Genomic DNA, 57,671 nt, shown 5'->3' with positions numbered 1-57,671 from the left:
CTTCATACGTTCGTTACAGCCACGGTTTTAGATCGCCAATTGAAGAATCATTTTATGATAATGCAGCCGATTTAAGTAAACTTGAAAATACAGAAGTAAACCAGTTTGAATTAGGATATAAATATGCAAATTCTTTCTTCTCTGTAAATGCAAATTTGTTTCACATGAATTTAAAAAATGTGGCTTTCACCGATATTTTATCTGACGGATCTTCAGAAAATAAATTTGCCGACGTAAACAATATTGGTCTTGAAGTAGAAACCAATGCCAGATACGAATTTGTAAAACTGAACTTTACATTCACCTTTCAAAAACCGGAGTACGATAATTTTACAGGAACAAATGCAGACGGTTCGACTTTTGATTTTAACGGAAATACAGCAAGAAGAATTCCTAAATTTTTCTGCAACCTAAGACCGGAAGTAGACATTACAAAAGATTTTACAGCTTACGTTCAGTTTTCTTATTATGATAAAAAATTCACCAATCAGGATAACAAACAAGTTTTGCCGGCCTACAAAGAAGTTGGAGCAGGTTTAAATTACACGTATAAAAATCTTCGTTTTGCAGTCGATGCTTCGAACTTATTTAACGAAATTGGTTTAACAGAAGGCGATCCGAGACAAACAACATCTGCAGCAAGCGATGTGTTTATGGCAAGACCTATTTTAGGACGCGCATTTAGATTTTCGGTAGCCGTTAATTTTTAATAAATTCAACGTACAATAATAGATGTACGATACTGTAGAGGCGCACAGCAGTGCGTCTCCACACAGTAACCACAAAGCATAGACAAACGAATAGAAAAATGAAAAACCTAGGAATTAAAATCTCACTTTACCTCAATTATTTTGTCTTCGCTATTTTATTAAATAGCGTTGGTATTGTGATTTTAAAATCACAGAAAAATTACGGCGTAGATGAGGTTCAGGCGAGTATTTTAGAAGCTTTTAAAGACATGCCAATTGCTATTGTATCCTTTTTTATAGCTTCTTTTTTACCAAGAATTGGTTATAGAAAAGCGATGCTTACAGGTTTAGGTTTAGTTACTCTAGCTTGCATTTCTATGTATTTTGGAAACTCATTTGACAATGCTAAAATCCTTTTTGCAACCGTTGGCGTTTCGTTTGCTTTGATAAAAGTTTCAGTTTATTCCTTAATAGGAACCGTAACCGAAACCAAGAAAGAACATAACGCTTTAATGAGCAGTATCGAAGGTTTTTTTATGGTTGGAATTGCGTTAGCTTATTTTTTATTTCCTGCTTTTAATAACGAAAACGATCCAAATTCATGGTTGAATGTGTATTGGTTTTTAGCGGGATTATCGTTCTTGTCGTTTCTGTTTTTATTTTTTGTAAAATTTGAAGAGCCAGAAGTTGCAGCAGGTGCAAATCCCAAAGATGACTTTCTGCAAATGTTCAAATTAATGGCAAAATTGCTTACTGTTATTTTTGTGATTAGTGTCTTTTTGTTTGTAATGATCGAACAGGGAATTCTTTCGTGGCTGCCAACTTTCAATACAAAAGTGCTTCATCTGCCAGAAAACATCAGTATTATGATGGCCAGTATTTTGGCAATTTCATTAGCAATAGGAAGGCTTGTTGCCGGAATCGTAACCAAAAAAGTAAATTGGATTTGGGTTTTAAGTGTTTGCATTATTGTTGCGATGTTAATTGTCATTTTTGTACTTCCAAAAACTGTAGGTTTAGAAGTAAAGAATATCAATACACTTTCAGATATTCCGTTAATTGGGTTTGCTTTTCCGTTAATCGGATTATTTATTGCACCCATTTATCCCTTATTAAATTCGATTGTTTTAAGTGCTTTGCCTAAAAATCTGCAAAGTTCCATGACCGGATTAATAGTGATTTTTTCTGCACTTGGTGGCACTTTAGGTTCCAGAATAACAGGTTGGCTGTTTAAAAATGAAGGGCCGGAAAAAGCATTTTATTTTACATTAATTCCGATGACATTATTACTCATTTCCTTTTTTATTCTTAAAAAAATAACTGCGAAAGATGAAATTTAAATTACATATAGCCCAAACCATCGAAAAATTATTGGCTCAGGAAGACACTGACGGCGATAAAAAAATAACGATAGATGATAACGGTCCCAAAAAGTTTTTGTTGAATGATGAAAACGGAAATTCGGCTATGATTGAAGGAACCTATCAACTTTCGAATTTACTGCAGGAATTGGCGCTGGCAAAAAAAGACAATACTGAATTTGCCGAAATAGACTTAAATGAAATTACTGAAGATCCTGTAAAAAGAATTTCAAGAAAAATAAAAGACCTGTATTGGAAAGGTCTTACCAGAACAATTGATGCCATCGGTGTAAAAAAAATTCTGGAAGACGACAAAATCGAAAATGAATTTGCCTACTTGTATGTGCCTTTTGGTGACGAAATTGTTTTTGATTATTTCAAAAAATTAGAAGCGACAACTCCCAAGTTAAAAGTGGTGCAAATGCCCAAAAATATTTCACCGGAATATGTTTTATCGCTGAATAAAAAACCTGGAATTTTGGCTTTGGCACTTCAAATAAAGAACAATGAAATTTCAGGAGTTCCGTTTGTTGTTCCCGGCGGAAGATTCAATGAAATGTACGGTTGGGACAGTTATTTTATCGCCAAAGGACTTTTGATCGATGACAAAATTGATCTTGCTTTGGGTATTGCAGAGAACTTTAAATATCAAATAGATCATTACGGAAAAATTCTAAACGCCAATCGCAGTTATTATTTAACCCGTACTCAGCCGCCGCTTTATACGTCATTAATTATAGATGTTTTAGAAAAGTCTAATCCTGATATTTTTTGGATTGAAAGACATTTAAAAACCGCCATAAAAGAATACCAAACCGTTTGGATGGAAGAAGGAAAACGACTGACAGCAAATGGTTTAAATCGCTATAAAGCAGAAGGAATCGGACTTCCGTTTGAAGTTGAAGAAGGACATTTTCATGATATTCTGGAGCAATATGCGCCAAAGTATAATTTATCAACCCATGAATTCGAGAAAAAATATCTTGAAAGAGAAATCGTTGATCCAGAACTCGATAAATATTTTACACATGATCGAAGTATGCGCGAAAGCGGACACGACACAACACATAGATTGGTGGGTGTTTGCGCCAATTTAAATACAGTTGCGATTAATAGTTTGCTCTATAAGTACGAGACAGATATTGCTTTTTTAATTAAAAAATACTTTAAAAACGAATTTCAATATTTTGACGACAAATCTTTTTCAAGCGATTATTGGGTTGAAAAAGCAGCTTTCAGAAAGGAAAAAATAAACGAAATGTTATGGAATCCCGAAAGCGGAATTTATTTCGATTATAATTTTGTAAACGAAAAACAGCATGTTTTTGACGCAGCGACTACATTTTATCCGCTTTGGGCAAAAATAAGTACCAATGAACAAGCAGAGATTTTGGTAAAAAAAACATTGCCAAAATTTAAAATGAAAGGCGGAATTTCAGGAAGTACTAAAGAATCGATTGCAGGTTTTGATGAGAATTCACCAACAAGACAATGGGATTATCCGTTTGGATGGGCGCCGCATCAAATGCTTTTGTGGGAAGGTTTACTGAATTATAATTTTAATGAAGAAGTTCAGGAAATGGTGTATCGCTGGCTTTGGCTAATAACCAGAAACGCGGTCGATTACAACGGAACAATTCCTGAAAAGTTTGATTTATCGATAAGTTCACACAAAATTTTCGCAGAATACGGAAACGTAGGAACGGAGTTTAATTATATAACCGAAGAAGGTTTTGGATGGATGAATGCTTCCTATCAATACGGTTTAACGATTTTAGAAGACGATCTAAAACAAAAATTATCTGATTTAGTTGATCCTGATGATTTGTTTTCATAAGCCTTCGACTTCGCTCAGGATGACAGTCGAAATGTCAGGCTGAGCGGAGTCGAAGCACGTTTTGAAACTATACTTTTCTTCCCATTAAATTTTCTCCAAAAACTCTCAAAATATTTTTCTTTTCAGCATTAATGTCCATTTTTTCTAAAGTTTCAAAAGCTTTAAAAGTGTACATTTCAATCGCTTCCTGAGTAGCTTTTGAAGCTCCGGATTCGTTAAAAATGGTTTTTGCAGTTTCTATTTTTGCTGTATTATCTTCTAATTGTAGGCTGAATAATTTTTGTAATTCCGTAGCTTTTTCTTCAGATGAAAACTCTAACGCTTTTAGATATAAATAGGTTTTTTTGTTTACAATAATATCTCCGCCAACTTGTTTTCCAAAAGTTTTCGGATCTCCAAAAGCATCTAAATAATCATCCTGTAACTGAAAAGCCAATCCTAAATTAAGACCGAAATCGTAAATTGAATCTGCTTCTTTTTCAGAAGTTTTCGCAACTATGGCCCCCATTTTCATGGCTGCCGCAACCAAAACGGCTGTTTTATATTCGATCATTTTAAGGTATTCCGTAATAGTTACGTTGTTTCTTTCTTCAAAATCAACGTCCCATTGCTGACCTTCGCAAACTTCGAGGGCAGTTTTGCTAAACAGCTTTGCTAAATCTCTAAAAATGGTTGGTTCGTATTGTTCAAAATATTGATACGCAAGAATTAACATCGCATCTCCGGAAAGAATCCCGGTATTGATATTCCATTTTTCATGAACGGTTACTTGCCCTCTTCTTAAAGGCGCATCATCCATAATATCATCATGAACTAACGAAAAATTATGAAAAACTTCGACAGCCATTGCAGCCGGAAGCGCCATTTTATAATCGGCATCAAAAACTTCTGCAGTCATTAAAGTTAGTACCGGGCGCATTCGTTTACCGCCAAGCCCTAAAATATATTCAATAGGTTCATAAAGGTTTTTAGGTTCTTTGGTTATGCTTTGGTTTTCTAAATAACTAATAAAAAAATCCTGGTACTGACTAATATTGTGCATAAAATGAAATTCTGATTATCGTGGCTCAAAGATACAATTCAAATATGAATTTTACTTTCTTAAAATTTAATTCATCACTAGTTTAAAACAAGATTATTTCGCTTCATTTTTAAAGAGTTAAAATTATTTAAAAAAAACTTGGAAACTTTCTTGGTGTTTAGAGTTTCCTGTTTATATTTGCATTTTTAATTGGAAACCCGAAACACTGTAAAAGTTTCCGTAAACAGTTTGAGTAGATTATAAAACTCAACAAAATCAAATATTTATGAAAACAACTTGGACCATAAATTCTAGCCAGTCAGATGTTTTAATTAAAATGAGACATTCGATAATTGCCTATTTAGGCGGAACTGCAAATAAATTTGACGGTTATGTAAATATTGAAGACAATGAAATTGAAGATGCTTCAGTTGAATTTTCATTAGATATAAATAATAAAAACGATAGCTTTCAGCAAATTGATACGCATTTGAAATTGAATGATTTCTTTAATGTAAATGAACATCCGATTATTAGTTTCAAATCGACTTCTTTTCAAAAAGTAAACAACAACATTAATTTCTTTAAAGGAGATTTAACCATTAAAGATGTTACTAAAGTAGTAGAATTGGATGCTGAGTTTATCGGAATCAATTCTTATAACGGAGAAAGAAAAGTTGCTTTTGAAATTAAAGCAGATATTAAACGTCAGGATTTTGGTTTAGATTATAATTCTTATAACCATAACGGCGGGTTAGCGCTTGGAAAAGATATTAAACTTATCGCTAATCTTGAATTTAGCATATAAAATCTTATGCCACGAATAAATTAATGTAAAATTATTACAAAAATAGCGGAAACTATTTTTTAAAATAAAGTTTCCGAATTATATTTGTAAAGCAATTTGAAAATTAAAAATGAAAGAAAAAATCATAGCAAAAGCAAGCGATTTATTTTTAAAACTCGGTTTTAAAAGTGTTACGATGGATGACATTGCAGGTGAAATGTGTATTTCTAAAAAAACTATTTACAAATATTTTTGTAACAAAGAGGTTTTAATTGAAGAAAGTACTTCGATGGTTCACGGACAAGTGCATGAAATAATTGATACTATCGTAGCTAAGAATTATAATGCCATTCATGAAAATTTTGAGATTAGAGAAATGTTCAGAGACATGTTTAAAAACAATACAGATACGTCTCCTATTTATCAATTGAAAAAACATTATCCGGAAATATATCAAAATGTATTGTCTCACGAAATAGATCAATGCACACAATATTTTACCGAAAATATACAAAAAGGAATTCGTGAAAAATTATATCGTGCGGATCTAAATATACCTGTTTATGTGAAATTTTATTACACTTTAATTTTTCACATTAACGAAAATACAGTTTCAGAAAGAGAAGCTCAGGAAATAGAACTAGAAGCTTTGGAATATCATACCAGAGCGATGGCAACATCAGAAGGAATATTAGAATTAGAAAAACAACTCAAAAAAATTACCACTTAATCATCAATCTATAATTTATGAAAAGAATAATTCTTATAGTATTGTGTTCAATTGGCTTCTCAGTCAACGCACAAGTCACAACTTTAACCTTAAAAGATGCTCTTACCTATGCGCTTCAGAATAAATCTGACGCTAAGAAATCGAAATTACAGGTTGAAAACAGCGAGTATCAAATTCAGGAAGTACGTTCAAGAGCATTGCCTCAGATTTCTGCAAACGGAAGTTTAACGTATAACCCAATTTTACAAACAAGTGTTATTGATGGAGCTTCTTTTAATCAGCCAGGAACCTCTATTCAGGCTACTTTTGGTCAAAAATGGACTTCAGGAGCGGGACTTTCTTTAACTCAGGCGATCTTTGATCAATCTGTTTTTACAGGTTTGAAAGCAGCAAAATCTACTCGTGAGTTTTATCAGATAAACGATCAGTTAACAGAAGAACAAGTTATAGAAAGAGTTGCAAATAACTACTATTCTGTTTATGTACAAAAAGAAAGATTGATTTTATTAGACAGCAATTACGTAAACACTTCAAAAGTTCGTGATATCGTAAAAGGACAATTTGATAACGGTTTAGCCAAAAAAATTGACTTAGATCGTATTGTTGTAAAAATGTCAAATATTGATACTGAACGCCAGCAGATTAAAAATCAGATTACTTTACAGGAAAATGCTTTGAAGTTTTATATGGGAATGCCTATAGAAACCGTAATCGATATGCCTAAAGAAGAATTTGAAGTTATTCCGGCAGCATTAACAGAGCAGCCAACTGTTGAAAACAGAACAGAATACCTGCTTTTGAAAAAACAAGAAGAGCTTTTAGTGTATAATAAAAAAGCCGTTGAAGCAGGATATTACCCAACACTTTCATTAACTGCAGGGTACAATTATATTGGTCAGGGTCCGGAATTTCCTTGGTTTGCAAAACCAAAAGATGGGGTTTATTGGTCTGATTACTCTGCAATTGGATTAAACTTACACATACCAATTTTTACAGGTTTTGGTACTCGTGCAAGAGTAAGACAGGCAGATGTTGAAATCAGATCACTTCAGGAAGATATTAAGGATACCAAACTTTCACTTGATTTAGATTACAGAAATGCAATAGCTCAAATTGACAACAATCTTGTAACGATTGAAAATCAAAAAGAAAACATGCGTTTGGCAACTGAAATTTTAAGCAATACCAAAAACAATTACCTTCAGGGATTGGCATCACTAACAGATTTGTTAGATGCTGAAAATGCATCACTTGAAGCACAAAATAATTATACCAGAGCAGTCTTAAATTACAAAATTGCCGAAGTAGCATTAATCAAATCAAAAGGCCAACTAAAAACTCTTATTAAATAACTAAACAAAATGAAGAAGACACTTGTAACAATAGTAATCATAATCGCAGCATTGGGTCTGATTGGATATGTATTAACTAAAAATAAAGAAGAGAATAAAGCTAAAACAGATATTGTTGCTGAGAAAAACGCAGCAGTTTCAGTAAAAGTTGCACCCGTAAAAACAGAAGAAATTTCATTGGATTTCGTTGCAAACGGAAATTTTCAACCAATTCAGGAATTGACTTTTTCTGCTGAAAAATCTGGAAAAGTAATCAGCGTTTTAGCTAAAGAAGGAGACTACGTAAGAGTTGGTCAGACTTTATTGACAGTAAGAGGTGATGTAATTAACGTAAGCGCACAACAAGCACAAGCGGTTTACCAAAATGCAAAATCTGATTACAGCAGATACGAAAATGCTTTTAAAACTGGCGGAGTTACCAAACAACAATTAGATCAGGCAAAATTAGCTTTAACAAATGCTGAATCTAGCTTAAAACAAGCTAATATTAATGTTGGTGATACTAAAGTAAAAGCACCAATAAACGGATTTATCAATAAAAAATATATTGAGCCGGGATCTATTTTAGCAGGAATGCCAGCAACTGCTTTGTTTGATATTGTAAATGTTTCGAGATTAAAATTAGTAGTTACAGTAAACGAAAATCAGGTTGCAAGTTTAAAAGTAGGAAATACTATTAATGTAACTGCTAGTGTATATCCTGATAAATCTTTTTCCGGAAAAATTACTTTCATTGCTTCAAAAGCTGATGAGTCTTTAAACTTTCCTGTAGAAATTGAAATCGCTAACAACTCAAGTAACGATCTTAAAGCAGGTATGTACGGAACTGCAAACTTTGGTTCAAAACAACAAAAACAAAACCTGATGGTTGTACCGCGTAATGCATTCGTAGGAAGTGTGAGCAGCAACGAAATCTTTGTAGTTGACAAAGGAATTGCAAAATTGAGAAAAGTAACTGCCGGAAGAATCTTAGGAGATCAGGTAGAAATCATCAATGGATTATCTGACGGAGAAACTGTAATTGTTACAGGTCAGATTAACTTACAAGACGGAAATACAGTAGAAATTATTAAATAATTTAAAGCATTAAGCTATAGGCCGTAAGCATTAAGCTTATTGCCTAAAGCCTACAGCCTAAAGCAAAAAATATGAAATTAGCCGAAATATCCATAAAACGTCCGTCGTTAGTGATTGTATTATTTACAATCCTGATACTTGGTGGATTGTTCAGTTACAGCCAGTTAGGCTATGAGCTGATTCCTAAATTTGAACAAAACGTTATTACAATTTCTACAATTTATCCAGGAGCTTCTCCGAGTGAGGTAGAAAATACGGTAACAAAAAAGATTGAAGATGCGATTGCTTCGTTAGAAAATGTTAAAAAAATCGACTCGAAATCTTACGAAAGTTTATCTATTGTTTCGATTACATTAACATCAAATGCAAAAGTCGATTTCTCACTAAATGATGCACAGCGTAAAATAAACGCGATCATTAGTGATTTACCGGAAGATGTTAAAACACCGGCACTGACCAAATTCTCGCTGAGTGATTTACCAATTATGACACTTGGTGCCAACGGAAAAATGGATGAAGCAGCCTTTTATGACTTAATTGACAAAAAAATTGCTCCTATTTTATCTCGTGTACAAGGTGTTGCTCAGGTAAATATTATTGGTGGTTCTGAGCGTGAAGTTCAGGTGAATCTTGACGCTGTAAAAATGCAGGGTTACGGATTGTCTGTTCCTCAGGTACAACAAACTATTTTGACATCGAACTTAGATTTCCCAACAGGAAACATCCAGACTCGTAATCAAAAGATATTAATTCGTTTAGCTGGTAAATATAAAAGTGTTGAAGAATTAAGAAATCTGGTAGTTTCATCTCAAAACGGAATTCAAATTCGTTTAAGTGATATTGCCGATGTTCAGGATACGCAAAAAATTGCGGAGAAAATATCACGTGTAGATCAAAAAAGTGCTATTGTTTTACAAATCGTAAAACAATCTGATGCGAATGCGGTTGCGGTAAGTGAGCAATTATTAAAAACGATTGCCATTCTTGAAAAAGATTATAAATCAAACCAATTAAAATTAGAAGTTGCAAAAGACAGTACAATTTTTACTCTTGAAGCAGCAGATTCTGTTGTACATGATTTATTAATTGCGGTTGTTCTGGTTGCCTTTGTAATGTTGTTCTTCCTGCACAGTATTAGAAACTCGTTGATCGTAATGGTTTCGATTCCGGCATCATTAATTGCAACATTTATTGGTATTTATTTGATGGGATATACCTTAAACTTAATGAGTTTACTTGGATTATCTCTGGTGGTAGGTATTCTGGTCGATGACGCGATTGTGGTCCTCGAGAATATTTACAGGCACATGGAAATGGGTAAAAGCAGAATCCGTGCTTCTTATGATGGAACTGCAGAAATTGGTGGAACCGTAACTTCGATTACATTGGTAATTGTGGTAGTGTTCTTGCCTATTGCAATGAGTTCTGGTTTAGTTTCTAATATTATTACACAATTTTGTGTTACTGTAATTATTTCAACTTTACTATCACTTTTAGCTTCATTTACAATTATTCCTTGGTTATCATCTCGTTATGGAAAATTAGAACATATTGAAGGAAAGAATTTATTCGGAAGAATTATTCTTGGTTTCGAAAGTTATTTAACTCGTTTTACAAACTGGGTTTCTGAATTATTGACTTGGTGTTTAGATCATTATGTTAAAACCATTTTAGTTGTATTGGTATTGTTCTTTGGATCAACAATAGGATTAATGGGTGGAGGTTTCATTGGAGGAGAGTTTTTCGCTTCTTCTGATAGTGGAGAGTTTTTAGTTCAAATCGAAATGCCGAAAGATGCTTCGTTAGAACAAACCAACTTCATGACGCAAAAAGCAGAAGCTTATTTGAAATCACAAGAATATGTTCACAGTCAAATTACAACGGTGGGACAAACCAGTGAAGGTTTTGGAGCATCGCAAGCTACAGCGTATAAAGCTGAGATTGACGTAAAAATGATCGAACAAAAAGATCGTACTGATGATGCGAATGTTTATGCTGCAAAAATTAAACGTAAGCTTGAAAAAGTATTAGTTGGAGCAAAAGTAAAAACGGTTCCGGTAGGTATTTTAGGAACTGCTGAAGACGCAACTTTAGGATTAATTGTAACAGGTCCGTCAACAGAAAGTGCAATGGCATTTGCAAAATTAGCAGAAGCTGAATTACGTACAATTCCTGGAACAACTGAGATTAAATTGACGGTTGAGGACGGAAACCCTGAAATTAACGTTAAAGTTGATCGTGATAAAATGGCTGCTTTAGGATTAACACTTCAAACAGTTGGTTTAACAATGCAAACTGCTTATAGTGGAAACACAGATGGTAAATACAGAGCCGGTGAATACGAATATGATATTAACATTAGATACAATGCTTTCGACAGAAAAAGTATTAATGATGTAAGTAATTTGATTTTCATCAACGCTGCAGGTCAACAAATTAAGTTATCTCAATTTGCAACAATTACAGAAGGTTCAGGACCTAGCCAGTTAGAACGTAGAGATAAATCAGCGTCGGTAACTGTAAAAGGACAAAACGTTGGGGTTCCATCCGGAACAATTGTTGGAATATGGCAGGGAAAACTGGATAAACTTAAAAAGCCAGCCGGTGTAAACTATATTTGGGGTGGAGATCAAGAAAACCAATCTGAAGGATTTGGTACTTTAGGTATCGCATTATTAGCCGCAATTATATTAGTTTACCTTGTAATGGTGAGTTTGTATGACAGTTTCGTTCACCCGTTTGTGGTATTGTTTGCAATTCCGCTTTCATTTATTGGTGCGATGTTAGCTTTAGCATTAACAAACAACTCATTAAACATTTTTACCATTTTAGGTATTATCATGTTGATTGGTCTGGTGTGTAAGAATGCGATTATGCTTGTCGATTATACCAACCAAAGAAGAGCAGCAGGAGAATCAATCAGAACGGCATTAATTCAGGCGAATCACGCTCGTTTACGTCCGATTTTGATGACTACAATTGCGATGGTATTTGGTATGTTCCCAATTGCATTAGCATCTGGAGCAGGAGCTGAATGGAAAAATGGTTTGGCTTGGGTAATTATTGGAGGATTAATTTCTTCATTATTCTTAACCTTGATTGTAGTTCCGGTTATTTACAATATCATGGAGAAAATAATTGCGAGACTAAGCAAAGGAGAAAAAATCGATTACGAAGCTGAAATGGTTGCTGATTATGAGCACACAGAATTAAGCGAAGACGGTTTTAATCCTAAACATACACATTAAGATTTTTAAATCTCAATAAAGAAATTCCAAATTTCAAAGGAATTTCCAAACATAAAAAATCCCAAATTCCAATTACTGGAGTTTGGGATTTTTTTATTGATTCCTTCCGCAATGCAGGTTTTGGAATTTGGAATTTATTTCCGTAACCTCGAGATTGGAATTTAATTCACTTATTTCTTCACAATCTTAATTGTTTTCGTTTGCCCTTCAGCTTTTACTTTTAAGAAATAAAACCCTGAAGAAACATTCGATAAATCAATTTCAGAATGATCACTATCAATTTTCTTTGATATAATAGTTTGTCCGGAAACGGAAATGATTTCTACCTCATCAATAACAGCGGTATTTTCTATAGTTAAATTATGCAAAACCGGATTTGGATAATATTTAAAATTTGAAAGTACAAAATTAGGGTTTGCAAGTGTTCCGCTTGATTTTGCGGTTACGGCCAAACGTTCCTTACTTTCAATTCCGTTTATGGTTTGCGATGCATAATAAGTTGTTTCATCGACTAAAACAGTTGTTAAAGGCAGAGGTGTTTCAGCTGTTGATTTGCTTGTTTTTCCTGAAGGATTCGGAGTACTATACCATTTAATATTTTGCCCGTCGATACTTAAATCTGCTAAAGTTTGCCCTGGTTTGAAATCGACAACTACTTCATTTTTTCCTGTTGCCAAAGGAGCTGGTGGATTAATAACAAAATCAATAGTTGCAAAACATCCATTTGTATCTTGTGTAATAACAGTGTAATTGCCAACTTCTAAATTTGTAAAGGTATTAACTGTCGAAAATGCAGCCAAATTACTTGAAATAGCATACACATAATTACCAGCACCACCAGTTGCACTCACAGTCACCGAATTATTTTTAATATCAATGCTAGATAGTAATACGGCAGGTTCAGAGATCGCAATCGTCATAACAGTAGAACATTCGTTGCTGTCTTTTACACTTATAACATAATTTCCAGCATATAGATTAGAGAAGTTATTGCTAGATTGATAAGCACTTCCATTAATTGAATAAAAGTGCGGAGCTTTTCCACCAGCAGCAGTTATTTGAATCACAGCATCATTACCGCCATTACAATGTATAACAGAAGTAATAGCCGTAGTAGCAACTAATGGACTTACAGCAGTTAGAGAACCAGAAAGAGTAAGTACAACACCTTCTGCATCTTTAACTTTTACGGTGTAAGTTCCTGCTTGTAAATTTGAAGCTATATTAGATGAGCCATAAGTACTTCCATTATCAAAAGAATATTGATGCGGATATTTGCCTCCCGCTGCATTTATGGTTATAATTCCCAAAGTTGTGCAAGTAATCGGTGTTATCATAAGAGTGCCGAAAATAGTGGATGAAGTAATCGTTATTCCACTTTTACTTGCAAGACATCCTTTTGCATCAGTTACTTCTATAGTATATTTTCCAACAGCTAAACCTTCAAAAACAGAAGAACTTTGAGGGCCAATTATTTGTGAACCATTTTCATATTTCAGTGAATAGGAATAAGGAGCTGTTCCGCCTGACGCAGTAATTGTTATTTTTCCGTCGTTACTATAAACAGTTGTAGTATTTGAACCAATATTATTCAAAGATAAAATTGTTGGCTGCGATATCGTAGCACTAGTGGTGGCAATACAACCAAAAGCATCTTTTACACTGACAGTATAGGTTTGAGACATTAAATTAGTAAAAATACCCGATGCAGTATATCCGTTTCCTATTGAGTAGGTGTAAGGTGCATTTCCTCCAATAGCAGTAACAGTAATTGAAGCATTGCTTAAGCAATCGATGCCTTTAGTAACAACTGTTGTTATAGCTAAGGAATCAAGAGGTTTTATAACAGCAGCAGCGGATGCAGTAGCATTTTGAGCGTCTTTAACAATTATCATATAACTTCCTGGAAATAAATTAGCAAATAAATTTGAAGAAGTATAGGTACTCCCATTATCAATAGAGTATTGATATGGTGCGACACCTCCAAGTGCGATGATATTAAGTTTCCCGGTCGTGCTATCGCAGGTTAAAGGTGTTATTTCAAAATTTGCAGTAAAAGAAGTTGGTTCAGAAATAATTATATCAGCATGCGTTGCTGTACATCCTTTATAATCTCTAATGTATACCGTATAAATACCTTTTTTTAAATAGGAAAAAATATTATTTGATTGAAAAGTGATACCATCCAAAGAAAATTCATAGGAGCGGCCTTGACCAAGTGCTTTTACTGTAATAGTTTGGTTTTCGACAATTACTTTTGAGATAATTGGATCTGGTTCTACAATTGTAAAATGCTGTGTATCCGAAGTACATCCATTTGCGTCCTTAATTGAAAAAGTATAGGTTCCCGGCTCTAGGTTTTCATATAAATCATCATGTATTACAAAAGGGCCGCCATTAAATGAATAGGTATAAGGTTCCTGTCCTCCAAATGCTGCAATTGTTATACCGCCACGGTCCGAATCAGATACAGAGCAAACTCCCTTGTAGGTATTATAGTAAAATGAAGGAGCTGTTTGATCAGCTATTGTAGTTACCAAAACCATTGTGTTATTATCAGCATCACGCACTTTCAGCGTATAAGATCCTGCTGTTAAATTGAATACATTCGAAGAAGAATAAGTAATTCCATTATCTGCAGAATATTGATAAGGAACAGTCCCTCCAACAGCTGTAAAAGTTAATGTTGCAAAAGGATTGTTACATGTTATTTGCGTAATAGCAAAAGTTGCTGAAAGCGTATCGATTTTGTTAATAATCGAAATATCAGTTTTTGAGGCAATACATCCATTGGCATCTTTCACCTGAACGCCATACAATCTCGCTTGTAAGCCGTCAAAAATATTTGAGGATTGAAAAACGGTAATTGGTATTCCGTTAGAATTTGTTAAAGCATAGGTATAAGGAGAAACTCCGCCAGTTGCAGCCACCGTTATTTTTCCGTTATTATCATTGATAGTAGTTGAGTTTGTTGCGCTGGCTGTTAAGGTTATAGCATTAGGCTGTTCTATTGAAATATAATAAGAACTAATACATCCGTTTGCATCTTTTACTGTCACATCATAAATACCTGCCACTAAATTCGTAAAAACATTCGATGGAGTATAATTGCCTCCAATTGAATACATATAAGGTGCTTTTCCGCCTTGCGCTTGTACGTTTATTATTCCGCTGCTGGCTTGATAACACCTTACATTTATTTTTGATAGAGAAATTGTAGGAGAACTTAAAGGTAAAACAGTTATATTATTTGAAGTCGCTAAATCGTTATTGGCATCTTTGACAACAATCGAATAAGTTCCTGCAGCTATATTGCTAAAAACATTAGTGGCTTGAAATATAGTTCCTCCATTTATCGAATAAGAATATGGTCCAGTTCCTCCCGAAGCATTGACAGTAATTACTGCATTACTCATACAATCTGCTTCTTTAGTAAGTACTACTGAAGCCGTTAATTGATTTACATTTTCAATAGTAACCATAAAAACGAAAGATTGACAGCCTTTTGAATCTTTTATATAAACTTGATGAATGCCAGGGCTTAAATTTGTAAAGACATTATTAGTCTGAAGCGCACTGCCATCTACAGAATATACGTAAGGCGCAGTTCCAGCCTGTCCATTAATAGTCAAAGTTTGCTTGTCAATTAAAAAGTCAGCATAAATAGGCATTAACTGATTTACTGTTATCGATTGTGTGTATAATTTATCATCGTTATCTTTTACAGTAATAGTATAAGTTCCAGCAGCTAGATTAGTAAAAATGTTGCTAGCCTGAAATGTTGTTCCACCATTGATAGAATAAACGTATGGAGTAAATCCGCCGGTTGCAGTAACCGTAATTTCTGCATTACTCGTGCATTCTAATTGTTTAGTAATTGCAATTGCAGCCGTAATAGGGCTCACTATCTCAGCCCAAAAACTGCCCGGTTCACAATTATTAGAGTCCTTTACTCTTACATGATGTATTCCTATAGTAACATTTGTAAAAACATTATTAGCCTGAAAACTGCCATTATCAATAGCGTATTGATAAGTGCCGGTTCCTCCTGTCGCGTCGAGAATTGATATCGTATTTCCGTCAATTACCATGTTTGCATCTACAGCTGATGGCTCTGTGATCGTGTAAGGAAGTGTATTTACACAACCTGCAGCATCGGTAATTTTGATGGTATAATTTCCTGCTTTAAGATTCGCAAAAACATTGCTGCTTATGTAAGGATCATTATTTATTGAATATTGATAAGGTGCTTGTCCTCCTGCTGCTATAACGGTTAAAGTTGTTTTTTCGCCCCAGCATAATAATGGTGTGTTCGCCGCTGTTATTGTTAGCGGTGGCAATGGAGGTTGAACCGTATTAAATAGCGGAGCTGAAACACAGCCTTTGCTGTCTTTAATTAGAAAAATGTAATTGCCAGGAGTCAAATTATTAAAAATATTACTATTCGTAAAAGTTTGTCCGTTATCCATAGAATAAAGATATGGGGCATGCCCAGATGTTGCTTGAACAAAAATTGATGCATTACTGCAGCTTGTAGCGTTAGTAACCAGTGCAACACCTGTTACATTAATAAGCGGTGCTATGGTCACTGCAGTTGGGTTTGAAACTGAATTTAAGGCATCTTTAACCTTTATAGTGTAAGTACCCGCATTTAAATTATTAAATACGTTGTATGGCTGATAAACAAATCCGTTATCAATTGAATAAGTATAAGGAGCTTGACCACCTGTAGCATTTGCAGTTATTATTCCATTATTGCCGTTACCTGAGCAATCTAATTCTTTACTAACAAATGCAGCTACATTTAAAAAAGGAGTAACAGTTGCGTTTACCGTTGTACCACATCCTTCAAAATCGCGTACTCTTATAATATAATTTCCAGGAGTTGCATTTGAAAAAATAGTACTAGATTGATAAGTTATTCCATCTAATGAATATTGGTAAGGACTTGTTCCTCCAGTAGCCGTAATAATTATTACGTTTTGATTTGCAATTGTATGAGTTGCCACTAAAGCTTCAGGTTCAGGAACAACATAAGTAAGTTTAGTATTTTGACAAATAATATTTTGACTTTTTACTTCTATGTGATATGTTCCAGCAGGTAAATTATTGTAATAATCATTTGTTGTAAAAGCGCTTCCGTTTACAGAATAGAGATAAGGCGCATTTCCTCCAGAAGAAGTAAGACTCAAAGCGGTAGTCTCACCTTTACATAGTATTGGTTTATGTGAAGCACTTACAGATATCGATTGAAAAGTAGTCAGATTAAAATAATTGGATGAAATCGTGCCATTATTATCAATTCTTCCATAAATATTCATTATACCAACAAAACCTTTATAGGTTGTTGGATTTGCAATCTCATTTGTATTATTTAAAGCATCAACTTCACTTAAAAAATAAGTTACAGTCGTTTCTGCTGGATTTAAATTTCCAATAAAATCGGCTTTAAGAGAAGTTAGATTAAAAGGTGTTCCTTCACAGACAGAAATAGAAGTAACTTGTGCATAAAATAGATTAGAAAATAATAAAAGAAAACAAAGTAGAGTTTTTTTCATAGTATTAGATTTGTTAAAATGGTGAAACAAATGTATACAAAAAAACCAATTTTGAGTAATTATAAAATAAGTATTGTTAAAAAAATGAAAATTTTAATCCTAACTTAATATTACAGACCATATATGGAAACCTGAAACCCGAAGTTTGAAAACTTTCAAATTTAGCTTACTTTAAATACAAATAATGATTAAAATAATCAATAATAGCCTTACCTTCAAGTAAAACATCAGCGCCAATAATACCGTGAACCGGTTTTGCTTTATAAGCTTCTAAAGCTTCATTTACATGCGAAAGATCAAAAATTACAATGCTGAAATCTTTGTTTTTCCAACTTCCAATTTGAAGTTTATTTTCAGAAGAGATTTGCGTTTTCATTCCCGTTCCGCCAGCGCCAGAAGCTTTTGTTTTAGATTTTTTTGCAGACAATTCAAAACGTTCGATGCTTTCAAACCCTATACAGGTGTTCGATGCGCCTGTATCTAAAATAAAAGTTCCAGTAATACCATTGATTTTGGCTTTTATAGAAAGGTGTTGTGTTTTGGTAACCTTGAATTTTATTTTTTTGTAATTCTCTTTTTTGAGAACTTTGTGAAGATCTTCCATTTTCGATAGTGATTGAATATCAAAAATAAACCAATTAACGCCAATAAACTAATGATGTAATAGATATAATTCGTTGATTTTTCTTCTGTCGAAATAGAGCCGTAATACACAAAAGAACTCCAATAATAAGGAGATTTTTTAGCATTTGGAATCGATTTATCATTCAAAAAATCAAGCTTTGCATTCGCATTTGCTTCAAAATAAGGAACATCTTTTTTAATGTTTTTATAAAAATCAGCCATAAAAACCGAAGTTGTGTAATCGTTAACTTTCCATAAAGAAAACAGCAAATTTTGTGCTCCTGCAAACTGAAAACCCCTCGCTACGCTCATAGCACCTTCTGCTTTATAGAGTTTTCCAATTCCGGTTTCGCAGGCACTTAAAACTACTAGATCAGGATCAATGTTCAGATTGTACAATTCAGAATATAATATTTCCTGATCATAAAATTTGATACTTGCCGGAGTTTCAATATCGCCCGAAGATGCATGTGTACTTAAATGCAAAATAGAATAATGAGATGCATTATTTTTAAAATTAGAAAAATTGGCGTTTGCATTTTCTAAATATTTTCCCTTAAAATTAGATTGTATCGATTGCAATTCTTTCTTAGAATAACTCAATTCAAAAGCTGTTTTTTCGAAAACCGGAAAAATTCCCAAAACCGTTTTTTCTGAATTTGAATTTGGTTTTGAGTTCAAATAAATATTCGCCGAATTATTATAACCAATCTTAAAATCATTTAATAAATAATGCATTTTGGCAAAATTCATTGTATTTGATTCTTGCGTAATTAAAGCTTCAAAAGGAAGAAAATTCAAAATTCCGTCAGGAACAATTATTAGATTTTGGTAGACAGAATTAGTGGGTAATTTTAATAAATCGTAAACGTGTTTTCCATAACTATTATAACCTGAAATATCATTTGTAATGGCATCTGCAGAACTGAAATAATCAATAAATTTTACAATTTCGAGCATAGCTCTATGTGCAGTATAGATATGTTGAAGATTAATTCTCTTGTTTTGTAAAGTGAAATAAAACAAATTTTCCTTTCCTATAAAATAATAAACTAAGACAGCTTTGTCTTTCTCCAATTTTGAATATAAAGCTTTTAGATCACAATTTTCAGGAATATAATCCGGATTTTCAGACTGAACTTTCTTCAGCGAAAGCATCAATTCATTTTGCTTATTTATAAGGCTATTAATTTCTGAAATATTTGCCGAATCACCTTTTTGCTGTTCTTTTAAAATGGCATTATTTAAGTTTTGAAGTTGCTGTAAAAGCTGTTTTTCTTCTGCGGAAGCGTTTTTAATATTCGAACGATAACGTTGCAAAATACCCGATTTAGTTTTTTCGGCCAATTGAAATGCTTCTTCTAAATATTGTATTTTGTTTTCTTTCTGATACAATCGGTCATAAATCAAAAGACATTTTTCGGTACGGTTTCTTGCTCGAATTTGTGTAATGATTTTCGAATTTTCATAAACTACAACATTCATCAATAAATCTTCAATATAAAATGAAAGCCCAAAAGCTTGAAGTGCTTTTTTGGGTTGATTTTGTTTGATGAAAATTTCAGCCTGTAAATCGAGTGCATCAATTAAAACAGTTTCAGCATACAATTGATTTTGATTGGGTAAATTGTTTTTTGATTTATAATTCGGAATTAAAATTTTAAAAACTGTCAAAATTTGTTTTGTGCTTTCCTCTTCTTTTCCTTCATCAAAAAGCAATAAAGCTTTTTCATAATAAAGTTTTGCTACTTTTCGTGGTTGTTGATTTGAAATTTTTAAAAATAGTTTTTCAGCTTTGTCTAAATAGAAATTCGCGACTTCAAATTGATGTCTCTGCCGATTAAGCGTTGCGAGATTTCGATAAGAATTGGATAAAGTTTCTAATTGTCCTTTCTCGTTTTGTAGATAATTTTGAACCAATTTAAAAGCATTTTCTGCTTTTTGATAAATTTCAGGATGCATTAAATTTCCAGCAGAACTCAAGATATAATTATTACCCAAATTATTCCATAAAATTCCTTTTTGAGAATTCGACAATTGCTCTGTTTTTAAAGTACTTTCCAACAAATCGATCGCTAAAGAAATTTTTCCCGAACTCTGAAACACATTTGATAAATTCAGAATTGCAGCAAATTTTTGTTTTTGTGCTTCCGGATAATTTTTAGCAGTATTTACGATAAAAAAGTATTGTTTAATTGTGTTTTCCGCGCTGTCATAATCACCCAAAACCGTATATAAATTTCCCAAAGGCTTTAGGCAAAATTCAATTATATCATAATTAGAAAGTTTATTCTTGTGGTAAATTTGCCAGGCTTTTTCATAACTCGCAATCGCATTTTGAGTTTGACCAAATTGATTTTCGTAATACGCTTTATTGCAGTTCAAAACCACAATTGCCAGTAATTCATCTTTGGTTTTTGGTCTTGGATTTCTCCAGAAAGCAGTTTCTGTATTGGTTAAATTTTGTAATGCTTTCACGGAAGGATTTGCTACGAAAACATCAATTGCATTGTATATTTTATCTTCCTGATTCTGCCCGTAAACATTCAGATTTACAAAAAGCAAGATTAAACCATATAAGTGATATAAATTCATGTTATAATTGTGTTGAATATGGAATTGTCTGTCTGAGCGAAGTCGAAGACCTTTTTTGCTGTAAACCCTTCGACTTCGCTCAGGATGACATCTGTGTTTAAGATAACATTTATATAATATGAACTTATATCACTTATATGGTGAAAAACTAAAACTTCCAGATTCCATAAAACTGAAAGTAATTAAAACCCTGTTCAAAGTTAATCACATAACGCGCACCTAAACTCGGCCCGATTCTGGCAAAACCTGCGGTTAAATCAAACAACAAACCCGTTTTAAAATCCGCAAAAGAAGTTTTCATCGTGTTAGAAGATGTAGTTGTACTGATTAAAAAGTTTCCTTTATCGCCTTCATAAGTTTCAATTTTTATATTTTGATTTTGTTCTTCAGAAACATTAATATTAGCCTGAATTCCGGCACCAACGCCAATATAGTTATTAATGTTATACCGAATCAAAACCGGAACTTCCCAATTAATATTCTTGTTTTCAGTTGCTGTGGTTGTGCGTACGAGTTGCCTAACTCCGTTTGCGTTTGTATTGATTTGATCTGTGACATTAACAGCATTATCGTATTTATTTAAAGCATTCAGCCATTCGGCCTGCCAATAAAAACGATACGATTTAAAAGGCGAAATCGTCGCTCCCACAAAATAACTTGTCGATTTTTCTAAATCAGGATAAAGATTATAACCTGCTTTTACACCAATAGAAATTCCAGGCAAAAATCGAGTAGTGGCATAATTGGTAATGATAGGTTCGTTTTTATCGAAAATAATTGCCGTTCTGCTTCTGGTTTTTACTTTATGAAAATCTTCGGCAAACTTCATCGAGTATTTTACAAAACCTTTTGTACTATCTTTTTCATGTACATTTTTTTGTTCGCTTCCCGGTAAATAAATGTTTTTAAAAGTAAAGAAAATCTGTTTTTGTTTAATAATAGTATCCAGACAGCTCACCGTTGGGACTTCATCTTTTGGACAAATCGGACATTTTGGATACATGTCTTCGATCTGGAAAGTCTTTTTGTCGAACATATCCGGAATATCCGTTTCTAACCGAATCATTCTTGCCGGACCTTCTCCGTTGTTTTGAAAACGCGTTTTAAAATTCACTCTTTTAAAACGGACTAATCTGTAATTCATAAAACTTCCGTTAGAACCCATTTTGTTTGGATCGTGAGAAGTTACAATTTCCATTTCCAGATTTTTTATTTTATGGTTTTTATAACTTCTGTTTGGCACATAAATACCTCGCATCGTAACCGTTGCGCTCGTATCTTTAATCATTTCCGGAGTTGTTTTAAAAGTATAAAAAACATTACGCGTTTCACCCGGATTAGCATCATCAAATTCTAAAACCGAAACATTATGATACGTTTTATTGGCATCTAATAATGAAGCATCAAGATCTTCTTCAGAAGTTGTATTTCGGTATTTTTTAAATTTGATTGTATTTTCGGCGGAAGCCAAATACGATTTTGTATCGTCGAGATCATTAACCGAAGCGACCAGATTTTCTTTTACTTCACGTTCACCGGCATACGTTCTGAAATCGACTAATTCGAAATTGTTGCTTTTAAATTGCTTCTCATTATAAAAAAGATAAAGCTTTCCACTTGATACATAATTCTCCAGATTTTGATAACCTACTACGACTACCATTTCCTGTTCCGGAATTGGATCGCAGTTTTTAATGATCGCAAAACCATTTTGGTCTGCTATCGAGGCAATGTCTTTAAAATCAGTATCAGTAATATCATTAATGGCTACTTTTTTAGGACGCGTAGCCGGAGGCTTTCCGTTGTCGTAATTGTTGGTCACGGCAAGTCTTGTGGTATAGGTTCCTTTATTTTTGTAAACGTGTTTAGGTTCAGCTTCTTTACTATAATGTCCGTCACCGAGTTCCCATAAATAAGAATAGCTAGGCTTTGGCGCACCTGCAATTGGAATCAAAGGAGGCGTTTCGGGTTTATAAGTAATAGTATTTCCGTTTTGGATCAAACCAATGTTGGCTCTTCGGGTTATGGTGTCTTTTACTTTGGTTTGTGCTATTGATATAACAGAAAACAGAATAAAGAAAATAGACGATAGTGGTTTCATAACTTTAGAGGTTTTTAAGCCCTGATTGTGGTTAAAATCATCAGAGTTAATTTGAAAACTAGATTAAATGTAAAAAAAAGTGATGAGCAAATCACCACTTTTTCTTAAAAAAGTATTTTGTAAGTTACTGAATAGCATTGATTGCAGCTACCAGTTGAGCTTCGGTACCGACTGTTGTTTCGGCAATTGTAAAAGTGTAAACAGCGTTTGCAGTTATTGTTACCGCTTTGATTGCATAACGCCATTGACCGTTATCTTCGGTAGCAAAAATGATGTGACAAGCTAAACCAACCGGAATTTGACCGTAGTGTTCGCTGAATAATCCTTCTGCCGTATAAGTATCTAATTTTGCAAGAGCGTTTGTTCCTTCTCCATCATAAGAAAGATAAACAGCACTATTAGTGTTATCATAACCTTCCGGAGCATCAACAAGAAGTGTAGTTTTTGGTCTTGGATCGCTGTAAAAACGGTCAACATTTGTCCATCCAAAGTTTCCAAAAGTTACGTAGTAGTTGTTTCCTTCGCCTTGAACACCGCCTTTTCCGCCACCAGTTCCATCAGCATTTGGTTTGTTTTCTCTCCAGGCCAATTCTCCTTTGTCATCAATTGCACCATTCCACAATGTCATTGTATTATCAAGCCCGTCAGTTAAAGCCGTTGGAACAATTAAATTCATAGTACAAGAAGTTTGAAGCGCAACACCGCCCTGAGTAGCTTTGATGAAGAATTCACCACCAGAAATTAGTAAGTTTTTCTTTCCGTCAGCAGTAACTCCCATTGTTGGTTTGTTGGTTACCAACATATTTCCTTTGTCAAAAAGTTCGATGTATTCGATATCAACAGCCCCCGTTACAGGATTTCCGTTTTTAGTCAAACAATCTCCGTTAATGTTTAATTTAACTCCTTTTGCAGAAGTTATCGTGATCATACCGTTTCCTGCTGTAACAGTAAAATTTTGTGTGTTTCTTTTAATTCCTTTTTCAGTTATGCCTTTAAAAGCTCCCGAAGTTGGAGGAAGAATAACATTGTCGCCGCCACCATCGCTGTTGTCGCAGCTTACGAATGAAGTTAAAGCTAAAAATAAAAATGCAAGTGTTTTAAATTTTGTGTTCATGATTTCTAATTTTTATAAATCTGACTTGATTGTTTCAAGTGGTTTTCAGATTTTGGTTAATTATAGTTTTTATATTCTAATATCAATTCGGGTTTGATATTGTTACCCTTATTTTTAAAATTTATTTTTTCAACCTGTTTTATACTGTTATATCAACTTGTATTATTTTTTGTTACCCCTGTTTTTATTTTATTTTTAAAATTTATTTCGAAAGACATTTTTCTTCAAATAAATTTCCGTCTTCGTCGAGTGCGACCAGAATGTCTTTTTTCCGCGAAAGCGTAACGATTAAATAAATCCAGACAATAGACCAAAACCCGAGTGTCATAATTGTAAGGACAAAATGAAGAGAATGATTGATTTCTTTTTTTTCTTTGGATAAAACCACATAAGGTAATTTCTCATTATGTTCTATAATCACAAAACCGTTTCTCATTTTAGAAGAAAGTATTTTGTGAAACTGGTCCAGATTTTTATCGTCTATAAATTGGTAACTTTCCATTTCTCTTAATTTTTTAATGATTTTAAAAGATTGTTGTTAACTTTATATCAACTTGATTTTATAATTGTTACCCCAATCGTTAAAATTTATTTTGAGATTATATTTACATTAGCTAATTAAAAAGTTGTTTTATGGGCAAAATCAAAATTCATCCTGACCAAAAATATATTGAAGGACTTGCTGTAAATAATTCGGCAATCATTCAGGAGATTTATAAAAAGTACGTTCCCAAAGTAGTTTTTTATATAATGAACAATTCCGGAGATAAGGATCAGGCGCAAGACATTGTTCAGGAAATAATGATTTTGCTTTTTAATCAGGCCAAAGCCAATACGCTGCAATTGACTTGCCCGTTTGATGCCTACTTTTTTTTGTTATGCAAAAGAAAATGGCTGAATGAATTGAAAAAAACTTCGAATAAAGGGGTAACAATTACTGAAGATGTGGGATCTATAAATGAATCCGGACTTGAACTGGTGGAACAAACAGAACAATTTGATGAAAAACAGCAGCTTTTTGATGCCATGTTTCTAAAATTGGGAGACAAATGCCAGGAATTGTTAAAGCTGAGTTTCTCCATTAAATCAATGGAAGAGGTTGCCGAGAAACTTAACGTTACGTACGGTTATGTCCGTAAGAAAAAATCGTTATGCATTGGCCAGCTTATACAATGGATTCAGGAAAACAACAACTTTAAATCCCTAAAAAACAATTAGTCATGAACGAGGAACGCTACATATTATTTGATCAATATCTTCAGAATGAAATGACTGTTGAAGAAAGAAATAGTTTTGAAAAACAATTGGCAGAAGATCCGGAACTTGCCGCTGCATTTGAAACTTTCAAAGCAGTAAATCTTCAGTTAGAAACTAAATTTGAATACGAACAGGAAAGAGAAGCCTTCAAAGAAAATCTTACGAAGATTTCGGATAAACATTTCAACGCAGATAAACCAAAAGTAATTCCATTAAAACCATGGCATTACGGAGTTGCTGCATCTGCCTTAATTTTGATTGGATTACTTCTTTACAATTACAATCAAAATCCTGCTTTTGAAGATTTTAATCATCCTGAACAAGCCTATTTTACAGAAAGAAGTGATGCAAATGCAACATTAAAAGAAGCCGAAACAGCGTATAATTCAGGAGAATATAAAAAGGCCGTTCCACTTTTTGAATCTATTTTAAAAACAAATGACACGCCCGAAATACAGTATTTTTATGGAGTTTCATTATTAGAAGCGAACAAAACTCAAAAAGCAGAGAATGTTTTTAATACGCTAAAATCCGGAACTTCTGTTTATAAAGATAAAGCAACTTGGAATCTGGCATTAATAAAATTAAAACAAAGAGATTATAAAGCCTGTAAGGAAATCTTGTTGACAATTCCAGAAGATTTTGAAGATTATGTTGAGGTTCAGATTTTATTAAAAGAACTGGAATAGGTTTTTCCACAAAAGCCGCAAAGAATTTTCACAGAGATTCGCAAAGAGTTAAAATACTTTGCGAATTTTTTTTGGGTTAAAAACAAGAAAAAATCCGTTTTAATCCGCGTTTTCACGAAGTGAAATTCGCGTCATCCGCGTGCCATCCATTCCAATTGGAAAGTTTTTAATATTGTCGTAGTTTTGACTTCATAAAAAATTTTACCATTGAATTCAACACTAATTATTACCGATACACATACACATTTATATTCTGAAGAATTTGATCAGGATCGTGACGAAATGATTCAAAGAGCAATAAACGCCGGAGTAACTCGTTTTTTCATTCCTGCTATCGATGCTGCCGCGACACAATCGATGTACGATTTAGAACAAAATTATCCCGATAATGTTTTTTTGATGATGGGTTTGCATCCCACTTACGTGAAAGATAATTACGAAGAAGAGATGCAACACGTAGAAACCGAATTATCAAGACGAAAATTCTATGCCGTTGGCGAAATCGGAATCGATTTGTATTGGGATAAAACACACTTAAAAGAACAGCAAATTGCGTTTAAAAGGCAAATTCAATTAGCAAAGCAATACAAACTTCCCATCGTAATTCATTGTCGTGAAGCCTTTGATGAAATCTTCGAAATTCTCGAAGAAGAAAAATCTGAAGATTTATTTGGGATTTTTCATTGTTTTTCCGGAACTTTATTACAAGCACAACAGGCAATTTCTTATAATATGAAATTAGGAATAGGAGGAGTAGTTACTTTCAAGAACGGAAAAATAGATCAGTTTTTAAATCAAATAGATTTAAAACACATTGTGCTCGAAACAGATTCACCGTATTTAGCGCCAATTCCTTATAGAGGAAAGAGAAATGAAAGCAGTTATTTGGTAAATGTAATTGCAAAACTCGCTGATATTTATGCTATTTCTGAAGAAGAAATAGCAACAATCACAACCCAAAACTCAAAAGACGTTTTTGGTATTTAACCCAATAGTTACTTTAATTTAAATTTTTTTTTGTTCATTTGCCCACTTAAAAATAGATATGATGCAGAGATTTGATGCTATTCGACCGTTTTATGATTCTGAAATAAACGAAGCACTTCATGATGTTGTAAATCATCCGATGATGAAAACTATGATGAACTTTACCTTTCCGGAAGTAGAAGATGAGGTTTGGAAAGATCAATTAAAGAAAACACATTCGATTCGTGATTTTCAATGTAATTTTATTTATAACACCATACAAAAGGTTCTTGATAAAAGTTCTGAAGGACTTACTACTTCTGGTTTTGATAAACTGGAAAAAAATACTTCTTATTTGTTTATCTCCAATCACAGAGATATTCTTTTAGACACAACATTACTGAACGTTTGTTTGTTCGAACATGGTTTGGTAATGACAGCTTCTGCAATTGGAGATAACCTGGTTAAAAAAGCTTTCCTGGCAACTTTGGCAAAATTAAACAGAAACTTTTTGGTTTTAAGAGGTTTAACGCCGAGAGAAATGCTGCAAAGTTCTAAGTTACTGGCAGAATATATGGGGCAATTATTGCTTCGCGAAAATCGTTCGGTTTGGATTGCTCAAAGAGAAGGAAGAACAAAAGACGGAAATGACGAAACCAATCCGGGAGTTTTAAAAATGATTGGAATGGGTTCTGATGAAGCCAACTTAATGGATTATTTTAAGAAATTAAAAATTGTTCCGGTTTCTATTTCATACGAATACGATCCGACTGATGTTTTAAAAATGCCGCAATTAATGGCAGAAGCAAACAACGAAGTTTATATTAAAGATAAAAATGAGGATTTCATGACCATTTTAAGTGGAATTATGGGAACCAAAAAAAGAATACATATTTCAGTTGGAGATGTTTTAGACACTGAAATTGATCAGATTAAGGCTGAAAATGATAATGGAAATAAACAGATTCAGGCTTTGGCACAAGTTATAGATGATACTATTTTAAAGAATTATCAATTATGGCCAACCAATTATATCGCTTACGACATTTTAAATGAAACGGATAAATTCTCCCATTTATACAAAGAGAATGAAAAATCGTTGTTTGAGCGTCGTTTAGAAATGCGTATCGGAAGTGAAAATCCGGTAACAAGACTTGGGTTTTTATCTATGTATGCAAATCCTGTAGTTAATAAATTGAAATATCAGGATGTCATCTAAAGCTAAAATACTTTTAATATATACCGGTGGAACCATTGGTATGAGCAAAGATTTTGAAACGGGTGCACTAAAAGCATTCAACTTTGGGAAATTATTGCAAAATATTCCTGAAATCAAGCAATTAGATTGTGAGATTGAAACAGTTTCTTTTGAAAACCCAATGGATTCATCGAACATGAATCCTGAAATGTGGACGAAAATTGCTGAAATTATTGAAAAAAATTACATTGGTTATGATGGTTTTGTAGTGTTACACGGATCAGATACCATGTCTTATTCTGCTTCAGCATTGAGTTTTATGTTGGAGAATTTAACCAAACCAGTTGTGTTTACAGGTTCTCAGTTACCAATTGGAGACTTGCGTACCGATGCCAAAGAAAACCTGATTACGGCGATTCAAATTGCATCATTACAGGAAAATGGAAAACCTGCTATTAATGAAGTTTGTTTGTATTTTGAATATAAATTATACAGAGGAAACCGAACTTCAAAAGTAAATGCGGAACATTTTAAAGCTTTTACGGCACCAAATTATCCTGAATTGGTCGAGTCTGGAGTTCATCTTAAATTAAACAGACATTTATTTCTTCCTATAAAAGAAAACGCAAAACTGATTGTGCATAAAAACTTAGACAATCACGTTGCCATTATAAAAATGTTTCCGGGAATGAGCGAAGTTGTTTTATCTTCAATTTTAGGGATTAAAGATTTACGTGGAATTGTACTGGAAACCTACGGCTCAGGAAATGCTCCCACCGAAGATTGGTTTTTAAATTTAATTCAAAAAGCAATTCAGTCAGGATTACACATTGTAAATGTTACACAATGTTCTGGCGGAAGTGTAAATATGGGACAATACGAAACCAGCACAAAACTAAAATCGCTTGGCGTTATTTCAGGAAAAGATATTACTACAGAAGCCGCAATTACAAAATTGATGTATTTGTTGGGTCACAATATTCCACAATCTGAATTTAAAGATATTTTTGAAACGGCTTTAAGAGGAGAGATTTCATTATAGTTTTTTCACCATATAAGTTATATAAGTTCATTTTAGAAAAGATAACACAGCTGTGTCATTTCGACCGAAGGGAGAAATCACACTAGAAACTCCGCACGGACAGTCATCAATCTTTGTCGAATTACGAGTGTGATTTCTCCCTTTGGTCGAAATGACAAGTTTGAGTATAATTGGAATTTGAAATTTAAAATTTGGAATTTCGATATTCAACCGGACAAGTTTCCAACTCTTCTTCAGAACTGCGATTTTTATAATACACATAAACAATTACAGAAAGTATACATATTATACCCTGAATCGCAACCGTATTTCTTGTCCCAATAATGTGTGAAACATATCCAATTATCAAACTTCCCACAGGAATCATTCCCTGATAAGCCATTAAATAATAACTGATACTTCTGGATCGCATATTCACAGCACTTTGGGTTTGAACATAAATGTTTATCGATGAGGTTTGTGCCATCATTCCCAAGCCACTCAAAGCCATACAAATAAGCGCGATAGTCAAACTATTTGAGTAAGCAAGTATAATAATGCTAAAACCTAATAATAAGCTCGCAGCGATCATTATTTTGTTCATGTTGTCTGATTTTTTCAGGTTGGCCAGATAAATCGCTGATACAATCGATCCAATTCCGGCTGCACTTTCGAACCAGCTAAAAGTCTGAGCATTTCCGCTAAAAATATCTTTGGCAAAAACAGGCATCAAAGTATTGAAAGAAATAACAAACAAACTGCTGCACATCAACATCAAAAGCATTTTTGCCATTTCGGTTTCTTTTTTTACATAATCTAAACCTTCAATAAAATCTTCGAGCATTTTGAATTTATCTGTCGCTTTTATGTGCGGTGTTATTTTCATCATTAATAAAGAAACCAAAACCGGAATGTAGCTAAGAAAGTTTCCAATAAAACAGATGTCTTCACCATAATTGTGCAGAATAATTCCGGCCATTGCAGGACCAGCAATTCGGGCAAAATTGTTTAAAGTTGAGTTTAAAGCGACAGCATTTGGCAAATCTTCTTTGTTGTCTACAATATCAATCATCATGGTTTGTCTGCAAGTCATATCAAAAGAATTTATAATTCCCTGAATTAAGCTCAGTGCCAAAATAAAGTTGATATTGTATATTTTTAAATAAATCAATAAAGCCAACGCACCCGCCTGAAGCATTGCCAAAGACTGCAGTAAAATCATCGCTCGGTGTTTGTCATAACGACCAATTATGCTTCCTGCTAACGGAGCCAGAAACAGCGACGGAATCATACTTAAAAAAGTGGTTAAACCAAGTAAAAAAACTGAACCGGTAACGCTGTAAACCATCCAACTTACTGCTGTTTTCTGAAGCCAGGTTCCTACTACAGAAACTGATTGTCCATAAAAGAATAATTTGAAGTTTTTTGATCTTAAAGCCTTAAACATAATGCTTGATATTTTTTACAAAGTTCGGGATTATGATTTCATTAGAAAAATTAATAATTTTACTTATAATAAGTATTTAAACTTATCAATATGGAAATTTATCAATTACAATATTTTATTAAAACAGCTGAGGTTCTTCATTTTACAAAAGCTGCCGAGTTGTGTTTTGTAACGCAATCCGGATTATCACAACAAATAAAAAAACTGGAAGAAGAACTCGGAATGCCTTTGTTTGTAAGGATTGGAAAGAAAGTTCAACTAACCGAAGCTGGATCTGTTTTTCTGATTCACGCCAAACAAATTATAGAAAACGTTCAGAGCAGTAAGCAGGCAATTGATGATTTGAACCAAATGATTGGTGGCGAATTGCGAATTGGTGTAACGTATATTTTTGGACTTTTGGTTTTGCCAATCGTTAATTCGTTTGCTAAAACATATCCACATTTAAAAATTGTTGTCGAATATGGCACCACTGAACCTTTGGAACAAAAATTATTAAATAACGAGTTAGATCTCGTTTTGGTTATTTCATCAAACGAAATTGAACTTCCTTTTCAAAAAGTTCCATTGTTTACTTCGAAGTTGGTTATGGCAGTTTCAAAAACACATGAATTAGCGGTGCTGGATAAAATTTCGTTTAAGAAAATAGAAAACATTCCGCTTATATTGCCTGTAAAAGGATTTAATTCGAGAGAGATGTTAGATGAATTATTTTTAAAAAATAATATGAAGCCAAAAGTTTCGATTGAATTAAATGCTGTTCATGCATTATTGCGATTGGTTGGTGACAGCGACTGGGCGACAATTGTTACGGAAAAAGCGCTAAAAGGCTGGGATAATTTAAAAGCAATAGACATTACGGGCGTTGCAACACAAAGAGAATCGTTTATGTTAACGATCGAAGGAGCATATCAAAAGAAGGCCGTAAAACTGTTTATGGAAGAATTTAGAAAAAGCATGTAAAGTAATCTTTGATTTTGTTTTTGTAAGTCACTTTTTTTTGTGTTCTTTGCAGACCAATTTAGAGAGGTGTCCGAGTGGTTGAAGGAGCTAGCCTGGAAAGCTAGTATATGGGTAACTGTATCGTGGGTTCGAATCCCATCCTCTCTGCAAAATAAAATCCCCGTAAATATTTTTTACGGGGATTTTTTATTTTAATTAAAACCGGTTTTCCAATAAGCTTTTAATGATGTTCTACCGGAATATAAATATCAAATTTAGCACCCTGATTTAAATTTCCTGTTGCGGTAATTATGCCGTTATGGTTTTCTACAATTTTTTTAACAATGGCAAGCCCAATTCCGTTTCCTTCATAATCAGATTTATCGTGAAGTTGTTGAAACATCTCGAAAACTCTATTCTCAAATTGAGAATCAAAACCAATACCATTGTCGCTCACGGTAATATGGCAATAATTATTTTCTAAAGAGAAATTTGTGGTGAAGGGTTTCGTATAATAGCTTTCTATAGATATATGTGGAGCGATATCCGGTTTAGAAAATTTAAGAGAATTGCAGATTAAATTTGATAATAGCTGTTCAAACTGTAACGGAATAATAGCTGCAAAACAATTTCCGCTTATTTTGACTGTGGCATTTTTTATCAGTAAATCTTCTTTTAAATTTTGAAGTACCTTGTCTATAACAATATTGAGATCTAAATTCTCGAATTTTTTTTGTGTTACGTTGGTGCGCGAATAGTTTAATAAATCATTGATAAGAGTTTGCATATGCGAGGCCGAGTGTTCGATACGCTTAAAGTAAAATTCTCCTTTTTCAGACAAATTTTGACTTTCATGATTTCTGATTCTATCCGAAAAAAGCTGAATTTTTCTTAAGGGTTCCTGAAGATGATGACTTGAGATATAGGTAAACGCTTCAAGCTCATTGTTGGCCTGAATCAGCTCGTTGGCGCGTTTTTCTTTTTCGGTATTCTGGTAAGTTAATTCTGCGTTAGCAAGTACCAGTTCAGCGGCACGTTTTTCTTTTTCCTGATTTTGAAAAGCAAGTTCTGTATTTGCGATAATAAGTTCAGCAGCACGTTTTTCTTTTTCCTCGTTCTGAAAAGTAAGTTCTTTATTGGCAATAATAAGTTCAGCGGCACGTTTTTCCTTCTCCCTGTTCTGAAACGCCAATTCTGTATTGGCAATAACAAGTTCTGCAGCACGTTTTTCTTTTTCCTGATTCTGAAAAGCCAGTTCAGCGTTAGCTATGATAAGTTCAGCAGCTCTTTTTTCTTTTTCGTTATTTTGAAATGCCAGTTCTGTATTAGCAATAACTAATTCAGCAGCACGTTTTTTTCTGTTTTCTATTTGTTGAGCAAGTCTTTCGTTAACAAGAAGTAGTTCATCGGCATGATTTGTTTTATTCCGTTCAGAAAAAGTAGTCGTATCTGGCAGAATTATTTTTTTTTCACTCATTTTTCTCGCACATTTGTCCAAATGTAAACTAACTGAATTTAAAGTCTTTGTTTTTAACGTAATAAGTCCATTTAAATTAAAGAAATTGTGACATTGCTTGAAGCACGTCATCTTTATTTTGAGGTTTTTCCTATAATAATTTGTCGGAAAATTTCTATTTCATAAAAAATCCTTGTAAAATTGCTCACAAGGATTTTGTTATTTCTATAATAAGATTAAATCTAAAGCTTGATTTCGAACAAACTAAACGAACCTTCTTTATAATGTTCCGGCAATTCATTTGTCCATTCTATCGTGCTAATGCCCTTATAGTCAAAGCCACAGCTCATATAATATTTGTTGATTCTTTCGTTTCCGCTGTGCGTGTCAAGTCTTATGTATGATTTATCGTTTTCTTTGGCATATATTTTTGCCCAATCTACAATTTTTTTGACATACGACTGACCTCTGAATTTCGGGTTTGTGGCAATCCTATGAAGATATATCGCCGGATCTGCGCTGGCTTCTTTCCAGATAATAAAATCGTCAAAAGTCAGCACAAACGTGCAGGCAATCTCTTCATTTTCTTTGATTATAAAATGACGATTTTCGGATATTTCTTTTTCAATCAGCGCTCTTTCAAAACCTCTCCAGCTTTTGTTGTTAACTGTTTTTTGATAAGCTGTAGCTTCGTTATAGATATCAAAAACAGCATCGATATCTGCATTAGTAGTTTTAAAAAATTCCATTATTGAGGTTTATTCTCTAGATTATTTAATTATCAAAGATAAATCTTTCCTCAGCTTAAAGTTAATGAAAAATTTACTTTTCACTTTTTTTCATCAGAGCTTAACCAAACAACATTTTGTTCTGATTCGTGGTTTTGGCCAATTATATCTCGATACAATTCTGGTCTTCTGGCTTTTATGTAGCGACTTCCTCCGGCCTTAATGCATTTTTCGGGAGTAATTATTGCCGTTGCAAAAGAGTCATCAAAAGAGCGACATTCAGCAATTATATCTCCAAACGGATCAATAATCATAGAGCAGCCATTTTTTAGTTGATTATCATCCATACCAATCGGATTGGAAAATATCGCGTAAATTGCATTGTCATAAGCTCTTGCAGGCAACCATTTCATTAACCAGTCGCGTCCTTTCATTCCGTCAAATTCTAATCGTAAAGAAGTTGGATCAGCTTCGCGGTTTTCCCAAAGTTGAGGTGCAACAAAACCAGCACCAGGTCGGGTTGAAGGTGTACACATCGTTACGTGTGGCATGAAAATAATATCGGCACCTAAAAGTTTTGTAGCACGCACATTTTCGATAATATTATTGTCATAACAAATTAAAATTCCGCATTTCCAACCCTTAATTTCAAAAATACAATAACGATCTCCAGATATAAGATACGGATTTATAAACGGATGTAGTTTTCTATATTTGGCTACTAAACTATTTTTGTCTACACAAACGTAAGCTTTGAACAAATTATCATTTTCGTCTTTTTCAAATAATCCTGCCAAAACAACAATATTATTTTTCTTCGCAATTTCGATGAGTTTTAAGATACTTTCTCCACTCGGAATTAACTCTGCTAAATCCAGCATTTGTTCTTTAGATAAATGTCTGGCAAATGTATATCCGGTTATTGAGCATTCATGAAACGAAATAACATCGCAATTTTCGCTGGCTGCCTTTTGCGAAAGCTTTTCGATTACAGATAAATTATAAATTTTATCACCACTTTTATTCTCGAACTGAGCTGTGGCTATTTTTAAGTTTTTCATACTAACGCTATTAATTTTAGTCAAAAGTAGCGTTTGCAATATTTCATAAATTGTATAAAACCGACATTTAAAGTTGAGTTACAGGAAAGTTTTGATAAGATTATTAGTCAGTTTGCCAGAAGTGTATAAATATTCTTTTGGCGTTATTCCTGTGTGTTTTTTGAATTCTTTTATAAGATGAGATTGATCTGAAAATCCCGCTTCGTAACAAATTGTGGTTAGATTCGTGTCCTCAGATTTATCTTTTATTAGCTTTAGAAAATGATGTAGCCTTATAACGTTGCCAAATTTCTTCGGATTTAATCCGATGCACTCTTTAAATTTTCTTTCCAAATGTCTTTCGGTATATCCCGTATAATCAACCAGTTTTGCAAGAGAAAATTGCCCTTTGTTTGCAATAATAAAATCTAGTGAACTATTTATTATTAACTGATTTGAAACAGGTTTTTCTGCAATTAGTACTCTGAAAAAGAGATTTAAAAGTTCAATTCTTGAGTGATTATTATTTTGTTCCGATAATTTCTCATGAAGAATCAAACCTTTTTTATTAAATATATCATCAATAGAAATTATTGAATCCTGAAATTCATTAGCAGAAATCCCTAATAATTGATGAATTCCATTGGGCTGAAAGACAACAATTATTAACGTTATTTCATCTTTATAATAAATGTCTTTAAAACCATTAAGCTGTCCATATAAAAAAGAATCGGGAAAATAATGCGCTGCTTTGTTATTGTTAATGTCTGAAATAAGGTTACTTTTTAAAGAAAAGACAATGCCGGTATTACCATCAGAAAACAAGCGAAGTTTTTGAATAGTTGTTTCGTTATTATCTAAAAAAAGATAATGTTTTATGTAGGGCGATAATTCCTTCGATGGTGAAACTTGCATAAACGAATTGTTTATAATTGAAAGTTATGCAAATTTAAAAAACTTAATCCTGCAAAACCACTTTTACTTTTGGTAAAATACGATCTACGAATAAAGTGTAAGCCTCTTTTGAAGGGTGTAAGCCATCTGAAGCTACTAAAGAAGGATTTTCAAGACCTCTTTGAGTAATGTCTGTAATCGAAATAAAAAGAACTCCGTTCGCTTTACAATAATTTTCTGCAAAAGTGTTGTATTGACTTATTTCAGTTGAAATTTTTCCTGTTCCGCCAAACATTGTTCCAAAAGGAGTGTAGGCATAATCAGGAATCGAAAGAACAATTAGATTTTTTTTATCGCCTTTGGCTAAGGTTATTGCTTTTGTAACTAATTCGGGAAATTCTTTTTCATAAATAGAAAAATCTCTTCCTTGATATTGATTATTTACACCAATTAATAATGTAACCAAATCATAATTCGATTGCGGGTTTTCTTCGTTTATTGCTGAAATTAAATTTGTGGTTGTCCAGCCAGTTTTGGCAATTATTTTTAGAGAAAAACTGGTTTCCGGGTAAATTGCCTGCAAACTTGCATTTAACTGTTCAGGATATCGGCAAGTTTCGCAAACACTTTGACCAATAGTATAACTATCTCCTAAAGCGATAATTTTTATTTTGCTTGCCAGAGGAATTTTTGGAATTGAAATTATGGGAGAATCTGCCGTTTCTGTAGTTGTTTCATCAGAACTGCAGCTTAAAAGAAATATAGAAAGAATAATAGTAACTATTTGTTTAAATTGTGATTTCATAATTTGTTTAAATTAAATTCAGCTCGTTCTAAACAAATAGTTACGTTAAATATGTAGTTTTGGTTTTTAGACCATTTCTGCTTTCATCAGAATTTGTTCTTCAATGGCATTCCAAAGACCTATTCGTTTTTCAAGAGCCAAAATTGAAATTTCTTCAACTTCTTTCCATTTTTGAGCGTCATCATCACATAAATCAGAAATCATTTTCATAGCCATTGGTCCGTGTTCATCGGCGTCAAGTTCTATGTGTCTTTCAAAATAATAAATCAGTTTACTCAAGTCTGTATCCGGAAGGTTTTTTTGAAAGTTTTTCAGGATTTCGGTAAACATACTCGGAATCAAATCTTCTCTTCCAAAAGTAAATGCCGCGGCAATTTCATGTGGCCTTCCTTGTTCAATAACTCTAAAAGTAAAGTCTAAAAAAGCTTTTACATCAGGATGTAATGCACTTTGTTTGATGGCAACAAAAATATTATGAAGCGAATTTACTTCCAGTAAAAATTTATTAATCCCCGTTGTGTCGGCACCAAAATCTTCCATTGCTTCAAGATACATCTCGTAATGGCTTTGTCTTCTTCCGTCAATCGTTAAATCAGTTTCTTCTGCAAGAACAATTTCGTTGATCAAATATCTTGTTTCAGGATTTTTTGTAGCAAACCAAGGTGTTGTTGTACAAGTAAGTTTAGCTTGAAGGGCTTTTAACAGTGACATAAAATCCCAAACAGCAAAAACATGATTCTCTGTGAAACTGTGCAAATCATCAATGCTTTGAATTTTATTGTATAGAGAATGTTGTAAAAGTTGTTCTTTTTGAGGTTGAATGCTATCGTGTATAGTTTCAATATTCATTTGCGTAATTTTTTGCAAAGATAAAAAGCTTCTCGTTACCAAGAAGCTTTTCATATTGTTTTTGTATATATTTTAATAGTTGTCTCCTATTTAAAAGCTGGAATACCAGTTACATCCATTCCGGTTATCAATAAATGAATATCGTGTGTTCCTTCATATGTAATAACACTTTCAAGGTTCATCATATGGCGCATAATCGAATATTCACCCGTAATTCCCATTCCGCCCAACATTTGTCTGGCTTCGCGTGCAATATGAATTGCCATATCGACATTATTACGCTTTGCCATTGAGATCTGAGAAGTTGTTGCTTTTCCTTCGTTTCTTAAAACACCTAAACGCCATGTTAATAATTGCGCTTTTGTAATTTCAGTAATCATTTCAGCCAGTTTCTTTTGTTGCAATTGAGTTCCTCCAATTGGTTTTCCAAATTGAATTCTTTCTTTTGCATAACGCAAAGCAGTATCATAACAATCCATTGCTGCACCAATTGCTCCCCATGCAATTCCGTATCGGGCAGAATCTAAACAGCCAAGCGGCGCACCTAATCCTGATTTGTTAGGCAATAAATTTTCTTTAGGAACTTTAACATTATCAAAAATCAATTCTCCTGTTGATGATGCACGAAGCGACCATTTATTATGAGTTTCCGGAGTTGTAAAACCTTCCATTCCGCGTTCTACAATTAAGCCGTGAATCCTTCCTTCTTCATTTTTTGCCCAAACAACAGCGATATCTGCAAATGGAGCATTCGAAATCCACATTTTTGCACCATTTAAAAGGTAATGATCTCCCATATCTTTAAAATTGGTAATCATGCTTCCCGGATCAGAACCGTGATCAGGTTCTGTTAAACCAAAACAGCCCATAAATTCACCAGTGGCCAATTTTGGTAAATATTTCATTCGTTGTTCTTCGTTTCCATATTTCCAAATTGGATACATTACTAATGAAGATTGAACAGAAGAAGTAGATCGTACACCAGAATCACCGCGTTCAATTTCCTGCATAATTAAACCATACGAAATTTGATCGAGTCCGGCACCACCATATTCTACTGGAATATACGGACCAAAACCACCAATTTCTCCAAGTCCTTTTATGATTTGTTTAGGAAATTCTGCTTTTTGAGCGTACTCTTCTATAATAGGAGAAACTTCTCTTTTAACCCATGCGCGTGCTGATTCGCGAACTAATTTGTGTTCGTCAGTCAGTAAATCGTCAAGGTTGTAATAATCAGGAGCTTGAAATAGGTCTGGTTTCATGTTTAGTTATTTTTACAAAAACAAATTTACGCAATAAAAATATAACAAAACAAAGCTAAATTGTTATATTTTTGAATTGTTAAATAAAAATAAATAAGAATAAGACGAATTATTACTAGTTTATTGGGTTTATATAAACTATTTTTGAGTTCCAAAAAACATATTAAATGAGGCTGATCATCTCTTTTTTACTTTTTCTTGTTCTGAATATTACTTTTGGTCAACAAAAGAAGGAATTGACAGAAGAGGAATATTTACTCTTGAAGGATAAATTCCGGCTGAATGCAAATATAAATGTTGACAGCGCTTTTGTATATGCCAATAAAATGGCACAATCCAATAATAATAAACATTTAGCTTTTGCAAATGGATCATTATCATATCTATTTCAATTAAAAAATAATATCTCAAAATCTAAAGAAAAATATCTTTTAGCTTTTAAGTATATGGATAAGATGCCTGAATCTCCAGATAAAATGCGTCTTAAATCATATTTGTATAATTACGGAGGATTAATAGAATATAAAAGAGGTAATTATAGTAAAGCGCTTGACAATTATCAGCAAGGAATGAAGCTCTCTTTGCAATTAGATGATATTATTCAGATCGTAAAATTTAAAGGCAATATTGCATTTGTTAATGAGGCAGTTGGTAATTACCAATTGGCGATTAAAAATTTACGACAACTTGATATTGTTGTAGATCAAAATGAAAACCTTTATACCAAAGAACAATTTAATACGATAAAAAGTAATAACTACGTTACTTTAGGAGGTTCATATGAGAGCAGTTACATAAAAAATCAAAGTAAAAAGTATTTGTTAGATTCTGCAGCCTACTTTTATAAAAAAACAATTTCGTATTCACAGAATATTCCACTTAATAAAATAGGAGCTAAAATAAGTTTGGGGAATGTTTATTATTTGAAAAGAGATTTTAAAAATGCTGAAAAAACCTATTATGATATTATATTTATCATCAAACAAAATAATCTTAATATAGGAATCACGACTGCAAATTATAATTTAGGTAATTTATATTACGAAACGAAAAAATACGATAAAGCACTCGTGTTTTTAAAAAGAGTAGATTCAATTTCTCTAGCAAATAATTCTAAAGATGAAAATTTTTTAAAGGCAAATTACTATTTAGCTAAAATTTACAATATAAAAAAAGAACCAGAGCTAGCTTACAAACATTCTAAAATTTATTTAGATAACTACGAAAAGTCAGAAGCAAAATTAAGTAATGAAGCATTAGAAGTTAATTTCAAACTGGGAACTGGAGATCTAAGTGATGAAATGGTAAGTATCCAGAAAAAATATGAAAACGAAGTATTATTGAATAAGGCGTTAAAAGTATTTTATGTTTTACTGGTAATTGGAATCGTTTTTCTATTGATAAAAAACATAAGAGATAAAAATAAAGCGCACAAAAAGATGAATGCTTTAATTGAAGAATTTAAAGCGAATTTAGAGAAAAAAGAAACGGAATCTCTTTTAAAAATAGAAGTCCGGGAAACGTTAGATGTAGAAGATGTTCAATTCAAAAAAGAGAATGTCAACTTAAGTATAGATGAAGCTAAAGAGAATAAAATAGTTGAAAAATTATTAGCGCTTGAAAATAAATTAGAATATTTAAATGCTGATTTTACATTACAATATGTTGCTAAAAAAATAAAAACCAATACAACTTATTTATCTTATGTAGTAAATAAGCGATTTGGTAAATCCTTTGGAGAATATTCTAACGAGCTTAAAATTAATTATGTAATTAATGAAATGATTACCAATCATATGTATCGTAAATATTCTACACAGGCGATTGCAGAAAGTGTAGGGTTTAAAAATGCAGTATCTTTTGCAAAATCATTTCGCAAAAGAACCGGAGTATCTCCGGCTCAATTTGCGAGTAATATTTAATTTTAATTAATTTTAAAGATTCATGGAAGGTTACCAGTACCTTTTTCTTTATTTGGATCTATAGTTCCCTCACCGTCGCCGCCTTTAACTATTTTTTGTTGATTGTTAGAAAGTTTTTCTATCCCAAAATCCTCTAATTTTAATTTGTTATCTTTCATAATCTTATTTCTTAATTGTTTTATTTAATTATATTAACCAGGTAAATTTCCGCCACTTCCGCCTCCTTTATTTGGCTCGATAGTATCCTCCGGAGCATCTCCTCCTCGAACTGTTTTTTGTTGATTTTTTGTCAATTTTTCTACTGCAAAATCTTCTAATTTTAATGTCGTACTTGTCATGTTTTTACGTATTACGGTTATTGATATTTCAAAACTAGACAAAAAGGAAAACGCTTAATCGGAAATGGGCTTTTGGAGATTTTTATGAATATAAAATTAGTCTAATTAATTGATATACAGTAATTTATTTGATATATTCAGACTGATATAATTTATAAATTGTATGTAGTATTATTAATAAAAAGTATACTATTAGGCATTTTTTTCAAATAAAAACATCAATATTTGCATTGTCGTTATGATTTAAAAGGCAAAAAAAGATGCTAAAATTAGTACAGAAATTTCTTCAAATTAATAAATACTCGGAAGTTAAAAATGAGTTTAAAGATTTGTTTCTTTCTCATCCAAATTATCCAAGTTTATTTGCGATAACAGATTCGTTGGATTTGTTGTCTGTGGAGAATGCTGCTGTAAGAGTTTCGAAAGAACAGATAGAAAATTTGCCATCTAATTTTTTAGCTTATTTTAAAGATGAACTAACTTTGGTTGAAAGAGCAAAAGACTTTGTTCGAATAGATACTATTAAAAGTGGAATTCAAAAAATATCATACGATACTTTTCTTTTAGACTGGAATGGGGTAATTGTTGCAATTGAACCTAATAATGTTATTGCAAGAGAAAATTTTAGAAATGAATATAAGGACTTAAAGTATTATTTCCCTTTATTGCTTTTAGTAGGCGTGTCATTTTTTTATAATAGCTATAATTTATTTAGTCTTGTATTTTTAACAACTTCAATTTTAGGATTAATTATAAGTGTATTTATTGTTCAGGAAAAACTAGGTTTTAAAACCAATATAATTTCTAAATTTTGCAATCTTACAACAAATACATCTTGCAATTCAGTAATTAATTTTGATGTTACAAATTCAAAATGGATTAATTTTTCAGATTTACCATTAATATTCTTTAGTTCATCTTTTCTGGCAATATTGCTTCGACCTTTAGATTCGGTAATATTTATAGGATTTTTGAGTCTTTTATCTATTCCTATTATTGTAACATCTGTTTGGATACAAAAATTTGAAATTCAAAAATGGTGTGTAATGTGTTTGGCAGTTTCATTTGTAGTTTTAACACAAAGTATTGTTTGGTTTGCGTCAGATTTATTCACTTTAAGTTTCGGTTTAACGAATGTGTTTCCGTTTTTATTTTCACTGATTCTTTTCACCTCAATTTGGCTGGTGGCAAAACCAGTAGTAAAAAACATTTTGAGCGGCGATAATAACTTGAAGGAGCTTAAAAAATTTAAAAGAAACTATACGTTATTAAATTTCTTATCAAAAAAAGTAGTTCATACTGATGGATTTGACGATTTGAGAGGTTTGCACTTTGGTAACAGAAATGCTGGAATTAAACTTTCTATAATTTTAAGTCCAAGTTGTGAACATTGCCACAAAACATTTCAGGAAGCTTTTGATTTAGTTTTAAAATTTCCGGATAAAATATTCCTGAATATATTATTTAATGTTAATCCTGAAAATGTTGAAAATCCCTATAAAATTGTTGTCGAAAGACTTTTAACTATAAACAGATCGACACCGGGAAAAATTGTAGAGGCGATTTCTGACTGGCACATTAAAAGAATTGGCCTAAAAAAATGGCTTAAAAAATGGAATACAGAGCCTGTTAGTATGATGATCAATCAGGAAATACAAAAGCAATACGAGTGGTGTTCTAAAAATAATTTTAATTATACGCCTGTTAAAATCGTAAATGAAAAATTGTTTCCTCACGAATATGAATTAAATGAACTCAAATATTTTTTAAACGATTTTGTTGAAGAGGTTGAGATTTTGGAAGAACAATTTGAAAAGATAGCTTAAAATAAAATTACCCTCACAGTAATTTAAAGACAGAAGCTTCAGATGTCTTAAAATGATTGAAGTAACTAATAAGTGATTTAAATCTAGGAACTTATGCTAAAAAACATTTTAAACCTTGAAGACGCTAAAGAATTAAGTACAAATGAGCAAAAAACAATAACTGGAGGTGATGCTCCTGTTTGTGATGCAGGGTTCTTTGCTAAGAGATGTACAGATTTTGGTACAGTAAAAGCTTATTGGAGCTGTATGCCAAATGGCTACACTGGCAATTGTTAATCATTTATTATAAACAGATCTTCAACTGTTTTAAATTTTATTGAAGAACAAATATTATTAACCCAAACAAAAACAATCATTATGTTAAAAAACATTTTAAAACTTGAAGGAGCTCAAGAGCTTTCTAAAGAAGAAAAAAAAGTTATCAAAGGTGGATTAGCATGTCGTGAGGACGGAACATGTCCAAAAGGATCTATTTGCGAATATGATTCTTGGCGTTGTATAGTAGTATAATAGCCTAGTTTAAGTTTAGAGTTAAAAATAACAGAGAAACTTAAATGATATTTTCTCTGTTGTTTTAGAATAAGCAATTTGATTCTGTTAAAAAATAAGTTTAAATATAAAAATTATGGTAAGAGCAATTTTTAATCTGGATGGAGCTGTAAAGCTTAGTTCGAATGAACAAAAAAGCATTATAGGAGGTGGACCAGTTCAACCTGCAAATTGTAAATGTTTTTGCTACAATTCATCAAACCAAAAAGTAAGTGCTTACTGTTTCTCATATTGTCCTGACGGAACAATTCCAGGATTAGAAGAAGGAAGTACAGGCAACTGTAAATTTCCTCTTGAACCGAATCCTGAATTATAATTTTTTGCAGCCTATTATAAAACATATATGTTAAAGAAAATTTTAAATCTTGAAACTGCTCAAAAAATAACCAAAATTGAGCAAAAAACAATTAAGGGAGGAATTCCTGAATGTTGGGTTTATGCAATCGAGGCAGGATGCATCTTAATATCAATTGGTCAAACGTGTCCTATGGATACTAGAGTTGGTATCTGTGATTCTAATCGTCTTTGTTGCTAGTTTTTCTTAAAACATTTAAAAATAAAACAGTAATACAATAAAGCCTTATTAAAATTTAGTCATGTTTTTTTTAATGTATAGGCGCTCGATCGTGGAACATTGAGCAAATATCCCAACATTGATGATTGGTGTCGGGATTCTCAGGAAAGGTGGTCACTGAGTTGGTTTTAATTGGTTAGGACTAACCAGTGCCATATCCTAGAGAAAAAATTGTATTATTAAATTTTACACTTTTTAGATAATTAACAGAGAGGAATATTTTTCTCTCTGTTTTTTTTTAGGATTATTTATCGGTTAATAATATTAGATAACTTGTGCGTCAGTTATTGATCAAAATTGTCCTTTAGATTCATAGAAAGCTTTAGAATAATTAATTTTTATGTTTTACAATATTTATAAAAGCAACAAGAAAGCTTTGTTATTAATTAGCAAAGCTTTTTTATTTAAAATTTTGATATACAGATGTTTAAGTTAATTGATAAATTGACAAGTTTAATTAAAAATGAAAATCATATTTAAATAAGGATTCTTCTTTTTTTAAGAATTTTTGTATAATATTGCTATAAAATAAACCCATTAAGAATTGAGAAAATTCACCAATTACAAACAAGCAGATTTTAAAGATTGTGGCCCCACATGTTTAAAAATAATAGCTAAGCATTACGGGAAAACAATTAGTATTCAGGAATTGCGAGATACTAGTGAAACAACTCGCGAAGGAAGCAATTTGCTTTTCTTGAGCGATGCTGCCGAGAAAATTGGTTTCAGGACTTTAGGGGTGAAATTGAATGTAAAAAGATTAGAAGAGGCGCCATTACCATGTGTTTTGCATTGGAATCAAAATCACTATGTGGTACTTTATAAAATCAAAAAGGGAATTTATTATATCTCTGATCCTGCTTTTGGTTTAATTGAGTACAATCAAAAAGACTTTATTAAATTTTGGATTGGAAACAATGCAGGAGAATCTACTCAGGAAGGTATTGCATTACTGATTGAAGCAACACCGAAATTTTTTCAAACTGACTTTGATAAAGAAGACAATAAAGGTATAGGATTCGGAATGTTGTCACAATATGTCCTGCGATATAAATCATTTTTGATTCAATTAAGCATAGGATTATTGGCAAGTACATTATTGCAGCTAATTTTCCCATTTTTAACCCAAAGTATCGTTGATGTTGGTATACAAAACCAAAACATACATTTTATTTATCTGATTCTTTTTGCGCAATTATTTCTTTTTGCCGGAAGAACAGGTTTAGAACTTATCAGAAGCTGGATATTACTCCATCTTTCTACCAGAATAAATATCTCTCTGATCTCAGATTTCTTTATTAAATTAATGAATCTGCCTATTTCGTTTTTTGATGTGAGAATGACGGGAGATATCATGCAGCGAATAAACGATCATCGAAGAATAGAACGAATTTTAACCACATCTTCTTTAAATGTTTTATTTTCCGTGATCAACATGATTGTTATGGGAGGCGTTTTGGCATATTTTAACATTCAGATATTTTTAGTGTTTTTTGCCGGAAGTGTACTCTATTTTGGCTGGATTACGCTGTTCTTAAAAAGAAGAGAAGTTCTCGATTACAAACGTTTTGCAGAAGTTTCCCAGGAACAAAGCAAAGTAATGGAACTTATTAACGGAATGCAGGAGATTAAGCTCCATAATGCCGAAAAACAAAAACGCTGGGGCTGGGAATATGTTCAGGCAAGATTGTTTAGAGTTTCAATAAAAGGATTGGTCTTAGAACAAACCCAAACCATTGGCTCTTCTGTAATTAATGAATTAAAAAACATCTTCATCATTTTTCTGTCTGCAAAATTGGTTATCGATGGTTCCATTACACTAGGAATGATGCTGGCAATAAGTTCGATTGTAGGAAGCTTAAACGGACCAATTACACAACTTATTGAGTTTGTGCGAGAACTTCAGGATGCTAAAATATCATTGGCAAGATTATCTGAAATTCATGAAAAAGAAGATGAAACACAGCAAGAAGTGCATCAGACCGGCGATGTTCCGTTTGATGCCGATATCGACATTAAAAATCTGTCTTACCGCTATTTAGGATCTGATATTCCGGTATTAGAAAATTTAAGCCTGATCATTCCGGCCAATAAAGTTACCGCCATAGTAGGCGTTAGCGGAAGCGGAAAAACAACCCTTATGAAATTGCTGCTTAAGTTTTACGAACCTAACAATGGCGAGATTAATATTGGAAATACACAACTGAAAAATATTTCTCAAAAAGCATGGCGATCCAATATTGGAGCCGTAATGCAGGAAGGTTTTATATTTAGCGATACCATTGCAAACAACATCGCAATAGGTGTTGATAAAGTCGATAAAGAAAGGTTGGTCTATGCTGCAGATGTAGCCAATATAAAAGAATACGTAAGTGGTTTGCCGTTGGGATATAACACCAAAATTGGCGCCGAAGGTTTAGGAATGAGCAGCGGACAAAAACAGCGATTACTCATTGCCAGAGCTGTTTATAAAAATCCGGAGATATTATTTTTTGATGAAGCCACATCAGCTTTAGACGCCAATAACGAAAGAGAAATTATGCGAAAACTTGATATTTTCTTTAAAGACAAGACCGTTGTAGTAATCGCACACCGTTTAAGTACAGTTATGAATGCAGACCAGATTGTGGTTCTGGACAAAGGAAAAATCATCGAAATTGGATCCCATTCCGCATTAGTAGAACAAAAAGGAAATTATTTTGAGCTGGTTAGAAATCAATTACAATTAGGAAATTAAGCATGGCTGAAGATAATACTACATTCGAATTAAGAAGTGAAGAAGTTCAGGACATTCTCACCAAAGTACCACACTGGATGATACGCTGGGGAACCGTTTTGATTTTTGTGATCATCTTTATGCTGTTTTTTGTTTCCTGGTTTATTAAATATCCCGATGTCGTTAATACCGAAATTGTTATTACAACGAATATTCCACCGGAAAAGATAGTTTCTAAAACTTCAGGTCGGATTGAAGCCATATTGGTCAAAAACAAATCAATAATAGAAAAAAACACCACATTGGCTATTATAGAAAATACAGCCAATTATAAAGATGTGTTTGCATTAAAAACTATTGTTGAAAGCTATAATATAAATGATTCTAAAAAAGATTTTCCATTTACACTTTTGAAAAACGCACAATTAGGAGAAATAGAAAGTGCCTACGCTGTTTTTCAAAAAGATTATCAGGCGCATGAATTAAATAAAGATTTGCAGCCTTTTGAAGTAGAAAACAGAGCGCAAAGTTCTGAAAATATTCAAATCAAGGAACGATTAGATATTTTGCAACAGCAAAAAGCAATTAACGAAAGCGAATTACAGCTTCAAAAAAATGAAGTTGCCCGTTTTGAAACACTCTTCAATAAAGGAATTGTTTCTACTCAGGAAATGGAAGCTAAAAAACTTACTTATTTGCAGGCACAGAAGAATTATAAGAGCCTTTTATCGTCTATTTCTCAATTAAGGTCATCTTTAATTGATAATACAAAATCCAGTCAGAATTCTCACATAAACAGCACTAAGGAAGAAGTAAACCTGGGCCGTAACATGGCGCAATCATTCTATCAGCTTAAAAAAGTCATAAAAGACTGGGAACTAAACTATACTTTAAAATCATCGGTAAGTGGCGTTGTAACTTTTTTGCAGGTCTGGACAGAAAATCAAACTATAAATTCCGGAGATAATGTGTTTTCGATTATTCCCGATGCTAAAAATGGTTTTATTGGCAAAGTAAAAGCGCCGGCACTAAATTCAGGAAAAATAAAAGTAGGTCAAAAAGTCAATATTAGATTATCAAATTTTCCCGATAGAGAATTTGGTGTTTTATATGGTAAGATTCAGAATATTTCTTTGGTTCCGGATAAAGATGGAAATCTGTTATTGGATGTTGCACTTCCAAACGGATTACAAACATCGTATAAAAAGCAAATTATATTTCAACAGGAAATGAAAGGAAGTGCTGAGATTGTAACCGAAGATTTACGCTTACTCGAAAGAATTTTATATCAGTTCAAAAGCATTTTTGAACAGGTTTAAAATTTTAAGTAAAATTCTTTCGTCAACTCAATATATTCAGGAGTATAAACATGCCTATCAATTTCGATCGTTAATTCATCAATTTCGATTTCAGTATTTTCATTTCGGCTAAAAGCCAATAAACTACGCTTGATTGATGAATTTGGAGTTCCTTTTACACGTGTAATTTTGATTGGATATAATTCGAACTCGTTTGCTAAAACAATAAAGTTTTCTTCTTCTTTATATGGGAGGATTACCGCAAATATTCCGTTTTCAGAAAGAAACAAATCCGCTGCTTCAACTAGTTCTTCAAAAGGCATTGCGTCTTGAAAACGAGCTAAATCGCGTTGTTCATTTTCAGTTTTATAATCTTCAGAGTAAAAAGGAGGATTCGAAACAATCAAATCATATTCATCTTCCGGTTCATCAATAAATTCGTCTAAACCCGCATGAAAACAAAATAAGCGATCGCTCCAAGGTGAGCTTTCAAAATTCCCAACAGCTTGTTCATAAGCATCCTCATCAATTTCAAGAGCGTCAATTTGTTCCGCATGAGTTCGTTGCGCCAGCATCAAAGCTATAATTCCTGTTCCTGCACCAATATCTAAAATACTAAAAGGATTGTGATGAATTGGAGCCCAAGCACCCAATAAAACGCCATCAGTTCCAACTTTCATAGCGGTTTTGTCTTGTTGAACTGAAAATTGCTTGAATGAAAACATAATGATTTTAGAATGATGATTAACGATTGCAGATTTTTGATTTTCCTTGAAGAAATTAATAAATATTAATTGGAATAATCTAAATATCTAATCTTCTAAGAAGTCCAAAAATCTAACTTATAGGTACATTTCAACAAGTCCCTCTGGCAGATTCATAATAACTTTTTTGTTATCACGATCAATTTTTACCAAAAAGTGGTCGATCATCGGAATCAACATTTCGACTTCGCCATTTAAAACTTCAAAAAGTGGTTGTGCAGTAGTATCGTTAACTGCAGCAATTTTTCCGAAAACGCCTAAACGTTGATCTTCAATTTCAAAACCAATAACTTCGTGAAAATAAAATTTATTGCCGGAAAGTTTTGGCAACATGTTTAAAGGAAGATAAATAGCATTGCCCATAATGGCATCTGCATCTTCTTCTGTATTCATATCTTCAAAACGAATTCTTAAAAAATCGTTTTTGTGCAATGAACTTTTTTCAATAAAAAAAGGAACCAAGTGTTTATTGCATTCAATAAACACTGATTCCAGATTTTCGTATAACTCAGGTTCGTCCGTGTCTAAATAAGCCAGAACTTCACCTTTGAAACTAAATTTTTTAGCGATTTTACCTAAATAAAAACATTCTTCTTTACGCATTCTCGCTAGCTAAAATTATGCTTCAGTTGTTTCGTTATTTTCTTCAGCAGCAGGAGCTTCTTCAGTAGCAGCTTCCGCTTCAACTTCAGTAACTTCTTCTTCAACTGCAGGATTTTCAGCAGCGATAGCATCAGCTTCAGCCTGAGCTGCAGCAGCTAAACGTTTAGCATTAACTTCTTGTTCTGCTTTAAAAGCTTTAGCTCTAGCATCAGCTTGCGCTTTTGTTAAACCATCTTTTTTAGCATCAACTTTTCCAGCTTTAGCATCTAACCAAGCAGCTAATTTAGCATCAGCTTGTTCTTGAGTTAAAGCACCTTTACGAATACCTCCATCAAGGTGGTGTTTCAATAAAGCTCCTTTGTAAGAAAGAATTGCTCTTGCAGTATCAGTTGGTTGTGCACCATTGTGCAACCATTTTACCGCACTATCAATGTTTAATTCGATAGTTGCAGGGTTTGTGTTTGGATTGTAAGTACCGATTTTCTCTAAGTATTTACCATCTCTTTTTGAGCGTGCATCCGCAGCTACAACCCAGTAAAAAGGTTTTTGTTTTTTACCGTGTCTTTGTAATCTAATTTTTACTGACATAATCGTATGATTAAATTTTGAGGTACTCGACCTCTGTTAATTAAGGGCGCAAAGATATAATTTTTTTCTGAATTGTACGTTTAAATCGCTATAAATAAACATTGCTGTTTTTTGTTTCAAAATGAGTCCTTTATTATAGCGTAAATTTTATTTATTTCCTTAAATGAGATACTTTTGCCAAAATTTGTTTTAAATACCACAATATGAAAAAATGGATGTCTTTGATTTTGCTGTTTTTTTTAATGTCTTCTTGTACCGAAGATGTAAAATTTAATAATCCCGCGTTTCAAACTTTAAAAGATAATGTTTTTTGGAGAGCTCAAACTTATAAAGCTTATTTGGACGGAGACGGAAAAATCATTGTAGAAGGATATTTGGGATACGAAGTTGTAAAATTGCAAACAGAATCTTCAACTCAAAAAACTTATATTCTTGGTATTGATAATATTTCGAAAGCATTTTATTCTAACGGAAATCAATCAGAACCGGCTGAGTTTTCTACAGGAACAAATACAGGAAATGGGCAAATTGTGATTACAGACTATAATATTGAAAACGGGACTATTTCTGGAACATTTAAGTTTAATGCCGTAAATGTTGATGAAACCAATACTGAAAACGCAAAAGTAAGCTTCACAGAAGGTGTTTTCTATAAAGTTCCTGTTGAATTTAACAATATTGCACATCAATTATAATTTCACCACTTATAAATTAGTTTTGTTAAATTATGTTTTTAAATCAAAATAAAAACATAAATAAACTAATATATAGTAGATTAGAGAAAAATAAGACTACATTTGCTACATTATTATAAATAAGTACATATGAACATTTTTGTTGGAAGCCTTCCATTCAGTATTGAGGAAGCAGATTTAAGAGAGTCTTTCGAGGCTTACGGAGCAGTAGATTCAGTTAAGATCATTACTGATAAATTTACAGGAAGAAGCAAAGGTTTTGGTTTCGTAGAGATGCCAAACGATGCGGAAGCTCAAAAAGCAATTGATGAATTGAACGGAGCTACTGTTCAAGGTCGTGCAATTGTGGTTAATAAATCTGAACCGAAACCAGAAGGCGAAAGAAGAAGCTTCAACAATAACAGTCGCGGTGGAGATTCACGCGGAGGTTATGGTGGAGGAAACAGCCGTGGTGGAAATGACCGTGGTGGTAACAGAGGAGGATATTAATATTTTTTTCTAAATATATAAAAGGGATCAACGCAAGTTGATCCCTTTTTTTATGTATCCAATTTTATTTATTTTTCTGTAGAGATGCACAGCAGTGCATCTAACATAGAGAAAAGACGCACTGCTGTGCGCCTATACATGAAACCTGAAACAAATAAAACTATAGATTAGCAACTAACCAATCTCCAACTTCACTGGTTTTGTAGGCTTTAGATCCTTTTACAGCTAAATCTTCAGTAACAATTCCTTGCTCTAATGATTTGTTTACAACCGCTCTAATTGCTTCGGCTTCGTCTTTTAATCCAAAAGCATCTTCGAACATCATCGCTGCAGATAAAATAGTTGCTAATGGATTAGCAATATTTAATCCGGTTGCTTGTGGGTAAGATCCGTGGATTGGTTCGTATAATGAAGTATGTTCTCCAACAGAAGCAGAAGGCATTAGTCCCATCGAACCAGAAATTACAGAAGCTTCATCCGTTAAAATATCTCCGAATAAATTCTCTGTAATTAATACATCATAAGAATTTGGCCATTGAACTAAACGCATCGCAACAGCATCTACAAATTCGTATGAAACTGTTACTTCAGGATAATCTTTTTCCATTGCCTGAACAGTTTCTCTCCATAAACGTGAAGTTTCCAAAACGTTTGCTTTGTCAACGCAACATAATTTTTTGCTACGAGTCATTGCAAGTTCAAAACCTTTTTTAGCCAAACGTTGTACTTCGGCTCTAGTGTAAACACAATTATCAAAAGCAGTTTCTCCACCGTCTCTTCTACCTTTTTCTCCAAAGTAAATACCACCGGTTAATTCTCTTAAGAAAACTAAATCAGTTCCTTCAATTCTTTCTCTTTTTAAAGGAGAATTATCAATTAAAGAAGGAAAAGTAAAAGTAGGGCGTACGTTTGCAAACAATCCTAATTTTTTACGCATCAACAACAAACCTTGCTCCGGACGAACTGGCGCGCTTGGATCATTATCGTATTTCGGGTGTCCGATTGCTCCAAATAAAACAGCATCAGCTTTCATACAAACTTCATGCGTTTCATCAGGGTAAGGAACTCCAACGGCATCAATTGCAGCAGCACCGGTTAAAGCCGGTGTCCAGGTTATTTCGTGATTGAATTTTTTTGCAATAGCATCAGATACTTTTACAGCTTCATTTATTACTTCTGGTCCGATTCCATCTCCTGCTAAAAGGGCTATGTTAAATTTCATTTTTTTAAGTTTCTAAGGTTCTGAGTTGCTAAGATGCTAAGTTTTTTTCTTAGTAAGTCAAAATCTTTATTTATAATTATTTTTAGAGTTTTTAAGTTTCTAAGGTTCGAGTTGCTGAGATGCTAAGTTTTTTATCTCAGAACCTTAAAATCTTAGCAACTTAGAACCTTACGCAATCACATTCAACATCTTCTGCGTTGCAATAATCGCTGCAACCGTTTGATCTGAATCTAATCCTCTGGTTTTAAATTCTTTTCCGTTATTTACCCATGTGATGATCGTTTCGCACAAGGCATCAGAACTACTTCCCGGTGGAATTCTAACGGCGTAATCAATCAATTTTGGAAGCGTTAGTTTTTTGCTTTTGTAAATTTTCGATAAAGCATTCATAAAAGCATCAAACTGACCGTCGCCCTGAGCGCTTTCTTCGATAATTTCATCGTCAATTTTTAAAAGTAAAGTGGTAGACGGACGCATTCCTTTTGAATGCATTAAGACGTAAGATTCAATTGTAATTTTATCTTCATAAGTATGACTGTCCAAAACATCTGAGATAATATATGGAAGATCTTCCTTTGTAACGGTTTCTTTTTTATCGCCCAATTCGATGATTCTTTGGGTAACCAATTTCAAATCTTCCTGGTTTAATTTTAAACCTAATTCCTGAAGATTTTTCTCAATATTTGCTTTTCCGGAAGTTTTTCCTAATGCATATTTTCGTTTTCTCCCAAAACGTTCCGGAAGTAAATCATTAAAATATAAATTGTTTTTATTGTCTCCATCAGCGTGAATTCCTGCCGTTTGCGTAAAAACATTATCGCCAACAATTGGTTTATTCGCCGGAATTCTATATCCGGTAAAAGTCTCTACTAACTTGCTTACCGTATAAAGAGAAGTTTCTTTTATATTGATGCTAACTTCTGGCATATAATCGTTTATAACAGCAACTGTGCTTTCGAGCGGAGCATTTCCTGCTCGTTCACCCATTCCATTAACGGTTACGTGAAGTCCGTTTATGCCGGCTCTCACCGCTTCCATAACATTGGCAACGCTTAAATCATAATCGTTATGGGCATGAAAATCAAAATGAATATGCGGATATTTTACTCTTATTTTAGAAATAAATTCAAAAGCCTGAGACGGAATTAAAACGCCTAAAGTATCAGGAAGTAAAATTCTTTTGACTGGCTGTGTTGAAAGGAAATCTAGAAATTGAAAAACATAATCAGGAGAATTTCGCATTCCGTTGCTCCAATCTTCCAGGTAAACATTGGTTTCAATATTATTTTCTTTTGCTAAAGCGATGATTTGTGCAATTTCAAAAAAATGTTGTTCCGGTGTTTTTTTTAATTGATGGGTTAAATGATTCATTGAACCTTTGGTCAACAAATTCTGCACTTTTGCACCTGCTTTTTTCATCCATTCTATTGAAACTCCTCCGTCTACAAACGAAAGAACTTCAATTCTGTTAATATATCCTCGTTGTTCAGCCCAAGAAGTAATGCCTTTTACGGCTTGAAATTCGCCTTCACTCACACGAGCAGACGCAATTTCGATTCTATCAATATTTAATTCTTCCAACAATAATTGTGCAATGGTCAGTTTTTCTGCAGCAGAAAAAGATACTCCGGAGGTTTGTTCACCATCACGAAGTGTTGTATCCATTATTTCAATTTTTCTTTTTTCCATATTGATATTCTAATTTCTAACTGTTTGGATATTAATGATATCCTATATTTTAATTTGAACACTGATTTTACGGATTCGCTTTGCGAAGACGCAGATTATCACGGATTTTTACTTTAGCTAAAAGATAATCAGTTGTTTCTGCATTCTATGTTTTCTCATTTAATTTAGAAAAACCCGACAGGTTTCAAAAAATCTGTCGGGTCTAATAGATTGAACAAGATTTTTTTAGTACGGAAGTTTATCGGCGAAAGCCACAATATCTTCTTTAATATTTTGCAAATAATCAATGTCATCAAAGCCATTAATCATATTATTTTTTTTGTATCCGTTAATAGCAAAAGACTCTTGCTGACCAGTTTCCAATAAAGTAATCGTTTGGTTTGGTAAGTTGATTTCTAGTTCTGTTTTAGGATTAGCTTCAATAGCTTTGAAAATAGTTTCAGCAAATTCAGGGCTAATTTGAACTGGCAAAACACCAATATTCAAACAGTTTCCCTTAAAAATATCAGCAAAGAAACTCGAAACTACAGCACGAAATCCGTAATCATAAACTGCCCACGCAGCATGCTCTCTTGAAGATCCCGAACCGAAGTTTTTTCCTCCAACCAAAATTTTTCCACTATAAGTTGAATCGTTTAAAACGAAATCTGCTTTTGGAGTATCATCTCCGTTATATCTCCAGTCTCTAAAAAGATTATCTCCAAAACCTTCACGTTTTGTAGCTTTCAGGAAACGAGCCGGAATAATTTGATCTGTATCTACGTTCTCAATTGGCAGTGGCACTGCACTGCTGGTAAGTATATTAAATTTATCGTATGCCATTTTTTGGAATTTTAGATTTTAGGATTTTAGATTTTAGATTTTCTTTTGAAAACTTAAACCAGAACCTAAAAATGTTTGGTAATTAAATAATGTAAATCAATTTTATTTGAAGAAACTTAGATCAGCAATCTGAAATCTAAAATCTAAAATTAAAATAACTCTCTCGGGTCTGTTAGTTTTCCTGTAACCGCAGCTGCAGCAGCCATAATTGGACTTGCAAGAAGTGTTCTTGAACCAGGACCCTGACGACCTTCAAAGTTTCTGTTTGATGTACTAACAGCATATTTTCCGGCAGGAACTTTATCATCGTTCATTGCCAAACACGCTGAACAACCAGGCTGACGTAATACGAAACCAGCTTCGGTAAGAATATCTAAAATACCTTCTTCTTTAATCTGAGCTTCAACAACGTGAGAACCCGGAACTAACCAAGCGGTAACATTATCTGCTTTTTTTCTTCCTTTTACAATTTCGGCGAAAGCTCTAAAATCTTCAATACGTCCGTTGGTACAGCTTCCTAAGAAAACATAATCAATTGGTTTACCAATCATTACATCATCTTCCTGAAAGCCCATATAAGCTAACGATTTTTTGTATGTTTCCTCTCCGCCTTCCACTTGGTTGGCATTCGGAATATGTTTTGAGATACCAATTCCCATTCCAGGGTTAGTACCATAAGTAATCATTGGTTCAATATCTGATGCATTGATGTTTAATTCAGCATCAAAAATAGCATCAGCATCTGTTTTAAGCGTTTTCCAATATTCAACCGCTTTTGTCCAGGCTTCGCCTTTTGGAGCATATAATCTACCTTCAAGGAAATCAAACGTTTTTTGGTCAGGCGCGATCATTCCACCACGAGCGCCCATTTCAATACTTAAATTACAAACCGTCATACGGCCTTCCATTGTCATATTTTCAAAAACATCTCCGGCGTACTCCACAAAATAACCCGTTCCTCCAGAAGTAGTTAATTGTGCAATAATATAAAGAGCAACGTCTTTTGGACCAACTCCTTTGCTTAATTGACCATTTACATTGATACGCATTTTCTTTGGTTTTGGCTGCATAATACATTGCGTAGAAAGCACCATTTCAACCTCAGAAGTTCCGATACCAAAAGCAATAGCTCCAAAAGCACCGTGAGTAGACGTGTGAGAATCACCACAAACAATAGTAGCACCTGGCAAAGTAATTCCGTTTTCAGGACCAACTACGTGTACAATTCCATTTTTAATGTGACCTAATCCCCAGTGCGAAATACCGTATTCGGCAGCATTATCTTCAAGCGCTTTAAGCTGATTGGCAGATAAAGCATCTTCAACTGGTAAATGTTGGTTTATGGTTGGTGTATTGTGATCTGCAGTTGCAAAAGTACGTTCCGGGTACAAAACCTTAACTTCTCTGGCTTTTAATCCTAAAAAAGCAACAGGACTCGTAACTTCGTGAATGAAATGACGATCAATAAAAAACACATCTGGTCCATCTTCAATTTTACGCACTACATGTGAATCCCATACTTTGTCAAATAATGTCTTACTCATTTTTTATTTTTTTTAATTGTAATTCTGTAACCAAAGCAATTTCCTGCTTATTTATATTAGCAAAACAAAAATAAAAAAAGATACAAAAGCGTCAATTTCAATATTTCATTATATACGATACCCAAACCTAAATACAAATTGAATTTTGCTTTTTACGTATTGGATTTTAATTTAAAAATGAACTGAAAATTGCTTTTGTTTTTCTTTTTGTGTTTAATTTAATTTCAATTGCTTTTATTTTTAATAGTTGGCAAATTTATCTTAAAATTGACACAGAACAGGTGTTTTACTTTGAAAAAATGTAACAAAACGGATATAAATCGTAATAAATCCTAATTTTTTATTATTGTTTGAAGTGTCTCTTCTTTGATTTTTGAAAGGTTCAGGACCGCTTGTGTGTTCGTTATTTAGACTCGATAAACTATCAAAATACTACGACATCCAAGAAGTGAATTTTTATCAATTTTTATGAATTTTAAGAGAAATACTGAGTACTTCATAAGAATGATTTTTTGCTGATTAAAGCGTTTTCTTTCTCCAAAAAAAGCTTAAATTTGAACTTCCTCCATTTTCTATAAAACAAATTTTTATCATCCGTATAATCAAAGATTTATATAGTGAAAACTTGGAATTTGGAACTTTAATTTTTTGTATTTTAACTCTATGTATTTAATCTTCGATACTGAAACAACCGGATTACCAAAACGCTGGGACGCTCCAATAACCGATTCTGATAACTGGCCTCGCTGTATTCAGATTGCGTGGCAGCTTCATGACGAAATGGGACAGCTTATTGAACATCAGGATTATCTGGTAAAACCGGACGGATTTAATATTCCCTATGATGCCGAACGTATTCACGGAATTTCGACCGAATTGGCTGAAGCTGATGGAATTACTTTGGAAGAAGTTTTAGAGAAATTCAATATTGCCTTAAGTAAAACCAAATTTATCGTTGGTCAGAATTTAGGTTTCGACGTTAATATTATGGGAGCTGAATTCCATAGAATGGGTGTTGATTCGCCAATGAGCACAATGCCGGTTTTAGATACCTGTACCGAAGTTACGGCTTCGTTATTACAACTTCCGGGAGGTCGTGGAGGAAAATTCAAACTTCCAACCTTAACAGAATTACACAGTTATCTTTTTAATCAACCCTTTGCAGAAGCGCACAACGCAACTGCCGATGTTGAGGCAACTACGCGTTGTTTTTTAGAATTAATTAGAAGAGAGGTTTTTACCAAAGAAGAACTGGATGTTCCGCAGGATTATTTCAAGGAATTCCAAGCTAGAAATCCGCAAGAATTTCCGTTAATTGGTTTAAAACACATAAATTTAAAAGCAGCTTCTGATAAAATCAGAGAGCAATTAAAAGCTTTAG

At 33.1% G+C, this 57,671-nt stretch carries 48 protein-coding genes and 1 tRNA gene (2 of these 49 cut by a window edge); 25 read left to right on the top strand and 24 right to left on the bottom strand.

Annotated features, from left to right (window positions below):
* From EV143_RS00475 to EV143_RS00465, 3 genes are all read left to right on the top strand, one after another.
* Positions 1-710 carry the final stretch of a TonB-dependent receptor gene (locus tag EV143_RS00475; protein ID WP_133505939.1) on the top strand. It extends 1,930 nt beyond the left edge of the window, so only the last 710 of its 2,640 coding nucleotides appear in the window; the start codon falls outside the window, past its left edge; it ends in the stop codon at positions 708-710.
* A 98-nt stretch (positions 711-808) separates the two neighbouring features.
* A complete protein-coding gene (locus EV143_RS00470) occupies positions 809-2,029 on the top strand; it encodes an MFS transporter (RefSeq protein WP_133505937.1) in 1,221 nt (406 codons plus the stop codon).
* Positions 2,019-3,887, top strand: coding sequence for an alpha,alpha-trehalase (locus EV143_RS00465; protein WP_133505935.1), 1,869 nt, complete (start codon positions 2,019-2,021; stop codon positions 3,885-3,887). The genes EV143_RS00470 and EV143_RS00465 overlap by 11 nt, the downstream gene beginning before the upstream one ends.
* Positions 3,888-3,954: 67 nt before the next feature.
* Here the strand turns inward: EV143_RS00465 and EV143_RS00460 are convergent, their stop codons facing one another.
* The gene (locus tag EV143_RS00460; protein ID WP_133505933.1) at positions 3,955-4,929 is read right to left on the bottom strand and encodes a polyprenyl synthetase family protein; all 975 of its coding nucleotides are present in this window, start codon (positions 4,927-4,929) and stop codon (positions 3,955-3,957) included.
* Between the two features lie 265 nt (positions 4,930-5,194).
* Here EV143_RS00460 and EV143_RS00455 point away from each other — a divergent pair, with 265 nt between their 5' ends.
* From EV143_RS00455 to EV143_RS00435, 5 genes are all read left to right on the top strand, one after another.
* Positions 5,195-5,716 carry a YceI family protein gene (locus tag EV143_RS00455; RefSeq protein ID WP_133505931.1) on the top strand — a complete coding sequence of 174 codons (522 nt, stop codon included), beginning with the start codon at positions 5,195-5,197 and terminating at the stop codon, positions 5,714-5,716.
* A gap of 109 nt (positions 5,717-5,825) precedes the next feature.
* On the top strand, positions 5,826-6,425 hold the full coding sequence (locus EV143_RS00450; protein ID WP_133505929.1) for a TetR/AcrR family transcriptional regulator: 600 nt from the start codon (positions 5,826-5,828) through the stop codon (positions 6,423-6,425).
* Positions 6,426-6,442: 17 nt separating this feature from the next.
* Positions 6,443-7,777: a TolC family protein gene (locus tag EV143_RS00445; RefSeq protein ID WP_133505926.1), complete on the top strand. Its 1,335-nt coding sequence runs from the start codon at positions 6,443-6,445 to the stop codon at positions 7,775-7,777.
* A gap of 9 nt (positions 7,778-7,786) precedes the next feature.
* Positions 7,787-8,854 carry an efflux RND transporter periplasmic adaptor subunit gene (locus EV143_RS00440; protein WP_133505923.1) on the top strand — a complete coding sequence of 356 codons (1,068 nt, stop codon included), beginning with the start codon at positions 7,787-7,789 and terminating at the stop codon, positions 8,852-8,854.
* Positions 8,855-8,925: 71 nt separating this feature from the next.
* Positions 8,926-12,102 (top strand): efflux RND transporter permease subunit, encoded by a 3,177-nt coding sequence (locus tag EV143_RS00435; protein WP_133505921.1) that lies wholly within the window; start codon positions 8,926-8,928, stop codon positions 12,100-12,102.
* A 170-nt stretch (positions 12,103-12,272) separates the two neighbouring features.
* Here the strand turns inward: EV143_RS00435 and EV143_RS00430 are convergent, their stop codons facing one another.
* The 6 genes from EV143_RS00430 to EV143_RS00405 form a co-directional block, all read right to left on the bottom strand.
* Complete coding sequence (locus EV143_RS00430) at positions 12,273-17,660, bottom strand: T9SS type A sorting domain-containing protein (protein ID WP_133505919.1); 5,388 nt, start codon at positions 17,658-17,660, stop codon at positions 12,273-12,275.
* Between the two features lie 166 nt (positions 17,661-17,826).
* The gene (locus EV143_RS00425) at positions 17,827-18,264 is read right to left on the bottom strand and encodes a retropepsin-like aspartic protease (protein WP_133505917.1); all 438 of its coding nucleotides are present in this window, start codon (positions 18,262-18,264) and stop codon (positions 17,827-17,829) included.
* The gene (locus tag EV143_RS00420) at positions 18,216-20,879 is read right to left on the bottom strand and encodes a CHAT domain-containing protein (protein WP_133505916.1); all 2,664 of its coding nucleotides are present in this window, start codon (positions 20,877-20,879) and stop codon (positions 18,216-18,218) included. The genes EV143_RS00425 and EV143_RS00420 overlap by 49 nt, the downstream gene beginning before the upstream one ends.
* Positions 20,880-21,027: 148 nt before the next feature.
* A complete protein-coding gene (locus EV143_RS00415; RefSeq protein ID WP_133505914.1) occupies positions 21,028-22,980 on the bottom strand; it encodes a PKD domain-containing protein in 1,953 nt (650 codons plus the stop codon).
* Positions 22,981-23,104: 124 nt separating this feature from the next.
* A complete protein-coding gene (locus tag EV143_RS00410) occupies positions 23,105-24,094 on the bottom strand; it encodes a hypothetical protein (protein WP_133505912.1) in 990 nt (329 codons plus the stop codon).
* Between the two features lie 202 nt (positions 24,095-24,296).
* Positions 24,297-24,596 carry a hypothetical protein gene (locus EV143_RS00405; protein WP_133505910.1) on the bottom strand — a complete coding sequence of 100 codons (300 nt, stop codon included), beginning with the start codon at positions 24,594-24,596 and terminating at the stop codon, positions 24,297-24,299.
* A gap of 131 nt (positions 24,597-24,727) precedes the next feature.
* On the opposite strand from EV143_RS00405, the gene EV143_RS00400 reads away from it, so the two are divergent.
* The 5 genes from EV143_RS00400 to EV143_RS00380 all read left to right on the top strand — a co-directional run bounded on the left by EV143_RS00400 (position 24,728) and on the right by EV143_RS00380 (position 29,246).
* A complete protein-coding gene (locus EV143_RS00400; protein ID WP_133505908.1) occupies positions 24,728-25,312 on the top strand; it encodes an RNA polymerase sigma factor in 585 nt (194 codons plus the stop codon).
* Positions 25,313-25,314: 2 nt separating this feature from the next.
* On the top strand, positions 25,315-26,040 hold the full coding sequence (locus tag EV143_RS00395) for a tetratricopeptide repeat protein (protein ID WP_133505906.1): 726 nt from the start codon (positions 25,315-25,317) through the stop codon (positions 26,038-26,040).
* 207 nt (positions 26,041-26,247) lie between these two features.
* On the top strand, positions 26,248-27,027 hold the full coding sequence (locus tag EV143_RS00390) for a TatD family hydrolase (RefSeq protein WP_133505904.1): 780 nt from the start codon (positions 26,248-26,250) through the stop codon (positions 27,025-27,027).
* A gap of 61 nt (positions 27,028-27,088) precedes the next feature.
* Positions 27,089-28,225 (top strand): 1-acyl-sn-glycerol-3-phosphate acyltransferase, encoded by a 1,137-nt coding sequence (locus tag EV143_RS00385; RefSeq protein WP_133506638.1) that lies wholly within the window; start codon positions 27,089-27,091, stop codon positions 28,223-28,225.
* A complete protein-coding gene (locus tag EV143_RS00380) occupies positions 28,215-29,246 on the top strand; it encodes an asparaginase (protein ID WP_133505902.1) in 1,032 nt (343 codons plus the stop codon). Before EV143_RS00385 ends, EV143_RS00380 begins: the two co-directional genes overlap by 11 nt.
* Before the next feature lie 184 nt (positions 29,247-29,430).
* Here EV143_RS00380 and EV143_RS00375 read toward each other — a convergent pair whose 3' ends face one another.
* Positions 29,431-30,672: an MFS transporter gene (locus EV143_RS00375; RefSeq protein WP_133505900.1), complete on the bottom strand. Its 1,242-nt coding sequence runs from the start codon at positions 30,670-30,672 to the stop codon at positions 29,431-29,433.
* A gap of 90 nt (positions 30,673-30,762) precedes the next feature.
* On the opposite strand from EV143_RS00375, the gene EV143_RS00370 reads away from it, so the two are divergent.
* Both EV143_RS00370 and EV143_RS00365 read left to right on the top strand, forming a co-directional pair.
* Positions 30,763-31,635: a LysR substrate-binding domain-containing protein gene (locus EV143_RS00370; RefSeq protein WP_133505898.1), complete on the top strand. Its 873-nt coding sequence runs from the start codon at positions 30,763-30,765 to the stop codon at positions 31,633-31,635.
* Positions 31,636-31,695: 60 nt separating this feature from the next.
* A tRNA-Ser gene (locus EV143_RS00365) sits at positions 31,696-31,782 on the top strand.
* A 73-nt stretch (positions 31,783-31,855) separates the two neighbouring features.
* On the opposite strand, the gene EV143_RS00360 is transcribed toward EV143_RS00365, so the two are convergent.
* From EV143_RS00360 to EV143_RS00330, 7 genes are all read right to left on the bottom strand, one after another.
* On the bottom strand, positions 31,856-33,091 hold the full coding sequence (locus EV143_RS00360; RefSeq protein WP_133505897.1) for a sensor histidine kinase: 1,236 nt from the start codon (positions 33,089-33,091) through the stop codon (positions 31,856-31,858).
* Positions 33,092-33,312: 221 nt separating this feature from the next.
* Positions 33,313-33,819, bottom strand: coding sequence for a GNAT family N-acetyltransferase (locus EV143_RS00355; protein ID WP_133505895.1), 507 nt, complete (start codon positions 33,817-33,819; stop codon positions 33,313-33,315).
* A gap of 80 nt (positions 33,820-33,899) precedes the next feature.
* Positions 33,900-34,859, bottom strand: coding sequence for a nitrilase family protein (locus tag EV143_RS00350; RefSeq protein WP_133505893.1), 960 nt, complete (start codon positions 34,857-34,859; stop codon positions 33,900-33,902).
* 78 nt (positions 34,860-34,937) lie between these two features.
* A complete protein-coding gene (locus tag EV143_RS00345; RefSeq protein ID WP_133505891.1) occupies positions 34,938-35,753 on the bottom strand; it encodes a helix-turn-helix domain-containing protein in 816 nt (271 codons plus the stop codon).
* A 43-nt stretch (positions 35,754-35,796) separates the two neighbouring features.
* Positions 35,797-36,537: an SGNH/GDSL hydrolase family protein gene (locus EV143_RS00340; protein WP_133505890.1), complete on the bottom strand. Its 741-nt coding sequence runs from the start codon at positions 36,535-36,537 to the stop codon at positions 35,797-35,799.
* A gap of 66 nt (positions 36,538-36,603) precedes the next feature.
* Positions 36,604-37,386, bottom strand: a complete 783-nt coding sequence (locus EV143_RS00335) for a DUF3050 domain-containing protein (protein WP_133505888.1) — start codon at positions 37,384-37,386, stop codon at positions 36,604-36,606.
* A gap of 86 nt (positions 37,387-37,472) precedes the next feature.
* A complete protein-coding gene (locus EV143_RS00330) occupies positions 37,473-38,651 on the bottom strand; it encodes an acyl-CoA dehydrogenase family protein (RefSeq protein WP_042563298.1) in 1,179 nt (392 codons plus the stop codon).
* Positions 38,652-38,818: 167 nt separating this feature from the next.
* On the opposite strand from EV143_RS00330, the gene EV143_RS00325 reads away from it, so the two are divergent.
* Positions 38,819-40,573 (top strand): helix-turn-helix domain-containing protein, encoded by a 1,755-nt coding sequence (locus tag EV143_RS00325; protein ID WP_133505886.1) that lies wholly within the window; start codon positions 38,819-38,821, stop codon positions 40,571-40,573.
* Between the two features lie 20 nt (positions 40,574-40,593).
* Here the strand turns inward: EV143_RS00325 and EV143_RS00320 are convergent, their stop codons facing one another.
* Together EV143_RS00320 and EV143_RS21635 are read right to left on the bottom strand one after the other, a co-directional pair.
* Entirely contained in the window at positions 40,594-40,731 is a 138-nt protein-coding gene (locus tag EV143_RS00320) for an rSAM-modified peptide (RefSeq protein ID WP_133505884.1), read from the bottom strand.
* A 33-nt stretch (positions 40,732-40,764) separates the two neighbouring features.
* The gene (locus tag EV143_RS21635) at positions 40,765-40,911 is read right to left on the bottom strand and encodes an rSAM-modified peptide (RefSeq protein ID WP_208111241.1); all 147 of its coding nucleotides are present in this window, start codon (positions 40,909-40,911) and stop codon (positions 40,765-40,767) included.
* 260 nt (positions 40,912-41,171) lie between these two features.
* On the opposite strand from EV143_RS21635, the gene EV143_RS00310 reads away from it, so the two are divergent.
* The 6 genes from EV143_RS00310 (at position 41,172) to EV143_RS00290 (ending at position 47,895) form a co-directional block, all read left to right on the top strand.
* Complete coding sequence (locus EV143_RS00310; protein ID WP_133505882.1) at positions 41,172-42,737, top strand: vitamin K epoxide reductase family protein; 1,566 nt, start codon at positions 41,172-41,174, stop codon at positions 42,735-42,737.
* A 93-nt stretch (positions 42,738-42,830) separates the two neighbouring features.
* Positions 42,831-43,013, top strand: coding sequence for a hypothetical protein (locus tag EV143_RS00305; RefSeq protein WP_133505880.1), 183 nt, complete (start codon positions 42,831-42,833; stop codon positions 43,011-43,013).
* A gap of 81 nt (positions 43,014-43,094) precedes the next feature.
* A complete protein-coding gene (locus EV143_RS21385) occupies positions 43,095-43,247 on the top strand; it encodes a hypothetical protein (RefSeq protein WP_166638092.1) in 153 nt (50 codons plus the stop codon).
* A gap of 115 nt (positions 43,248-43,362) precedes the next feature.
* Positions 43,363-43,602, top strand: coding sequence for a hypothetical protein (locus tag EV143_RS00300; RefSeq protein ID WP_133505878.1), 240 nt, complete (start codon positions 43,363-43,365; stop codon positions 43,600-43,602).
* An 802-nt stretch (positions 43,603-44,404) separates the two neighbouring features.
* Positions 44,405-46,597, top strand: coding sequence for a peptidase domain-containing ABC transporter (locus EV143_RS00295; RefSeq protein ID WP_133505876.1), 2,193 nt, complete (start codon positions 44,405-44,407; stop codon positions 46,595-46,597).
* A 2-nt stretch (positions 46,598-46,599) separates the two neighbouring features.
* Positions 46,600-47,895: an HlyD family secretion protein gene (locus EV143_RS00290; protein ID WP_133505875.1), complete on the top strand. Its 1,296-nt coding sequence runs from the start codon at positions 46,600-46,602 to the stop codon at positions 47,893-47,895.
* Here EV143_RS00290 and EV143_RS00285 read toward each other — a convergent pair.
* From EV143_RS00285 to EV143_RS00275, 3 genes are all read right to left on the bottom strand, one after another.
* Entirely contained in the window at positions 47,892-48,599 is a 708-nt protein-coding gene (locus tag EV143_RS00285) for a tRNA1(Val) (adenine(37)-N6)-methyltransferase (RefSeq protein ID WP_133505873.1), read from the bottom strand. The genes EV143_RS00290 and EV143_RS00285 overlap by 4 nt on opposite strands.
* Positions 48,600-48,716: 117 nt before the next feature.
* Positions 48,717-49,241, bottom strand: coding sequence for a ribosome maturation factor RimM (rimM, locus tag EV143_RS00280; RefSeq protein ID WP_007809694.1), 525 nt, complete (start codon positions 49,239-49,241; stop codon positions 48,717-48,719).
* Positions 49,242-49,256: 15 nt separating this feature from the next.
* Positions 49,257-49,829 carry a 30S ribosomal protein S16 gene (locus EV143_RS00275; protein ID WP_133505871.1) on the bottom strand — a complete coding sequence of 191 codons (573 nt, stop codon included), beginning with the start codon at positions 49,827-49,829 and terminating at the stop codon, positions 49,257-49,259.
* Positions 49,830-50,032: 203 nt separating this feature from the next.
* On the opposite strand from EV143_RS00275, the gene EV143_RS00270 reads away from it, so the two are divergent.
* Positions 50,033-50,524: a DUF6252 family protein gene (locus EV143_RS00270; protein ID WP_133505869.1), complete on the top strand. Its 492-nt coding sequence runs from the start codon at positions 50,033-50,035 to the stop codon at positions 50,522-50,524.
* A gap of 129 nt (positions 50,525-50,653) precedes the next feature.
* The gene (locus tag EV143_RS00265) at positions 50,654-51,013 is read left to right on the top strand and encodes an RNA recognition motif domain-containing protein (protein WP_026982652.1); all 360 of its coding nucleotides are present in this window, start codon (positions 50,654-50,656) and stop codon (positions 51,011-51,013) included.
* A 160-nt stretch (positions 51,014-51,173) separates the two neighbouring features.
* Here EV143_RS00265 and leuB read toward each other — a convergent pair whose 3' ends face one another.
* From leuB to leuC, 4 genes are all read right to left on the bottom strand, one after another.
* Positions 51,174-52,235, bottom strand: a complete 1,062-nt coding sequence (gene leuB / locus EV143_RS00260; RefSeq protein WP_133505867.1) for a 3-isopropylmalate dehydrogenase — start codon at positions 52,233-52,235, stop codon at positions 51,174-51,176.
* Positions 52,236-52,403: 168 nt separating this feature from the next.
* Positions 52,404-53,924 carry an alpha-isopropylmalate synthase regulatory domain-containing protein gene (locus EV143_RS00255; RefSeq protein WP_133505865.1) on the bottom strand — a complete coding sequence of 507 codons (1,521 nt, stop codon included), beginning with the start codon at positions 53,922-53,924 and terminating at the stop codon, positions 52,404-52,406.
* Positions 53,925-54,149: 225 nt separating this feature from the next.
* The gene (gene leuD, locus EV143_RS00250) at positions 54,150-54,746 is read right to left on the bottom strand and encodes a 3-isopropylmalate dehydratase small subunit (RefSeq protein WP_133505863.1); all 597 of its coding nucleotides are present in this window, start codon (positions 54,744-54,746) and stop codon (positions 54,150-54,152) included.
* 149 nt (positions 54,747-54,895) lie between these two features.
* The gene (leuC, locus tag EV143_RS00245; protein WP_133505862.1) at positions 54,896-56,290 is read right to left on the bottom strand and encodes a 3-isopropylmalate dehydratase large subunit; all 1,395 of its coding nucleotides are present in this window, start codon (positions 56,288-56,290) and stop codon (positions 54,896-54,898) included.
* A gap of 663 nt (positions 56,291-56,953) precedes the next feature.
* On the opposite strand from leuC, the gene dnaE reads away from it, so the two are divergent.
* A protein-coding gene (dnaE, locus tag EV143_RS00240) for a DNA polymerase III subunit alpha (protein WP_133505860.1) crosses the window boundary here: on the top strand, positions 56,954-57,671 show its 5' end (the start). 3,827 nt of this gene lie beyond the right edge of the window; the window shows 718 of its 4,545 coding nt (coding positions 1-718); it begins with the start codon at positions 56,954-56,956; the stop codon falls past the right edge of the window.

Source organism: Flavobacterium chryseum, from assembly GCF_004362015.1.
Classification (GTDB): domain Bacteria; phylum Bacteroidota; class Bacteroidia; order Flavobacteriales; family Flavobacteriaceae; genus Flavobacterium.
This window is presented reverse-complemented; position numbering and strand designations above follow the sequence as displayed.

Excerpts from the sequence above, each read along its gene's own strand:
- EV143_RS00405 (WP_133505910.1), bottom strand. The coding sequence starts at position 24,596 with ATGGAAAGTTACCAATTTATAGACGATAAAAATCTGGACCAGTTTCAC.
- leuD (WP_133505863.1), bottom strand. The coding sequence starts at position 54,746 with ATGGCATACGATAAATTTAATATACTTACCAGCAGTGCAGTGCCACTG.
- EV143_RS00275 (WP_133505871.1), bottom strand. The coding sequence starts at position 49,829 with ATGTCAGTAAAAATTAGATTACAAAGACACGGTAAAAAACAAAAACCT.
- EV143_RS00270 (WP_133505869.1), top strand. The coding sequence starts at position 50,033 with ATGAAAAAATGGATGTCTTTGATTTTGCTGTTTTTTTTAATGTCTTCT.
- EV143_RS00415 (WP_133505914.1), bottom strand. The coding sequence starts at position 22,980 with ATGAAACCACTATCGTCTATTTTCTTTATTCTGTTTTCTGTTATATCA.
- EV143_RS00395 (WP_133505906.1), top strand. The coding sequence starts at position 25,315 with ATGAACGAGGAACGCTACATATTATTTGATCAATATCTTCAGAATGAA.
- rimM (WP_007809694.1), bottom strand. The coding sequence starts at position 49,241 with ATGCGTAAAGAAGAATGTTTTTATTTAGGTAAAATCGCTAAAAAATTT.
- EV143_RS21635 (WP_208111241.1), bottom strand. The coding sequence starts at position 40,911 with ATGACAAGTACGACATTAAAATTAGAAGATTTTGCAGTAGAAAAATTG.
- leuB (WP_133505867.1), bottom strand. The coding sequence starts at position 52,235 with ATGAAATTTAACATAGCCCTTTTAGCAGGAGATGGAATCGGACCAGAA.
- EV143_RS00355 (WP_133505895.1), bottom strand. The coding sequence starts at position 33,819 with ATGGAATTTTTTAAAACTACTAATGCAGATATCGATGCTGTTTTTGAT.
- leuC (WP_133505862.1), bottom strand. The coding sequence starts at position 56,290 with ATGAGTAAGACATTATTTGACAAAGTATGGGATTCACATGTAGTGCGT.
- EV143_RS00320 (WP_133505884.1), bottom strand. The coding sequence starts at position 40,731 with ATGAAAGATAACAAATTAAAATTAGAGGATTTTGGGATAGAAAAACTT.
- EV143_RS00330 (WP_042563298.1), bottom strand. The coding sequence starts at position 38,651 with ATGAAACCAGACCTATTTCAAGCTCCTGATTATTACAACCTTGACGAT.
- EV143_RS00310 (WP_133505882.1), top strand. The coding sequence starts at position 41,172 with ATGCTAAAATTAGTACAGAAATTTCTTCAAATTAATAAATACTCGGAA.
- EV143_RS00400 (WP_133505908.1), top strand. The coding sequence starts at position 24,728 with ATGGGCAAAATCAAAATTCATCCTGACCAAAAATATATTGAAGGACTT.
- EV143_RS00285 (WP_133505873.1), bottom strand. The coding sequence starts at position 48,599 with ATGTTTTCATTCAAGCAATTTTCAGTTCAACAAGACAAAACCGCTATG.
- EV143_RS00420 (WP_133505916.1), bottom strand. The coding sequence starts at position 20,879 with ATGAATTTATATCACTTATATGGTTTAATCTTGCTTTTTGTAAATCTG.
- EV143_RS00290 (WP_133505875.1), top strand. The coding sequence starts at position 46,600 with ATGGCTGAAGATAATACTACATTCGAATTAAGAAGTGAAGAAGTTCAG.
- EV143_RS00340 (WP_133505890.1), bottom strand. The coding sequence starts at position 36,537 with ATGAAATCACAATTTAAACAAATAGTTACTATTATTCTTTCTATATTT.
- EV143_RS21385 (WP_166638092.1), top strand. The coding sequence starts at position 43,095 with ATGTTAAAAAACATTTTAAAACTTGAAGGAGCTCAAGAGCTTTCTAAA.
- EV143_RS00460 (WP_133505933.1), bottom strand. The coding sequence starts at position 4,929 with ATGCACAATATTAGTCAGTACCAGGATTTTTTTATTAGTTATTTAGAA.
- EV143_RS00445 (WP_133505926.1), top strand. The coding sequence starts at position 6,443 with ATGAAAAGAATAATTCTTATAGTATTGTGTTCAATTGGCTTCTCAGTC.
- EV143_RS00435 (WP_133505921.1), top strand. The coding sequence starts at position 8,926 with ATGAAATTAGCCGAAATATCCATAAAACGTCCGTCGTTAGTGATTGTA.
- EV143_RS00255 (WP_133505865.1), bottom strand. The coding sequence starts at position 53,924 with ATGGAAAAAAGAAAAATTGAAATAATGGATACAACACTTCGTGATGGT.
- EV143_RS00470 (WP_133505937.1), top strand. The coding sequence starts at position 809 with ATGAAAAACCTAGGAATTAAAATCTCACTTTACCTCAATTATTTTGTC.
- EV143_RS00465 (WP_133505935.1), top strand. The coding sequence starts at position 2,019 with ATGAAATTTAAATTACATATAGCCCAAACCATCGAAAAATTATTGGCT.
- EV143_RS00425 (WP_133505917.1), bottom strand. The coding sequence starts at position 18,264 with ATGGAAGATCTTCACAAAGTTCTCAAAAAAGAGAATTACAAAAAAATA.
- EV143_RS00370 (WP_133505898.1), top strand. The coding sequence starts at position 30,763 with ATGGAAATTTATCAATTACAATATTTTATTAAAACAGCTGAGGTTCTT.
- EV143_RS00430 (WP_133505919.1), bottom strand. The coding sequence starts at position 17,660 with ATGAAAAAAACTCTACTTTGTTTTCTTTTATTATTTTCTAATCTATTT.
- EV143_RS00350 (WP_133505893.1), bottom strand. The coding sequence starts at position 34,859 with ATGAAAAACTTAAAAATAGCCACAGCTCAGTTCGAGAATAAAAGTGGT.
- EV143_RS00410 (WP_133505912.1), bottom strand. The coding sequence starts at position 24,094 with ATGAACACAAAATTTAAAACACTTGCATTTTTATTTTTAGCTTTAACT.
- EV143_RS00440 (WP_133505923.1), top strand. The coding sequence starts at position 7,787 with ATGAAGAAGACACTTGTAACAATAGTAATCATAATCGCAGCATTGGGT.
- EV143_RS00305 (WP_133505880.1), top strand. The coding sequence starts at position 42,831 with ATGCTAAAAAACATTTTAAACCTTGAAGACGCTAAAGAATTAAGTACA.
- EV143_RS00450 (WP_133505929.1), top strand. The coding sequence starts at position 5,826 with ATGAAAGAAAAAATCATAGCAAAAGCAAGCGATTTATTTTTAAAACTC.
- EV143_RS00380 (WP_133505902.1), top strand. The coding sequence starts at position 28,215 with ATGTCATCTAAAGCTAAAATACTTTTAATATATACCGGTGGAACCATT.
- EV143_RS00300 (WP_133505878.1), top strand. The coding sequence starts at position 43,363 with ATGGTAAGAGCAATTTTTAATCTGGATGGAGCTGTAAAGCTTAGTTCG.
- EV143_RS00360 (WP_133505897.1), bottom strand. The coding sequence starts at position 33,091 with ATGAGTGAAAAAAAAATAATTCTGCCAGATACGACTACTTTTTCTGAA.
- EV143_RS00325 (WP_133505886.1), top strand. The coding sequence starts at position 38,819 with ATGAGGCTGATCATCTCTTTTTTACTTTTTCTTGTTCTGAATATTACT.
- EV143_RS00455 (WP_133505931.1), top strand. The coding sequence starts at position 5,195 with ATGAAAACAACTTGGACCATAAATTCTAGCCAGTCAGATGTTTTAATT.
- EV143_RS00265 (WP_026982652.1), top strand. The coding sequence starts at position 50,654 with ATGAACATTTTTGTTGGAAGCCTTCCATTCAGTATTGAGGAAGCAGAT.
- EV143_RS00375 (WP_133505900.1), bottom strand. The coding sequence starts at position 30,672 with ATGTTTAAGGCTTTAAGATCAAAAAACTTCAAATTATTCTTTTATGGA.
- EV143_RS00385 (WP_133506638.1), top strand. The coding sequence starts at position 27,089 with ATGCAGAGATTTGATGCTATTCGACCGTTTTATGATTCTGAAATAAAC.
- EV143_RS00345 (WP_133505891.1), bottom strand. The coding sequence starts at position 35,753 with ATGCAAGTTTCACCATCGAAGGAATTATCGCCCTACATAAAACATTAT.
- EV143_RS00335 (WP_133505888.1), bottom strand. The coding sequence starts at position 37,386 with ATGAATATTGAAACTATACACGATAGCATTCAACCTCAAAAAGAACAA.